A 56,219-nucleotide genomic window follows, 5' to 3' on the forward strand; every position below is an offset into this window, starting at 1 on the left:
CTGCCATGGGGAACACGAAACTGCGGTGGCGCTTGCGCAGTTCCTTGAACTGCTCGGTCTGCTGGACTTCGGTGAAGTCGACGGCAGCACCGGAGCCGGCGGCCGGCTCTACTGGGTGCGAACCCATGGTTCCTCCTTCTTCTCTTGGGAGTCACCCGGGCGCGTTACGGCAGGGACGGCCGCGCAGGAGGGCACGCCGGTGTGACTCCCATCACTGTGCGGCACGGCCGAGGAGGAGACCACCCGCGCCGCGCCGCGCATCGCCGAGCGCGCAGCAGGGTGCGCCGAACGGTCGCCGGGCACGACGAACGGCGCGGTCCGCCCGGCCGCCGGCCGGGCGATACGCTGAAGCCATGTTCAGTGCCGCCGTCGACACCGCCCTGGTGTGCGCCGTGGCCGTCCTCACCCTCGCCGTCGTGGCGTCGCTCGGGTTCCGGCTGTCCCGCTCGTACCGCGACCTCGGGTCCGACGCCGACCGGGCCACGTACGCCACGCTCCACACGGCGGCCCTCGCCTCGGAGCACCTGCGGGAGGGTCTGACGCCGTCGGGCGCCTCCCGGGCGAGCCGGCACCTGCGCGGCCTGCTGCGCTGCGACGTGCTGATGATCAGCGACGCCGCCGGCGTGCTCGCCTGGGAGGGCGGGCGCGGCACCCCGCCGGACGTGATGCCGCTCGTGCGGCAGGTCCTCGAGAGCGGGCGCACGCAGATCGTCCGCCGGCAGCGCCTCGACGCGCTCGGCCCGGACCTCGGCGAACTCGTCCTCGCCCCCATCCGGGTGGACGACCGCGTGGTGGGCACGGTCGGCGCGTTCGCGGGCGACGTCAACGCCGGCCTCGTCCGTGCCACCAATGAACTCGCCGGGTGGGTGTCCACGCAGGTGGAGCTGGCGGAACTGGACTCGTCGCGCCGCCTCCTGGCCGAGGCCGAGGTCCGGGCACTGCGCGCCCAGATCAGCCCGCACTTCATCTACAACTCGCTGAACGCGATCGCGTCCTTCATCAACACCGATCCGCAGCGGGCCAGGGAGCTGGTGGTCGAGTTCGCGGACTTCACCCGCTACTCGTTCCGCCGTCACGGCGACTTCACCACCGTGGCCGAGGAGCTGCGCAGCATCGACCGGTACCTCCTGCTCGAACGCGCACGGTTCGGCGACCGCCTCCGCGTCAGCCTCGAGATCGGCCCCGAGGTCCTCAGCACCGTCATCCCGTTCCTCAGCCTCCAGCCCCTCGTCGAGAACGCGGTGCGGCACGGGCTGGACTCGAAGGACGGCGTCGGGAACATCACGATCACCGCGCACGACGTCGGGCCGTTCGCGGAGGTGACCATCGAGGACGACGGCGTCGGGATCGATCCGGACCACCTGCGCTCGGTCCTCGCGGGCCACACCGAGGACGTCCACGTGGGCCTGCGGAACGTCGACTCCCGCCTCCGCCAGGTGTACGGCGACGACCACGGGCTCATCATCGACACCGCGCCCGGCGCCGGCACGCTGATCACCCTGCGCGTGCCCAAGTCGCAGCCCGAGCACCAGGCGTAGGACGCGTAACCTGTAACCCATGGTCAATGTCATCATCGCCGACGATGAGCTCCCCGCAGTCGAGGAGCTGGCCTTCCTGCTCGGCAAGGACGCCCGGATCGGGACCATCCACCGGGCCTCCAGCGGGGCGGACGTGCTCCGGACCCTCGAGCGCCACAGCGTCGACGCCCTCTTCCTCGATATCCATATGCCGGCCCTCTCCGGGCTCGACATCGCCCGCGTGGTCTCCCGGTACAGCCGCCCGCCCGCCGTCGTCTTCGTCACCGCGGACGAGGACCGCGCCCTCGAGGCGTTCGACCTGCGCGCCGTCGACTACCTCCTGAAGCCCGTGCGGACCGCGCGGCTCGCGGAGTCCGTCCGCAGGGTCTGCGAGCTCGCCGAGGGCTCCGGCACGGCACCCGAGGTGATCACCGTGGACCAGGGCGGTGTGAGCCGGATGATCCGGCGCGACGACGTCCTGTACGTCCAGGCCCAGGGCGACTACGCGCGCCTGCACACCGCCGAGGCGAGCTACCTCATCCGCATCCCGCTGAACGACCTCGAGCGCCAGTGGGCCGAGGCCGGGTTCCTGCGCACGCACCGCTCCTACCTCGTGTCCATGGACCAGGTGCGGCAGGTCCGGATCGGCGCGGGCCGCGCGAGCCTCTTCGTCGGTGATGCCGAACTGCCGGTCAGCCGGCGGCACCTCCCCGACGTCCGCGAGAAGCTCGAGGCCACGCGCCTCCGCCCGAGCCACTGACGGCCGACGGACCGGATCCCGGGATGACGGAGGAACAGCCCGCAGTGCCGCGCCGGGTGCGTGTCACTGCGCCCAGGACGGCCGCCCGGGCCACCGGCGCGTCCTTCCCCGTGGCCCGCGAGATGGCCGAGCAGTCGGAGGTGGGGCAGCTGTTCGTCGCGTCCCTCATCAGGTCGCAGCTGCGCCTGGCGCTCGTGGTCGCGGCCGGTTTCCTCGTCATCCTCATCGGCATCCCGGTGCTGCTCGCACTGTTCCCCGCCATCGACGGCGTGATGGTCTTCACCGTACCGGTGCCGTGGCTGCTCCTCGGCCTCGGCATCTACCCCCTCGTCATCGGCTGCGCCGTCCTCTACGTACGCAGCGCCACCCGGAACGAGCGGCGCTTCCAGGACCTCGTCGACGATGACTGAGGGTGTGACGTCGGTGCTCGACGACGACCTCCTGCGGTTGAGCCCCGCCATCGGGTACACGGCCCTCGTCCTCGTGGCGCTCAGCACCGTGCTCATCGGCATCTACGGGTTGCGCATCTCGCGGACCACCGGCGACTTCTACGTGGCGTCCCGGACCGTACGCCCATGGTGGAACGCCTCCGCCATCGGCGGCGAGTACCTCTCCGCCGCCAGCTTCCTCGGCGTGGCCGGGCTCATCCTCATCTCCGGTGTGGACGCCCTGTGGTTCCCGATCGGCTACACGGCCGGCTACCTCATGCTGCTGCTGTTCGTCGCCGCGCCGCTGCGCCGGTCGGGCGCGTACACCATCCCCGACTTCGCCCAGGCGAGGCTCGACTCCCTGCTCGTGCGCCGCGTGACCAGCCTGCTCGTCGTCGTGATCGGCTGGCTGTACATCGTGCCGCAGCTGCACGGCGCGGCACTGACCGTGCGCGTCACCACGGACCTGCCCGCGTGGGCGGGACCGCTCGCCGTCGTCGTGGTGGTGTGCCTCAGCGTGGTGACCGGAGGCATGCGCTCCATCACGTTCGTGCAGGCATTCCAGTACTGGCTCAAGCTGACGGCCCTCGCCGTCCCTGTGGTCTTCATGCTCGTCCACCTCGGCGACGCAGGCCTGCCGGTCACCGCCGGCGGCAGCGCGTTCACCGCGGACCTGGACACGGCGGCGGACGCCTCGCTGTACGGCACCATCTCGCTCGTCATCGCGCTCCTGTTCGGCACGCTCGGGCTGCCCCACGTCCTCGTCCGCTTCTACACGAACCCGGACGGTGCCTCGGCGCGCCGGACCACGCTGATCGTGCTCGGGCTCCTGTCGGTGTTCTACCTCTTCCCAACCGTCTACGGGATCCTCGGCCGCATCCACACCCCGGAGCTGGCGGCGGCGGGAGCGGCGGATGCGACGGTGCTCCTGCTGCCCGGGCGCATCCTCGGCGGGGTGACCGGCGATGTCCTGTCCGCCCTCGTGACCGCCGGGGCCTTCGCCGCGTTCCTGTCCACGACGAGCGGTCTCGTGGTGTCGCTCGCCGGGGTGGTCAGCCAGGAATTCTTCCACGGCAGCGTGCGGGGATTCCGGGCCGCGGCCCTCCTGTCCGCGGCGGTCCCCCTCGGCATCGCCCTGCTCACCGACAGCCTCGCGCTGGCCGGGAGCGTGGGCTCCGTCTTCGCCTTCACGGCCTCGACCATCTGCCCGCTGCTGCTCCTCGGCATCTGGTGGCGGGGCCTCACGGACGCCGGTGCCGTCGCGGGCATGCTGGCCGGTGCCCTGTCGTGCGGCGGGGCGATCACCGCGGCGGCCGTGACGGGTGCGGGCGACCAGTGGGTGTGGCTGAGCCAGCCCGCCCTGTGGACGGTCCCGACGGCGTTCCTCACCATGGTGCTGGTCTCGCGGGCGACGGCGGGGCGGCGGCCGGCGTCGACGTCGCGCGTCCTCGCGCGGCTGCACACCCCCGAGCCGCGGTAGGGCCTATCGGTGCGTCAGTCGATGCCCGCCATGAGTTCCACCACGTGGTCCAGGAACACGTCCACCTGGTTCTCCTCGTACCCGTCGGCTCCCCGCGCCTCCCGGAACACGGCCCGGCGCACCACGTCGACGCTCAGGGGCACCTCGTGCTCCAGGTAGCGCAGGAGTTCGTCGCACAGCCGGTCGACGTCCTCGACGTCGTAGCTGGGGGTGTCCTGCTTCGCGGGGCGCCGGAACCGCTCCCCCGCCGGGCGGTGGAGCCGGTTGCGGAGGACGGCGGCCGAGCGGCCGACCTGCCGCAGCCACGCGTCCTCGCCCTGCGTCCGGATCAGGTGGTCGCGTTCCCGCACCGCGAAGACGTCCTCGAGGCGGTCCAGCGCCGCGTCGACGGCCTGCGGTTCGTAGCCGCCCTTGGCGGGATCGAACGCCATGGCGCGGACGTCCTTGCTGGTGATGGCGCTGTCCGGGTCGTCCGCGTTGTAGTACCCGCGGGCCTTGGTCAGGAACCGGTCCACCTGGCGCGTGTTGTAGCCGAACTCGGTGCGTCCGACGCGCGCGAACGGAGAACTGCCCGGGCGAGCGACATGCATCGTATTTCTGTCCTTCGTGATCAGACCCTCGTGAGACCGGGCGCCGGCAACTCCGGCATGCCCTCTGACCTGCGGTTACAGCAAGCCCGGAACCAATGTAGCGGACAGCAGGTACGCCATCGGGGAGGCGAAGACGATCGAGTCGAGGCGGTCCATCACCCCGCCGTGGCCGGGCAGGAGGTTGCCCATGTCCTTGACGCCGAGTTCCCGCTTGATCATCGACTCGGCGAGGTCGCCGGCGGTCGCCGAGGCGACGATGACGACGGCGAGAACGAGGCCCACCCAGAGCGGCTGTCCCATGAGGAAGACGGAGCAGAGCCCGCCGACGACGACCGCACCGCCGATGGACCCGCCGAAGCCCTCCCACGACTTCTTGGGGCTGATCTTGGGGGCCATCGCGTGCTTGCCGAAGAACGCACCGATCAGGTACCCGAACGTGTCGTTGGCGACGACGAGCAGCAGGAGCGTGGCGATGACGAGGAAGCCGCCCTCCGCGCGCATGAGGATCATCGCGAAGCTCAGCATGAACGGCACCCACAGCAGCGTGAACGTCCCGGCCATGAGGCTCTTGCCGGCGTCGGGGGCGGGATCGACCGTGCGCCAGATGAACAGGGCGAGGACGGACAGCACGGTGGCGGCGGCGAGCCCCTCGCCACCGCCGAAGTAGGCGGCGAACGGGAGCACGAGCGTCCCGGCGAGGGTGGGCGCGAGCGGCGCGTGGATGCGTCGGAGCTCGAGGGCGCGGCAGATCTCCCACACGCCGACGAGGGCGAACAGGGTGACGATGCCGACGAAGACCACCGGGAAGAACATCAGGCCCACCAGGGTGGGGATCAGGAGCGCCGCCCCGACGCCGATCGCGGCCGGCAGGTTGCGTCCCGCACGCGATGCCTGCCCGGGAGTCCTGGGCCGGCGCCGGCGGCGGAGCAGCCTGTGGCCCGAGAGGCGTGCGGCACGGAGTGCCCTGCGGGAGCCGGGCGCCGGTGCGGCGGGCCCGCCGCCGGGTGCGACGGCGACGCGGCCGTTGTGTGGTCCGGCGTCCGTCCCGGCGTCTGTCCCGGCGTCTGTCCCGGCGTCGGGTCCGGTCGCCGGTCCGACGCCGGGAGGATCGTGGTCAGCCATCAGACCTCGAGCAGCTCCGCTTCCTTGCGCTTCAACAGCTCGTCGATGAGGTCCACGCGGGACTTCGTCAGGGCGTCGAGCTCCTTCTCGGCCCGCGAGCCCTCATCCTCACCGGCGTCGCCGTCCTTGACGGCCTTGTCGATGCCGTCCTTCGCCTTGCGGCGGACGTTGCGGACGGAGATCTTCGCGTCCTCCGCCTTGGTCTTCACGAGCTTCACGTATTCCTTGCGGCGCTCCTGCGTCAGCTCGGGCAGGACCACGCGGATCACGTTGCCGTCGTTGGAGGGGTTCGCGCCGAGGTCGGAGTCGCGCAGGGCCCGTTCGATGTCGTTCAGCGCCGTGCGGTCGAACGGGGTGATGAGCAGCGTCCGCGCCTCCGGGTTCTGGAACGAGGCCAGCTGCTGCAGCGGGGTGGGGGCGCCGTAGTACATCACCACCACCTTCGAGAACAGGGACGCGTTGGCGCGGCCGGTGCGGACCGTCGCGAAATCGTCCTTTGCAACCTCCACGGCCTTGTCCATCTTGTCGGTGGCTTCCAGCAAGGTCTCTTCGATCACAATGTGCTCCTTCGCTCCGCAGTCGGCTGCTCGGCAACCGTTCCAGTGTTCAATCCTAGTTCAAGGGGGCGCCGCGTCCGGGCGCGGGCGGGGCGGCGTTGCCCCGCCCGTCGGGACCGGCTAGGCGTACCGCTAGGCCGAGACGACGGTCCCGAGCTTCTCGCCGCGGATGGCCCGCGTGACGTTGCCCTCACCCTCCATGCCGAACACCACCATGGTCAGGTTGTTGTCCTTGCACATGGTCATGGCGGTCTGGTCCATGACCCGGATGTCGCGGCGCAGGGCCTCGTCGTAGGAGAGCGTGTCGAGCTTCTCCGCCGTCGGGTCCTTGTGGGGGTCGGCGGTGTAGACGCCGTCCACGCCGCTCTTCGCCATGAGGACCTCGTCCGCGTGCACCTCGAGGGCACGCTGCGCGGCGACGGTGTCGGTCGAGAAGTACGGCAGGCCGGCACCGGCACCGAAGATGACCACGCGGCCCTTCTCGAGGTGGCGGATGGCGCGCCGCGGGATGTACGCCTCGGCCACCTGCCCCATCGTGATGGCGCTCTGCACGCGCGTCTCGACGCCCGCCTGCTCGAGGAAGTCCTGCAGCGCCAGGCAGTTCATGACGGTGCCGAGCATGCCCATGTAGTCGGCACGCGAGCGGTCCATGCCGCTCTGCGAGAGTTCGGCGCCGCGGAAGAAGTTGCCGCCCCCGACCACGATGGCCACCTCCACGTCGCCGACCGTCGCCGCGATCTGCTTCGACACGGAGCGGACGGTCTCGGGGTCGACGCCCAGCTTGCCGCCGCCGAACACCTCGCCGGAGAGCTTGAGGAGGACCCGGCGCCGGCGCCCGGTACCATCCGTCGCAGCAGTCGAAGTGGTGACCATGAGGTGCCTCCCGGGCATAGAACTGGGGCCGGTCCGGAGCGGACGGCCGGGGGTGCGAGCGGTGGGAATGTTGCCGGACCCGTTACAGGATACGGCGCGCCTCCCCGGCGCAGGGAAGGGCGGCCACCTGTCAGGCGGCCGCCCTTCACATTCGTGCTACGGAACAGGTCCGGCGCCTAGGCTCCGACGCGGAAGCGGGCGAAGGCCGTGGCCTTGGCGCCTGCATCGGTGAGGACCGTGGCGACGGACTTCTTGGCGTCCTTGGCGAAGGCCTGATCGAGCAGGACACCCTCCTTGAAGAAGCCGGTCAGGCGTCCCTCGACGATCTTCGCCAGGGCCTGCTCGGGCTTGCCCTCGGCGCGCGCGGTCTCGTCGGCGATGCGGCGCTCCGACTCGACGAGCTCCGCGGGGACGTCCTCGCGGGTCAGGTAGGTGGGCGAGTACGCGGCGATGTGCACGGCGACGTCGTGTGCGGCCTCGACGGCGGTGTCGCCGGAGCCCTCGACGGCGAAGAGCACGCCGACCTGGGCGGGGAGGTCCTTGGACGTCTTGTGCAGGTAGGCGTCGACGATCTGGCCCTCGACGCGGGCGATGCGACGGACGTCGACCTTCTCGCCGAGCAGCGCACCGGCTTCGATGACGTGCTCGGAGACGGGCTTGCCCTCGAGCTCGAACGCCAGGAGGCTCTCGACGTCCGAGGCACCGGACTCGATGGCCGCGGCGAGCACCTTGTTGGAGAAGTCGATGAAGGGGCCGGCCTTCGCGACGAAGTCGGTCTCGCAGTTGACCTCGACCATGACGCCGACGGTGCCGTCGACGCGTGCGGCCACGAGGCCTTCGGCCGTCGAACGGCCTTCGCGCTTCGTCGCGCCCTTGAGGCCCTTGATGCGGATCAGTTCGAGGGCCTTGTCGGCGTCGCCGTTGGCTTCGTCGAGGGCCTTCTTGACGTCCATCATGCCGGCGCCCGTGCGCTCGCGCAGGGCCTTGATGTCAGCGGCAGTGAAATTTGCCATACGAACTCCTAAGTTGATGTGGATCTACGACAAGCATCCGTGGGCCGGGGCCCGCGGTACGGACGTCCGCGATGAACATCCGCGGAACATGCGTAAGGGGCGTGGTTTCACCCACACCCCTTACGCACCGGGAACTACTTGGTGTCGTCTGCTGCGGCTTCGGTGACGGGAGCCACTGCTTCGGGGACTTCCTCGGCGATCGGCGCCTGCAGGCCTGCAGGGGCTTCGTCGACGGCGGGGGCTGCCGCCTCGGGGGCGGCGGTCTCGGCCTCGGGTGCCGCGGCCGCCTCGGGAGCGGTCGCGTCGTCGGCGTTGCCCTGGAGCAGCTCGCGCTCCCACTCGGCCATGGGCTCCTCGGCTGCTGCCGCGTCGTTGTTGCCGGAGCGGTTGTGGCGGGCGACGAGGCCCTCGGCCACGGCGTCCGCGATGACGCGGGTGAGGAGGTTGACGGCGCGGATGGCGTCATCGTTGCCCGGGATCGGGAAGTCGACCTCGTCGGGATCGCAGTTGGTGTCGAGGATCGCGACGACGGGGATGCCCAGCTTCTTCGCCTCGTCGATGGCGAGGTGTTCCTTCTTGGTATCGACGACCCAGACGACCGAGGGCGCCTTGGTCAGGTTGCGGATACCGCCGAGGTTGCTCTGCAGCTTGGTGAGCTCACGCTTGAGGAGCAGGAGCTCCTTCTTGGTGTGGCCCGAGCCGGCGACGTCGTCGAAGTCGATCTCCTCGAGTTCCTTCATGCGCTGGATGCGCTTGGAGACCGTCTGGAAGTTGGTGAGCATGCCACCGAGCCAGCGCTGGTTGACGTAGGGCTGGCCGACGCGGGTCGCCTGGTCGGCGATCGCTTCCTGGGCCTGCTTCTTCGTACCGACGAAGAGGACGGTCCCGCCGTGGGCGACGGTGGCCTTGACGAACTCGTGCGCGCGGTCGATGTAGCCCAGCGACTGCTGGAGATCGATGATGTAGATGCCGTTGCGCTCGGTGAAGATGAAGCGCTTCATCTTCGGGTTCCAACGGCGGGTCTGGTGACCGAAGTGGACGCCGCTGTCGAGCAGCTGGCGCATGGTTACGACTGGCATGTTCTGCCTTTCTTTCAGCTTCGGCTCGGGCGCAGCGCGCCGCCTGAAGCTTGTTGACGGTTGTCTCGGTACCGGCCGGGGTGGCCGGTACGTCCTGGTGCCTGGTCGTCATCGTGACATCTCGTCATCGTGACATCCCCTCCCGTACCGGTTGTCACCGGACCGCGGGGAGGGCATTCCGGCGTTCTTCGGGAACGCCGGATCGCGGGCACGCGTAGTCAGCCTGCAGTTCCCGGCCCGCGTCGGCGCCAGGGGCACCGCGTGGAGGGAGCAGCAGACTGCTCGGTCAAGTGTACTACAGGGGCGGTGCACGGTCCGTCGGGCCCTTGTCCACATAGCCCCGCTCGCGCGCTCCGCCGCGCGCGGGAACGGCAGGATTGCCCCATGCATACGTCCGCCCCGCCGGTGCCGCACTCCCCCGGTCGTCCGAGGTGCCCGGGAGGCGGTTCCGGGGCCCGTCGCGGTGCACTGCGGGGGGTCCTGCCCGCCGTCGTCCTGGCCGTCGTCGTGCTCGTCGCGGGAACCGGCGGATCGCAGGGCCGGGACCCTGCCGCCCGGACCCCGGGGTTCGTCCCCGAGTGGTCGTGGCCGCTGGCGCCCGCCCCGACGGTCCTCCGCCCCTTCGAGGCGCCTCCACGGCCGTGGCAGCGCGGCCACCGCGGCGTGGACCTGGCCGGCGCAGCGCCCGCCGCCGTCCTGAGCCCCGCGGACGGTGTCGTGTCCTTCGCCGGCACGGTGGTGGACCGGGGCGTGCTGTCGATCGACCACGGAGGTGGGCGGGTCAGCAGCTTCGAACCGGTCACGACCGACCTGGTGAGGGGTCAGCGCGTCAGCGGCGGGCAGGCGGTGGCGACGCTCGACGGCGTCGGCCCCGGCCCCCCGCGTGGCCACTGCCGGGGCTGCCTCCACTGGGGTGTGCGCGTTGACGGCGAGTACGTGGACCCGCTGTCGTTCGTGACGGACCGGCGCCCCTCGGTCCTGCTGCCACTCCGGGACTGAGGCTGGAGCCCGGCCCTAGACGAAGGCGGCGATTCCCGTGATCGACCTGCCGGCCACGAGCGTGTTGATCTCCTGCGTGCCCTCGTAGGAGTACACGGCCTCGGCGTCGGAGAAGATCTTCGCCATCTCGTAGTCGGCGACGATCCCGTTGCCGCCGAGGATGTTGCGTCCTGCGGCGACGCTCTCGCGCATGCGTGCCGTGGTGAAGGCCTTGGCGAGGGCGGACTGCTCGTCCTTGGCCTTGCCCGCGTCCTCGAGCTGAGACAGGCGCACCATCAGGCCCATGGAGCTCATCGCGTTGCCGAGGATCTGGACGAGCTGCTGCTGGACGAGCTGGAAGCTGGCGATCGGCCGGCCGAACTGCTCGCGCTCCACGGCGTAGCGGCGGGCGACGTCGAACGCCGCGAGCTGCTGACCCACGGCCTGCCATCCGACGGCGAGGCGGGTGACCTTCAGGACCTTGTTGGTGTCGCGGAAGCTGTTCGCACCCTTGAGGTGGAAGTCGTCGGACACGACCACGTCGTCGAGGACGATGTCCGCGTTCTCCACGGTGCGCAGGGCGATCTTGTTCTCGATCTTCGTCGACGAGAAGCCGGGGGTGGCGGTGTCCACGAGGAACCCCTTGACCTGATTGTCCTCGAGGTCCCTCGCGTAGACGACCACCCAGTCGGAGAAGGTGGCGTTGCCGATCCAGCGCTTCGCGCCGTTGAGGACCCACGAATTCCCGTCGCGTCGCGCGGTGGTCCGCGTGCCGCCGGCCACGTCGGATCCGCCGAGCGGCTCGGTGAGGCCGAACGCCCCGATCTTCTTCATCGCATAGATGTCCGGCAGCCACTCCTCCTGCTGCTCCTTCGACGCGAGTGCCTCGATCGAGCCCGTGAAGAGGCCGTCGTGCACGCCCATGAACGTGGCGATCGAGGTGTCCGCGCGGGTGAACTCGGCGTGCATGATGCCGGCGAAGAGGTTCGAGTAGCCCTGGCGGTGGACCGGGCTCATGGGGTCGAGCTCGGCGATCTTCGGAATCAGGTCCTGGGGGAAGACGCCCTTGTTCCACCAGTCGACGGCGTTCGGGCGGACCTCGCGGGTGAGCCAGGAGCGGATCTCCTCGAGCCGGGAGCGCTCCTTGTCGGACAGGAGCTCCTCGAAGGCGTAGAAGTCACCGTCGGCGTAGGGCAGGTTGTTCACATCGATCGACGTCTTGCTCATCGGAATTCCTTCGCTCCGGTCGTCGGCGACCGGAATCTCACTCGAACGGGCGGGCCATGAGGCGGACGCTTCCAGCGCTCCGGACACCATGTTACCCGTCAGTAACTTAGGGCGCCAGTAGGGGGCCGGCGAAGAGCGCCCGCCCAACAGCAGGACCGCGCCACCTCGAGGAGGTGACGCGGTCCGGTGGCAGGCAGTAGGGCTGCTGGGGCTTGAACCCAGGACAAACGGATTATGAGTCCGCTGCTCTAACCAGCTGAGCTACAGCCCCCCAGGGGCATGCGCCCCGGGTGCACCGGCTCCGGGATGTACCCGGCCGGCGCAGGTCCCATTGTATGCGGACCTACCCGGCGGTTCCGCCGGCCGGGACGGTCGTGAGGCCGGCGGCGACGTCGCTCGGGGACAGCGTCCCGTAGTACAGGCCCTCGAAGATCTCGAGGGTCGTGGTGATGTCGTGCCGCCCCACCATGGCCCGGCTGGCGGCGCCCATCCTCTGCTGGTCCTCGCGCGGCAGCTCGAGGATCTGCGTGATCCGGGAACCGAGTTCCTCGGCGTCGCCCGGCGTGAACAGGTAGCCGTTCTCGCCGTCGGACACCAGGTGCGGCAGCGCCATGGCATCGGCCAGCAGCACCGGCGTCGAGGCGGACATCGCCTCGAGGGTGACGAGCGACTGGAGCTCGGCGGTGCCGGGCTGGCAGAACAGGGAGGCGCGGATGTAGCTCCTGCGCAGTTCGTCGTCGTCGATCAGTCCGCGGAAGGCCACACGGTCCGCGATGCCCAGGCGCGCGGCCTGCGCCTGCAGGGCCGGCTTCACCTCGCCGCCTCCGACGATCTCGAGGTGGACGCGCAGGTGCTCGGGCGTCCTGGCGACGGCGTCGATGAGCACGTCCACGTGCTTCTCCTCGGCCAGGCGACCGACGAACAGGACCGTGGGGTGCTCGTGGGGCTCGACGACCTCACCGGGCCGCACCTCGTACGCGGCGGAATCGATCCCGTTGGACACGGGCAGCACCTCGGCCAGGAAGGCGTGGTCGCGCATGGCCTTGGCCGCGAGCGGCGTGGGGGTGGTGACGGCGGCGGCCTTGCCCATCACCTTGCCCATGTCCTTCCAGGAGTTCCGGGCGATGACCTTCTTGAACCATGCGGGGAACGGCAGGAAGGGGTTGATGTTCTCGGGCATGAAGTGGTTGGTGGCCACCACGCGGATACCCCGCCGCACCGCCTCGTAGAGCGTGTACTCCCCCACCATGTAGTGGCACTGGATGTGCACGACGTCGGGCTGCACGCGGTCGAACAGCAGGCTGATGTCGCGCCGGATCTCCCACGGGTAGCAGATGCGCCAGTAGTCGTGGGTCGGCACGCTGTGCGAGCGGAGGCGGTGTACCGTCCAGTCGCCGCCGGGCTCCGTGAAGCTCCTGCCGTTGGAGGCGCGGGGCGCGAGGACGTGGACGTCGTGGCCGCGCCCGTTCATGCCCTTCGCCAGCCGGTACCCGAACTGGGCCGCTCCGTTCACGTTGGGCGGATAGGTGTCCGCGGCGATCAGGATGGTCAGGGGCTTGGAATCAGCCGGGTGGCTCACGCGAGGATCCCTACGTCGGTGTGCTGGACGGAACTGGAGCAGGTGGGTCAGCGCTGCCGCTTCAGGACATCGGGGTGATGGCGCGACAGGGCAACGACACCCACAATAGCAACGAGCGCCGCAGCCCCCATGCCCAGCGCCGTCACGGTCCGGACATCGGGCTGGAGTTCGTCGAGGATGGTGATGCCCACCGCGATGCCGACGATGGGGTCGATGACAGTCAGACCCGCGATGACGAGATCCGGCGGACCCGTGGCGTAGGCGCTCTGCACGAACCAGGACCCGAGGCCGGCGGCCGCGACCAGGGCCACCAGGGTCAGCACCGGGACGTTCAGCAGGAACCGGCCGTTCGGGTCCAGCAGGTGGCCTGCGACGATCTTCGTGAGGACGGCAACGAAACCGAAGAGGACGCCGGCTCCGAGGATGTACGCGAAGGCGTTGAGGCGGTGCCGTCCGACCACGGCCAGGGATCCGAACACCACGACGGCGACACCGAGGAGGAGCACCACGGAGAGTTCCTGGGCGCGGTCGACGGCGTGGTTCTCCCGGGTCACGTTCACCGCGAGGAGCACGAAGAGCGCGCTGCCCGCGACGCACGCCGTGATGGCCGCGACGGTGGGACGGTTGATCCGGATGCCCTGGTCCCGCGAGTTCACGATCGTGGTGATCACCAGGGCGATCGCACCGATGGGCTGCACCACCGTCAGGCTCGCGAGCGACAGGGCCACCACGTTCAGTGCCATCCCGGTGCCGAGCAGGACGAGTCCGACCAGCCACCGGGGGTTGGCGAGGAGGCGTGTGAAACCGGACGAGGAGAGGGCCAGCCCGCCGGTGTTCGCGCGCACGGCGCTGCCCTGGCGCTGCGCTCCGAACGCGAGGAAGACGGCGCCGAGCAGCGCCAGCGCGATCGCTAGGACCGGCACGACTGCTGCTCGGCCCGCTCCAGCCTGTACCTGAGGTGTGCCGCCCTGAAGTAGGCGCAGAACGCGACGAGGTGCAGGACGCACCCGGCCGCGAGCAGCCCCTGGGCGACGACGAGGATCCAGTCCTGGCCGAAGCCCTCCACCCGGTGCAGCAGGAGCAGCGGCGCCCCGACGAGCAACAGCGCGGTGCGGATCTTGCCGACCGTGATGACGGGCAGGTGCAGTGGTCCGCGGAAGAGGACGAGCGCGTTGACGATGAGGATGATGTCCGGGACCACGATGGTCCATACGAACCAGGCCGGCGCGATGCCGTCGATGACGAAGACGACGGCCACCACGATCATCGCCGTCCGGTCGGCGAGCGGGTCGAGCCACTTCCCCACGGTCGACACCTGGTGGAGTCTGCGGGCGACGAAGCCGTCCACCCAGTCGGTGGAGCCGACGACCACGAGCACGAGGACCGCGGCCCCGTACCGCTGCTGCATGACGAACCAGACGAACAGGGGGACGCCGAGGAACCGGACGATCGTGATGAGGTTCGGGAGGGTCCATGCCGTCGCGAGTTCAGTGCCCTCGCTGCCGGTCCGTGCTCCCGCGCCGATCGATCTCATCACCCGTGCCTCCCCACCCCATTATGCAGGCAGGCGTCCGCTCCCCCGTGCCATCCGCAGCGGCGTGCGGGGATGGGTGACGGGCGAGCGGCCGCCTGGGCTGCCGACGGACCTCGGGTCCTACTTGCTGAGCAGCCTGCGCAGCATCACGAGCATCGCGGCGACGGACGCGGCGAGGACGCTCAGCGGCTTCCACCGGTCGGCGAGGGTCGTGTTGAGGGGGACGTCGCGTCGGACGGCGACCGCGGCGACCCTGGCGCCGTCCTTCGAGCCGGCCGGCTGCGAGCCGCCCTGCGCGGAGCGGTGCCGGGCCTTGCCCAGCCGCGACTTGACGTCCGCGCGGGCCCCGAGTGAATCGCGGGCCTCCGCGATGTGCGTGCGGCGCTCTCCGGAGCGGTTCCGCAGCTCCTCGTACGACGGCGTGGGCTCCTTGGGCCTGGTGTCCTTCGCGTCGTCGTCCTTGCGGTCCTTGTCCGGTTTCGGCTTCTTGACGTCGAGCGTGGCCGGGTCGAAGCTGCGGCCCTCCTTCAGCACGCCGAGGTCGTAGCGGATGCCGCGGATGGCGTCCTCGGGGACCAGGGGGAGCTGCTTCTTGAGGCGGGAGACACCGATCAGTGCGAGGACGCCGGCGATCACGAGGAAGAGCAGGGCGACCAGCAGTGCCGCAAGCCAGGCCGGCATGAGCTCGGCGAGCCCCATGATGGCTGCGACGATGAGGGCCACGGCGAAGAACAGCACGAAGACCAGCGCGACGACCAGGAAGGCCGCAGCGATGCCGGCCTTGATCCCCTTCTGTTTCATCTGCTCGACGGCGATCGAGAATTCGTCGCTGATCTGGCGCGGCGTCAGGCGCGCCAGGAGCCTGACGAGTCCCAACAGCGACAGCGAGCCCGTGGACCGCTTGCCGCGTGTACTAGCCGAGCTGTTCATAGGCCCTGCCTCCATTCGTGAGTGTGTTGCTGGACATTGGCTGAACCAAAATTACCACCGGGCGCGCACCCGGTTTCCGCGCAGTGGACGCAGCGCCTCCGGGGGCCGTGGACGGTCCGGATGAGGTAGTGCGCAGGCGCCTTCCCTCACGCGGTGGAGAGCTCCGCGTTGTCCTCGAGGTCCTTGCCCGCGAACTCGGGGAGTCGGGTGCGGACGAAGACGAAGGACAGGACGGCGAAGACGGTGAACGCCGCGTACATGACCCAGAGGCCGAAGTTCTCACTGACCCACGGGAACGTCAGAGTGACAATGAAGTTGAACACCCAGTTCACCATCGTGGCCACGCCGAGGGCGATCGACCGGATGCGGTTGGGGAACATCTCGCCGAGGGTCACCCACATGACGGGACCCCAGGTGGCGGCGAAGAAGATGACGAAGAGGTTCGCGCCGACGAGCGCGATGGGACCCCACGCGCCCGGGAGCGTGATCTCCTCCCCCGTGCCCTGCGCCTGCAGGAAGGCGAGCGTCGCGGCGAGCAGGCCGACGGTCATGCCGACCGACCCGATGAGGAGCAGCCGACGGCGTCCCACGCGGTCGACGAAGAAGATGGCGACGAAGGTCATTGCGACGTTGATGATCGAGGTGATCACCGACGTCGTGAAGGAATCGCTCTCGCTGAAGCCCACGGACTTCCACAGGGTCGTGGAGTAGTAGAAGATCGCGTTGATACCGACCAGCTGCTGCAGTGCGGCGATCGCCATGCCGACCCACAGGATGGGCTGCAGTCCGAACGCGGGTCCGCGCAGGTCGCGGTAGCTCGCGCGGTCCTCGCGCTCGAAGCTCTCCCGGATCTGTCCGATCTTGCCCTCGGTGTCCCGCACCCCCGAGACGCGTGAGAGGACGCGCGCGGCCTCGGCGTCGCGGCCCGCCCGGATGAGGAACTGCGGGGACTCCGGGATGACGAGCGCGAGGATCCCGTAGACGACGGCGGGGACCACGCCGACCAGGAGCATCCAGCGCCACGCGGCCAGGCCCCACCAGAGCTCGCCATCGGCGCCCCCGGCAGCGCTGGCGAGAGAGGCATCGGAGAGGAGTGCGGCGAAGATGCCGACCGTGATGGCCAGCTGCTGCACGGACGCGAGGCCGCCTCGCCACTTGGACGGCGCGATCTCCGCGATGTAGCCGGGGACGATCACGGAGGCGATGCCGATGGCGAGGCCGCCGACGAGCCGCCAGGCCATGAGGTCCCATTCGGAGAAGGCGTAGCCCGACCCCGCGGAGTTGATGGCGAACAGGAACGCGGCCGCGACCATGACCTTCTTGCGGCCCCACCGGTCGGCCAGCCCGCCGGCGAACCAGGCGCCCGCCGCACAGCCCAGCAGGGTGATGGCGACGGTGAAGCCGAGGATGCTCGGGCTGAGGTCGAACTCGCCCTGGATGGAATCGACCGCTCCATTGATGACGGCGGTGTCGAACCCGAACAGGAGGCCTCCGACGGCGGCTGCGACCGTGATCCCGATGACCCGCGCCATGTGCTTCGGTGACTGCTCTGCTTCTGGCTCGGTGCCGTTCCCGCTCATATTCCGTTCTCCCTGCTCGTTCCGTATCCCATCACCCTACGTCAGTCCGAAGCACGCTTAGCAGCTCCGATCCGCGGCCGGTCGGGGTTTACCGTGGGTGCCAAGCGTTGACGGAGGCCATAGGATGAAAGCACCATTGATTCGCCCCAGCAACCATATTGTCCTCCGTGACGCCCGGTTGCCCCGTGGAAGCCGCTCCGCCGTCGTCGCCGGGCCGCCGCGGTCGATGCCGCTCCGTCCCCGTTCCAGCCCGCTCTGTTAGGCCGCATCTTGAGTACCCTCACCCATCCCGGCGACACCCTCTCCCGTCGCGAGAAGATCATCTACGTCTTCATCCTCGGCACCCTCACGGCCCTCGGCCCGTTCACGATCGATCTGTACCTCCCGGCGTTCCCCGCGCTGCAGTCGGATCTCGGCGTCTCCGAGGCCGCCGTGCAGCTGACGCTGACGGGTACCATCATCGGTTTCGCGGCCGGGCAGCTGCTCGTCGGCCCGCTGAGCGACAAGATCGGCCGCCGCCTGCCCCTCATCCTGGCGACCACCCTGCACGTGGGCGCCTCGATCGGTGCGGCCTCCTCCGACGACATCAACGCGCTCATGGTGTTCCGCGTCCTCCAGGGCATCGGCGCGGCGGGAGGGGGCGTGGTGGCGATGGCCATGGTCCGTGACCTCTTCGGTGGGTACACCCTCGTGCGCATGCTCTCCTACATGGCGCTCGTCAACGGCATGGCGCCCATCTTCGCCCCGGTGATCGGTTCACAGCTGCTGCTGCTCTTCCCCTGGCCGGGCATCTTCTGGTTCCTCGCCTGCTACGGCGTGCTGGTGATCGTCGCCGTGAGCCTGTTCATCATCGAGACCCTGCCGAAGGAGAACCGCCGCCGCTCCGGGCTGACCGTCGGCCAGCGGTACCGCGCGGTGCTGGGCGACAGGATCTTCATCGGCATCCTGCTGGTGGGTGGCATGAACTTCTCCGGGCTGTTCTCCTACCTGTCGGCGTCGCCGTTCCTCTTCCAGGGCCCGTACGGGCTGAACGAGCAGCAGTACGGGCTGCTCTTCGCGATCAACTCCCTCGGCATCGTGGCCGGTGTGCAGATCAGCTCCCGGGTGCTCCGCCGGATAGGGCCGCAGTGGGTGATCGCGACGGCGACCGTCGTCCAGCTCGTCATGGCCATGCTCATCCTGGCCTTCGACCAGCTGGGCCTCGGTTTCTGGGGGACGGCGATCCCCCTGTGGTTCTACATCATGGCCACGGGCTTCATCTTCCCGTGCGTGCAGGTACTGGCGCTCATCAACAACGGGGCGCAGGCGGGGACCGCCGCATCGCTGCTCGGCGCGGTGACGTTCGGGACCGCGGGCATCATCTCCCCGCTCGTGGGCCTGCTGGGCGACGGGATCGAGTCCGCCACCCCCATGGCGCTCGTCATGGCCGCGTGCATCGCCCTGGGCGTGGTGTTCCTGTGGACGGTGGTCCGGCCGCGGACCGTGCCCGCCCTGCAGTAGTAGCGCGGGCACCGGCGGAGCGGCGGAACCGCCGAGCGGGCCGAGCGGTTCCGCCCAGGCGGACGCGAGCGGGTCCGCTCAGGCGGCGGCGGGCTCCGACCCGGCGGGCAGCGCCTCCGCCGCCCTCGCGATGTTGCGTGCCATCGCCGAGAAGATGAACCCGTGGAACGGCAGCACTGCGAGCCAGTAGAGCCTCCCGGACAGGCCGTGCGGGAAGAAGACCGCCCGCTGGTAGTAGGAGCTCCCCGAGCCGTCCGGCTCCACGCGGAACTCCAGCCATGCACGGCCCGGCACCTTCATCTCTGCGCGGAGCCGCAGGCGCTCCCCGCGGACGAGTTCCTCCACCCGCCAGAAGTCGAGGGCCTCCCCCGTCAGGAGTTCCTTCGCGTCCCGCCGTCCGCGGCGCAGCCCCACGCCGCCCGCAAGCTTGTCCATCCACCCGCGCGCAGCCCACCCGACGGGCCAGGAATACCAGCCGTTCTCCCCGCCGATACCCTCGACGACGGTCCACAGCTTCTCGGGCGACGCCGTCGAGCTGTAGGTCTGGACGTCCGTGAAGACGGTGTGGCCCGCCCACTGGGGGTCCGAGGGCAGCGGGTCGGCCTCGGAGGCGAGCTGCGACGCTCCGGCCCAGCTGGTCTCCACCTCTCCCCCGCGCATCTTTCCGAGCGCGAGGTCCACGGCCCGCCGGTACCCGGTCAGCCCGCCGTCCGGCATCGCGATGTACTGGTCGATGTCGTGTTCGGACGGCACGGCGTCGTGCTGCAGCGACTCGATGAGCGGCATGGCCATGGCCCGCGGGATGGGCGTGACTAGATTCACCCAGTGGCCCGCGAGGCGCGGTGTGAGGACCGGCAGGGCGAGGATCCGGCGGCGCGGGAGTCCGGCGGCCTCGGCGTACTGGTTCATCATCTCGGCGTAGGTGAGCACCTCGCGCGACCCGATGTCGAAGGTCCGGTTCAGGCCCTCCGGGAGGTCGAGGGCGGCGACGAGGTAGTGGATGACGTCGCGGACGGCGATGGGCTCGATGTGGTTCAGGACCCACTTGGGTGCGGGCATCACGGGCAAGACGTCGGAGAGGTGCCGGATCATCTCGAAGGATGCGGAGCCGGACCCGATGACGACCCCGGCCTGGAAGGCGATGGTCGGCGTGCCGGAATCGAGGAGGATCCTGCCCACCTCCGTGCGGGAGCGCATGTGGGTGGAGAGCTCCACGCCGTCGGGGTGCAGCCCGCCGAGGTAGACGATGCGGCGGACACCTGCCTCGGTGGCGGCCCGGGAGACCGTCGACGCGATCTCGGCCTCGCGGGCGTCGAAGTTCCTGCCCGAGCCCATGGAGTGCACGAGATAGTACAGGGTGTCCACGCCCTGGCTGGCCTCGCGCATGGTGTCGCCGTCCTGCAGGTCCCCCTGCACGATGTCGACGGACGCGGCCCAGGGGACGTCCTTCAGTTTCTGCGGCGACCGGACGACCACGCGGACCCGGCGACCCTCGGCGACGAGTTTCGTGACGAGCCGGCCGCCGATGTATCCAGTGGATCCGGTGACCAGGATGAGTCCGTCCGTGGTGCCGGTGCTGTCCGTCTGCATGCGCACAGCCTACGCCCGGCCCCTGACACGGCCTGCCGGTTGCCCTCCGCCGCGATGGCCCCCGGTGCGGCCGGCCGCGCAACCACCGCGAGGACCCGCCGGCCCCCGTCCCCGTTCTCCCACGCGGGAACCGTCGGGGCGTTGCCGGTTATAGTCGCGGGATGGGGATCTGGGACAGGGTCAGAGCGTCATACCGTGAGGCGAAGGCCGACGCGCTACGGCAGGCCAATGAGGCGGTGCCGGCGTCCATGCGCCTGTCCGCCGAGGACTTCGAGCGCCGGCGGGAACAGGATCCCGCCGTCGCCGCGGTCGGGCAGCCGGTCGGGGAGGACTCGGCCCGCTACCTGCCGGCCGCGGAAGCCGAGGCCGTGCTCGTTCCCGGCGGGGACGGCCGGCCACCGCTGCGCCTGGTCGGCTCCGGCGGCGGGCTCGAACTCGCCGCGCCGGACGGCCGGCTCATCGACAGCGACACGCACACACTCCGTCATATCGGGATCTTCGCTTTCCGCGCCGTCGGTACGGGCGACGACGAGAACCCCGCCGGGCCCGCCACGCTCCGCGCCGGGCAGCCGGTGGGGCTCCGCCGGGAACCGGACGACGAGCACGATCCTCACGCCGTCGCACTGACCGCGGGCAGCCCGGCCCGGACGTTCGGTCACGTCACCGCGCAGCACGCCCGACCGGTTGCCGAGCTGCTGGACCGCGGACAACCCCTGGTCGCCCTGGTCACCCACGCCGGCACGATGCCGCCGCGCGTGCTGATCACGGCCCCGGACATGCTCGCCCAGCTGCGCCGCGAGTAGGGTGCCGCGGCTGCCTGGTCACGGGCCGGCCACCAGGTCCGGACCGGCTGGGCGGAGTCTCCCGAGCAGGAAATGAGTGAGCCCCTGCCCGCGTTTCCGCAGGTCAGGGGCTCACATTGGCTCCTCCGACTGGACTTGAACCAGTAACCCTTCGATTAACAGTCGAATGCTCTGCCAATTGAGCTACGGAGGAAAGCGCGAGTATTACTCTACATAGGTTCCCGAGCGAAGTGAAATCGGCGCCGGGCTAGTCCTCGCGGAGCAGGCGCCGCTGCATCTCGAGCTCCATGAGGTCGCGCTGCAGCTGGTTGTAGAGCACGGGATCAGCCGTGGGATCCATGCGCTGGAGCTGGCCCAGCTTCTCGGCCTTCTGCTGCGTGATGCGGAGTTCGGTGAGCCGGTTCAGGATGTCGCGGCAGTACACCACCATCGCGTCGGCGTCCTTCGCCGGGAGTGGACGCACCGCCAGTTCGCTCACGAGCGGACGGAGGACGTCCGGGACGCCCTCGCGGACCGACTCCACCCAGCGCGAGAGCTCGGTACCCGCCGCGCCCGCCGCGAGGACGGCATTGTGCAGCGCCTCGTACACGGGGACGGTGAAGCGGGACGTGGAGAAGCTCTCCCACTGCGCCGCGGTGAGGGTCGTCGGCTGCTGCAGCACCACCTCGAGGGCCTCGCGCTCCATGCGGGCCATGGGGTCACGGGGGTCCGGGCGCTCGAAGAACGGCCCGGCGGGACCGTCGGACTCCCCCGGCCCCCCGGCGCCGCCCTGCTGGCCCTGCTGGCCCGGCTGATTCGGTTGGCCCGCCTGGCCCGCCTGGCCCGCCTGGCCCGCCTGGCCCGGCTGGTTCGGTCGGCCCTGCTGGCGGCCGCCGGCCGCCGCAGCACTCCCGGGGCCCCGTCGGGCCGCCGCGGCCACGGCGCGAGCCACCTGGTCCTCCCCCACGTACTGCATGCCGAGCCACCGCGAGAGCTCCCGCGTGTAGGTGGACCGCAGGGAGACGTCGCGGATCTGCGCCACGATCGGCGCCGCATGCCGGAGCGCCTTGACCTGCCCCTCCCCGGAGGAGAGGTCGAAGTTCCCGAACGACGCCTTGATGGCGAACTCGAAGAGCGGCCGGCGGTCGGCGATGAGCTCCCGCACGGCGTCGTCGCCCCGCGTCTGCCGCAGTTCGCAGGGGTCCGCGCCGGAAGCCTCGACGGCGACGTACGTCTGGGCGGTGAAGCGCTGGTCCTCCTCGAAGGCGCGCAGGGCGGCCTTCTGGCCCGCGGCGTCACCGTCGAAGGTGAAGACGACCTCGCCGCCGGTGCCGTCGTCGGACAGGAGCCTGCGAGCGATCTTGATGTGGTCCGTCCCGAACGCCGTGCCGCAGGTCGCGACGGCGGTGCCGACTCCGGCCAGGTGGCACGCCATGACGTCCGTGTACCCCTCGACGACGACGAGCTGCCGGTTCTTCGCGATCTCCCGCTTGGCGAGGTCGATGCCGTAGAGCACCTGGGACTTCTTGTAGAGAGAGGTCTCGGGGGTGTTGAGGTACTTCGGGCCCTGGTCGTCCTCGTAGAGCTTGCGCGCGCCGAAGCCGACGGTGTCCCCGGTGATGTCCCGGATGGGCCAGATGAGGCGCCCGCGGAAGCGGTCGTAGAAACGGCCGGCGTTGCTCGAGGACGCACTGAACATGCCCGTCAGCTTCAGCTCGTCCAGCGTGAACCCGCGGCCCGTGAGGTGGGTCAGCAGCGTGTCCCAGCCCTGCGGCGCGTAGCCGACGCCGAACTGCTCGGCGGCCGCCCTGTCGAAGCCGCGCTCCTGCAGGAACTGCCGCGCGGTGCCGGCGCCCTGCGTGAGGAGTTGGTCGCGGAAGAACTCGGCCGCGATCTTGTGCGCGTCGAGCAGGCGCTGCCGCTTCCCCACGTCCTCGCGCCGCGGACCGGTGCCGCCGTCCTCGTAGTGCAGTTCGAAGCCGATGCGCGCCGCGAGCTTCTCGACGGTCTCGCTGAAGGTGGTGTGGTCCAGCTTCTGCACGAAGGAGATGACGTCCCCGCCCTCGCCGCAGCCGAAGCAGTGGTAGGAGCCCATCTGGGGACGCACGTGGAACGACGGCGACCGCTCGTCGTGGAACGGGCACAGCCCCTTCCACGAGCCGATGCCCGCGGACTTCAGGGTCACGTAGGCCTCGACGACCTCTTTGATGTCCGTGCGCTGGCGTACCTCATCGATGTCTTCACGCTTGATGAGTCCGGCCATGATCCCAGTTTAGGCCCGCCCCACCGACACCCCGACCGGCGCGGGAGCGCGTGTGCGCAATGCCTCCCTCCACTGTCGGCGGCCGGACGCCACGGGAGGCGGGCCGGATCCTACCAGAGAGCGGGGACAGGCCCGACGATGCGCTCGTGGAGGCCGAGCGCGGACGCGTCGGTCAGGGACGCCACCTGGTCGATCACGACGCGCAGCCGGGCGTCGTCGTCGGGCGCCTCGCGCCAGTCGGCGGCGAACATCGGTTCGAGGTAGCGGTCGCCGTCGGCGTGCACCTGGGCGACGAGCGAGGCGAGGATCTCCCGCTGGCGCTCGTAGAGGGGCTGGCGGTGGTCCGTGGTCATCACGTAGGTGGTGGCGAGGCCCTTCATGACGGCGATCTCGAGGATGGTCTCCTCGGGCACCACCATCTCCGCGTTGTAGCGGGTCAGGGAGTCCGGCCCGTAGATGGAGCGCGTGGACTGCATGGCGCTGAGGCAGAACCGGCCGATCAGCTGGCTCGTCATGTTCTTCAGCGCCGCCATGGACCGCCGCGTGCCGTCCGCCTCGCGGACCCACACCGGGGTCCTCTCCAGCCGGGCCAGGGCGGCGTCGACGGCGGCCGGGTCGCTGCCCGGGAGGTACCACTGCTGTGTGTAGCCGACCACGCGGGCGCGGGCGTCGGCGCTGTCCATCCACCGGAGCTGCAGGTGCCCCGCGACGATCGCGTCCTCGACGTCGTGGACAGAGTAGGAGATGTCGTCGGCGAGGTCCATGACCTGCGCCTCGAGGCAGGAGCGGCCCTCCGGGGCGCCGTCGCGCAGCCAGTCGAAGACGGGGAGGTCGTCGTCGTACGCCCCGAACTTCGTGGTGCGCTGGCCGCTGATCACGGGGGCCGAAGCCGCCGTCCACGGGTACTTGCACGCGGCGTCGAGGCTCGCGCGGGTGAGGTTGAGGCCGGCGGGGCCGCCGTCGGGCGCGAGGACCTTCGGTTCGAGCCGGGTCAGGAGGCGCAGGGTCTGGGCGTTGCCCTCGAAGCCGCCGATGCCGTGCGCGATGTCGTTCAGCGCCGACTCGCCGTTGTGTCCGAAGGGCGGGTGCCCGAGGTCGTGGGCCAGGCAGGCGGTGTCCACGATGTCGGGGTCGCAGCCGAGGGTCCGCCCCAGTTCACGGCCCACCTGCGCCACCTCCAGGGAGTGGGTGAGGCGCGTGCGGACGAAGTCGTCGGTGTCGGGCGCCACGACCTGCGTCTTCGCGCCGAGGCGGCGCAGCGCGGACGAGTGCAGCACGCGGGCCCGGTCGCGCTCGAAGTCGGTGCGGTGGGAGCTCTTGGGCGGCTCCTCGACCCACCGCTCGGTGTCCGAGGCGCTGTAGCCGCGGGCGGCGGACGATGCGGGGAAGCTCATGATGCCTTTCTAGCGCAACGGGTGCGTGCGGGCACGGCCGCGGCGGACGATGTGGACCGGCGGACGGGACACCCGCGCACGCGGGTCATGGGCTGGTCGGGGATCACGATCAGCCGCCGGACACGTCCACCTCGGCGGCGGCGATGTCCGCCTGCTGGGCCTCGTTCAGGACGCGCCCGTCGAGCCAGTGCTCGGGCAGGGCCGTGCGCTTCGGGGAGCCGGCACGGCCGCGGGGTCCCTCGGCGTCCTGGCCGGGGTACGGCGAGTCGTGGTCGAGTTCGTCGAGGAGTCCGCGGAGCACCTCGAGCGTGGGCACGGTGGCGAGCCTCGCGCGCAGCTCCCCGCCGACGACGTAGCCCTTGAAGTACCAGGCCATGTGCTTGCGGATGTCACGGAGGCCCATCATCTCGCTGCCGAACGTCTCCACGAGCAGCTCGGCGTGCCGGTAGACGGTGTCCGCGACCTGCCCGAGGCCGGGACGGTGCCGGGACGCACTGCCCTCGAAGGCGTTCATGAGATCCCCGAAGAGCCAGGGACGCCCCTGGCAGCCCCGGCCGATGACGACGCCGTCGACGCCGGTCTGCCGCACCATGCGCACGGCGTCCTCGGCACTCCAGATGTCGCCGTTGCCGAGCACCGGGATGTCCGGCAGGGCGTCGCGCAACTCGGCGATGGCGTCCCAGTCGGCCTTGCCCGAGTAGAACTGGGACGCGGTGCGCCCGTGGAGCGCGACGGCGGCCACGCCGCTGTCCCGGGCGATCTTCCCCGCCTCACGGAACGTGAGATGGTCCTCGTCGATGCCCTTGCGCATCTTGATGGTCAACGGGACGCCGCCCTTCGACGCCTCCCGCACGGCGGTCTGCACGATGCCGGTGAACAGGTCGAGCTTCCACGGCAGGGCCGCTCCCCCGCCCTTCCGGGTGACCTTGGGGACGGGGCAGCCGAAGTTGAGGTCGATGTGGTCGGCGCGGTCCTCCTCGACGAGCAGGCGCACCGCTGCGCCCACCGTCTTCGGGTCCACACCGTACAGCTGCACGGAGCGCACCGACTCGTCGTCGTCGTGCGAGATGATGCGCATGGATTCCGGGCTGCGCTCCACGAGCGCGCGGGAGGTGACCATCTCGGACACGTAGAGCCCGCCGCCGTACTCGCGGCACAGGCGGCGGAACGCCTTGTTGGTGATGCCCGCCATCGGCGCGAGGATCACCGGCGTGGTGACGGTGATACCGCCCAGGGTGAGCGGGGGGAGGTCGAGCCGGAGGGCGGCGTCGGCCGCGCCGGAGGTCTCAGGGGCGGCGGGAGCGCTCGGCGGGACGGGGAGGGTCGATACTGCGGTCACCTCTCCATTGTCGCAAGGGCCCGCAAATCCGGGGGCGCTGTTCGCTGTGCGCCTGCGCTCCCTGTCCGCCTTGCCCGCCTTGCTCGCCTTGCGCCAGGCGTTCGTCACGCGTCCTCCCCTGCCGGGCGCCGGCCGCGCCGCTCTCCCAGAGCCACGAGCCGCTGGCCCGGTGCCAGTGTCCCGGCACTCTCGACGGCGGGGACCGACGGCGTCGAGTCCCCGCCCGGCGCGCCGGCCCTCGGACCGACGGCCTTCACCACGAGCACCGCGATGAGGGTGGTGAGCGGGATGGCCAGGACGAGGCCGATCGAGCCCACCAGCGTCCGCACCACCTCCTCGGCGAGTTCACCGCTCGTCAGGGAGTCCAGCAGGGCGCGGTCGTACAGCGAGACGAGGATCAGCACGGGCAGGGCCGCCCCGGCGTAGGCGAACGCGATGGTGTACACCGTGGACGCGATGTGGTCGCGGCCGATCCTCATGGCGGACGCGAAGAGCCGGCGCGCCGACGTGTCCGGCGCCAGCTCGTGCAGCTCCCATACCGAGGAGGCCTGCGTGATGGTCACGTCGTTGAGGACGCCGAGGCCGGAGATGATGAGGCCGCACAGGATGATCGACGAGATCGACAGCTCGTCGGAGGCGTTGACCAGGGTGTAGGCGTTGTCGTCCCCCACGCCGGTGAGGTGGGCGGCGTCCGTGGCCCATGCCGCGAGGAGCGCCGTGACGCCGAGGCCGAAAACCGTCCCGAGCAGGGCGGTCGAGGTCCGGGCGGAGACACCGTGCGCGAAGTAGAGCACCCCGTACATGATCACCACGGAGCCCACGAGCCCGAGGAGCAGGGGTGGCCGGCCCTCCACGAGGCCCGGCAGGATGAACTGCGCCAGGATCACGAGGGCACCCACGAGGCCGAGGATGGCCCGCAGTCCCCGCCAGCGTGCGACGGCGATGACGACGACCGCGTACACGACCGCGAGCGCCACGATGGGCACGGACCGCACGAAGTCGACGAAGACGTAGGGCGCGGCTCCGCCCTGGATGACCGCGGCGAGGTCCAGGTAGCGGATCTCGTCGCCCGCCTCGACGGCCTCGGCCTTCGCGAGCTCCGGGGTGACCTCGACGGGGATCATCTCCCCGCCGGCCGCGGGCTGGGTGTAGGCGATGGTGCAGGTGAGGGCCGTGCCGCCGGCATCGACCGTGGGCTGCGACGACGGGCAGTCGCCCCGGCCGACCTCGCGGACCGTGCCACGCTCGAAGCTCACGCCCTCCGCCGTCGCGTAGGGGCTGGCGACGGTCAGGGAGCTGCGGTCGCCGCTCGGCCAGAGCAGGACCATCGCGACGAGCGTGAGGACCCCGAGGGGGACGAGGAGGGCCGAGAGCAGGACGGTGGCCCGCTTCCGGGTGGCCATCGCGGAGGCCGACGGCTCCGAAGTCTCATCGGTGCGAGCGGCGTGCAGGTGGCTGGAGCCCACGGACTTCCCTCGGTGTCGGACGGTGACAGGACGATGACAGGACAATGCTCAGGGGTGCTGCGGCGACAGGGGGCGGACGTGTCGCGTGCGCCGGGCACCGTGTGCGATTCTACGCAGACGCGGGTGGGAACAGGACGACGGAAGCCCCGGCGGGGCGGGGAGGGACGGCACATGGCAGCGGAGGCACATCCGGCTCGGGACAGGGACCCCGTTCTCGCCGTCAGCGGACCGGATGCCGGCGTGCGCGGCGTCGCGCTCGTCCTGCACGGCGGGCGGGTGCAGAGTTTCGAGGCCGTCCGGCCCCGGCACCTCAGCCCGCTGCGCATGCGCCCGTTCGCGGCCCGCCTCGCAGCCGGGGGCAGGCGGCACGGCCTCGCGGTCTGGACCCTGCGGAACAGGGTGCGCGGGTGGAACGGGGCGGACCAGTCGGCACTGAAGGACGCCCGCTGGGCGCTGGACCGGATCACCGCGCAGTACCCGGCCGCCCCCGTGTACCTCCTGGGCCATTCGATGGGCGGGCTGACCGCGCTCTACGCGGCCGGTCACCCGCAGGTCCGCGCCGTGGCGGCCCTCGCACCGTGGCTCGAGGCATCGAGCCCGGTGGAGCCCGTGCGCGGGCGCAGCGTCCTCGTAATGCACGGCGACACCGACCGGTGGACGAGCCCCACGGCGTCGCTGTCCTTCGCCCGCCGCGCCCAGGGCGTGGCCCGCGACATCCACTACGTCCGCATGCTCGGGGCGGGCCATTTCATGGTCCGCACCCTGCCCGTCTGGCACGGCATGAGCACCTCCTTCCTGCTCCGCCGCTTCGCGGAGGACACGGGCGCGGCCCTCGACGCGCGGACGCTCCAGCACTCCGACGCGCTCTACCGCGCCCCGGATCCGCTCGGCATCACCGCCTGACAAGGGCTGACACGGGCTGACGCCGGCTGACGGCCGGATACCGGAAAACCCCCGACCGGGACGCGTAGGTCGGCCCGGCCGGGGTACAAAGAGTACGTGGACAGCATGAGCGGGTTCGTCCCGCTCCCGCCGAAGGACGGAAGAAGGATCTGAGCATGGGATGGAAGCCGCGGCAGAACGACCGCATGTACCGGAGCGTGGTCTACGCGGGCAAGGCGGCCTTCGCCGCGCTGCGCCTGCCCGTCATCGTCACCGGGACGGAGAACCTGCCCGCGTCCGACCCCCTGGCGGGCCGTTCGCGCCGCGCGGTGCCCGGGCACGGGGCCGTCGTCGCGATCACGCACTTCGGCTATCTCGATTTCGCCTTCGCGGAACTGGTCCTGTGGAACCACGCCCGCATCCAGGCGCGCTACATGATCTCCAAGCGGGCGGCGCACCACTGGTTCGTCAGTCCGTTCGTCTTCGGGCTCGGCCACGTGGTCACGGACCGGATGGCGGGGGCGGAGGCGTACGACGACGCCCTCGCGAAGCTGCGCGCCGGTGAGTACGTGGCCATCCTGCCCGAGGCCGGCGTGTCCCGCAGCTACACGGTGCGCGGCCTCAAGACCGGCGCGGTGCGGCTCGCCGCCGAGGCCGGGGTCCCGGTGATCCCGGTCTCCGTGTGGGGTGCGCACCGGCTGCTGACTCGCGGGCACGGATTCTCCCTGCGGCGCGCCTGGAGGTCCCCCGTCCGCGTGCACATCGGCGAGCCCATCCGTCACGCGCCCGGCCTCGACGTCGCCGAGGAGACGGAGAAGCTGCGCCAGGAGCTGCAGGACGGCATCGACAGGTGCATCTCCGATTTTCCCGTGACACCCGAGCCCGGCGCCTGGTGGATGCCGGCCCACCTCGGCGGCGGCGCGATGACGGACACCGAGCGTGAGGCCGCCGACGTGGCGGACCGGAAGTCCGGGAGGCACAGCCGGGGCTGAGCCGGGGCCGAGCCGACGTCCGGCGTCAGCCCTGGCCCCGCCTCAGGCCGTCGCGACGACGAGCGTCTCCGGCCCTCCGAGCCGCGCGGCGCCCGTGGCGAGCAGGGGCTCGACGACGGCGACGAGCGCCTCCATCGAGTCGTCCACCTCGACCTGGATGGGGTACTGGTGCACGAGCATCGCGATCATGGTGGCGACGGCGGCCTGCTGCTCCTGCGGGGCGAGCGCGGTGTCGTACCCGAGCAGGACGTCCGCGGGGTCGTCGGTGCGGGCCTGCGTGTAGCTGACCGCGAACGCCGCGATGGTCCCGCCGTCGGCCTTAGGCCGGTCACGGAGCACGATCGCCCCGCCGGCGCCGCTCGTGTCGGCGAGGAACAGCTGCTGGGCGCGTCCCAGGCCGAGCTCCGCCCGGTCCCAGGTGTGCACGGACTCGTAGAAGGCGGCCAGCGCCCGGGTCAATTCCACCGATCCGGTCGCTGCCTCCTCGAGCTGCGGTCCGCCGGCGTCGTCGAACGCCGGTGCCGCGAGGGCGCCGGGCCCGACGACGACGACCCGCGAGCGCTGCAGCGCGGCGAAACCCGTGGCCTCAGCGAATGCGGCGCCCGTGGTGCCCGGGGCCACCTTGGACCGCAGGGCCGTGATGCCCTGCGGTGAGGCCGCGGCCTCGTGCTGGAGCATGGTCAGCAGCGTGGAGCCCACGCCGGCACGCCGGTGGTCCTCGGCGACCTCGATGTAGCACCAGAGCCGGTCGGGGTGGAGGGCCGACCCGTAGACGCAGCCCGCCGCCACGGGGATGCCCTGGTCCACCACGGTGATGCACCGGTTCCACGGCTCGTCCGACGGGGTGCGGAAGGAGCCGCGGAACTGCTCCGACGCGGCCGACTCCGGGTCGCCCCACAGCTGGAGGAGCTCGAGGTCGTCGCCCTCCTGCCAGGCGCGGTACTCGAGGGCCATCAGGCGCCGATCAGGCGGGCCGCGAGGTAGCCCTGCACCTGGTCGAGGGAGACGCGCTCCTGCGCCATGGTGTCGCGCTCCCGGATGGTCACGGCCTGGTCCTCGAGCGTGTCGAAGTCCACCGTGATGCAGAACGGCGTGCCGATCTCGTCCTGGCGGCGGTAGCGGCGGCCGATGGCGCCGGCGTCGTCGAAGTCGATGTTCCAGCCCTTGCGCAGCTGCGCCGCGAGGTCCTTGGCCTTCGGGGAGAGGTCCTCGTTGCGGCTGAGCGGCAGCACGGCGGCCTTGACGGGGGCGAGGCGCGGATCGAGCTTCAGGACGGTGCGCTTGTCCACGCCGCCCTTGGCGTTGGGGGCCTCGTCCTCGGTGTAGGAGTCGACGAGGAACGCCATGAAGGAGCGCGTCAGGCCGGCCGCAGGCTCGATCACGTAGGGGGTGTAGCGCTCGTTGGTGGCCTGGTTGAAGTAGCCGAGGTCGGTGCCCGAGTGCTTGGAGTGGGTGGAGAGGTCGAAGTCGGTGCGGTTGGCGATGCCTTCGAGCTCACCCCACTCGGAGCCGGTGAAGCCGAAGCGGTACTCGATGTCCGTGGTGCCCTTGGAGTAGTGGCTCAGCTTCTCGAGGGGGTGCTCGAAGAGGCGCAGGTTGTCCGGGTTGATGCCGAGGTCGGTGTACCAGGCGAAGCGCTGGTCGATCCAGTACCGGTGCCATTCCTCGTCGGTGCCGGGCTCGACGAAGAACTCCATCTCCATCTGCTCGAACTCGCGGGTGCGGAAGATGAAGTTACCCGGGGTGATCTCGTTGCGGAAGCTCTTGCCGATCTGGCCGATGCCGAAGGGCGGCTTCTTGCGCGCGGTGGTCAGCACGTTGTTGAAGTTCACGAAGATGCCCTGCGCGGTCTCGGGGCGCAGGTAGTGCATGCCCTCCTCCGAAGCCACGGGGCCGAGGAAGGTCTTCAGGAGCCCGGAGAACTCCTGCGGCTCGGTCCACTGGCCCTTGGTGCCGCAGTTGGCACACGTGACGTCCTTCAGCCCGTTCTCCGGCGCGCGGCCCTTCTTCTCCTCGTACTCCTCCTCGAGGTGGTCCGCGCGGTAGCGCTTGTGGCAGGAGAGGCACTCCACCAGCGGGTCGCTGAAGACCTCCACGTGCCCTGACGCCTCCCAGACCTGGCGGGGCAGGATCACGGCGGAATCGAGCCCGACGACGTCCTCGCGGCCGCGCACCATGGTCTGCCACCACTGACGCTTGATGTTCTCCTTCAACTCGGCGCCCAGCGGTCCGTAGTCCCAGGCGGACCGGGACCCGCCGTAGATCTCCCCCGACTGGAACACGAAGCCGCGCCGCTTGGCGAGCGAGATGATGGGGTCGAGTGCTGACTTGGCTGCTGCCATGGTGTTTCTTCTCCAGTTCTGTGCAGGCCGCTGGGTGCGGTCCGCAGGTGGGGGGCGCGTGCTGAAGGGCTGTCCGCCCCGTCGTGCGGGGCGCGGAAAGCTTCCGGAGCAAGCCTACCGGTTTCGCTATCCCGGCGGCCGGGACGCGGGAGCGGCCAGGGTCCGCGCCGCACCCGGGCCGGCTACCGGGCGCGGGCCTGCCGGGGCCAGGGAAGCGTGGTGAGGATGATCGCGACGAGGGTCAGGAGCGTGCCGGCGACCGTCGCGAACACCACGATCGTGCCGGGCGCGGGCACCACGAGGTCCAGCAGCAGCGACCCGACGAGCTGCCCGCCGATCATGCAGAGTCCTGTGAGCAGGACACCGAGGCTGCGCACGAGCAGGGCGCCGAGCGCGATGAAGATGCAGCCCATGGGGCCGCCCAGGTAGTACCACCACTCCGACGGCAGCGGGTTGCCGGGACCGGCGATCGCGACCTTGATGAGCCAGGCCGTGAGCAGCACCGCCGTGCCGGCGATGAAGTTCATCAGGGTGGCCGCGAGCGGTGTGCCGTAGTGGAGTGCCGCCGTGCCGTTCATGGCCTGCTGGAAGCTCATGAGCACACCGGCCGCGACGGGCAGCAGCACGGGCACCAGCCAGCTCGAGAGCTCCCCCGCGGCGCCGAAGCGCGGCGAGACGGCCCACACCACGGACAGGACCGTGAGGATCACGCCGATGACCCGCATGGGCGTCGCGGCGCGCTTCCCACCCGGCCCGATGCCCGCCTTGTCGACGAGGAGGCCGCTGAGCGTCTGGCCCATGACGGCGGCCACCGTGAACAGGGCCACACCGAGGATGCCGATGGTCAGCGACTGCGAGAACACGAAGAACGCGCCGATGGCTCCGGCCCCGATGTAGTAGGGCGGGAAGCGGCGTTCGCGGACCGAGGGGATGATCTGGCGGGCGCCCGCCCGCGCGCTCGGCACCGCGATCGTCAGGGCGATCATCACGATCAGGCCCGTGCCGAAGCTGATCAGCGCGGCCGCGATGCCGTCGTCGAGGACCGTCCCGAGTGCGCCGTTGATCCTGCCCTGGACGGGGATGGCGAGCCCTGCGGCGAGGGCGAGGGGGAAACCGACAGCGGGGGGAAGGGCATGCGCATCAGACACCCGTCCACCCTAGTGGGGCGGCGTCCGGCAGAATGGATGCATGACCGACGACGCATCCACCGCAGAGCTTCCCATCCGTGATGACATGATCCGGCTCGGGCAGCTGCTGAAGCTCGCGTCGCTCGCGGAGGACGGCGTCGAGGCGAAGGCGCTGATCGACAACGGCCTGGTGCACGTCAACGGGGAGATCGAGGAGCGCCGCGGACGGCAGCTGCACCCCGGCGACACTGTCGGCGTCAACGGCGTCACGGTACGTATCACGCGTGGCTGACGCCCCGTCGGCCGCGCGTCGTGCCGGTCCGAGTCGTGCCGGTCAGCGTCGTCCGAGGACCGTCATGCTCAGGAACTCACGGACGTGCATGAGCTCCTGCGGGTTGATGCTGTGGAACATGTTCGGGTAGAGGATCTTGGTCAGCGTGGTGTGCCTCACCAGCCAGGCGTGCGTGAACTCGATCATCTCGGGCGTGATGACGGGATCCTCCTGGTCCCTCCCCCAGAAGAACGGCGTCCGCGCGGCCGCGGCCTCCTCGTCGCGGAAGAAGGCGCGGTCCTCGGCGGGAACGGCGAAGCCCGAGAGCCCGACGACGCACGCGAAGTCCGCGGGCCGGTGCCGCAGCAGCGACGTCGCGACACCCATGCCCTGGGAGAAGCCGAGGATGCTGACACTGGAGTGGTTGCCGCGCACGGTGTCCAGCCACTGGGAGACGGCGCCGACGCTCTCCACCACACGGTCCACCGAGTAGTCGTCCTCGCGCGCCAGCGGGAACCAGGAGAAGCCGGGGCCCGCCGGCCGCGGTGCCCGCACCGATGCCACGGTGAACTCGTCCGGCAGGTGGTCGGTGAGGCCCATCAGGTCCTTCTCGTCGGCCATGTACCCGTGGAACAGCACGAGCAGGGGTGTGCCCTCCCGCTCGGGCTCGGGCTTCGACCAGAGGACCACCGGATCCCAGGAGCCGACGGGGGGTGCAGCCGTGCCGCGGGCGGTGTCAGTCATGATTTCCATTCTGGCACGGCCCGCTCCGGCGTCCGGCGACGGGAGCGGCCCGGCCGGCGCGGGCCGGATTCGTTGGCGCGCCGCAGCGTCAGTTGCAACAATGGCCCGGTGACCCCACCCAGCGCAGAGACTCCCCTGCCGGAGGCGAGCGACCCGATCCCGAACGGGCCGATGATCGATCCGGTCCTCCACTCGGAGCCGCACCCCTGGCACCGCTACGTCGCCCTCGGTGACTCCTTCACGGAGGGCATCGGCGACCCGAACCCCGAGAGCATCGGCGGCAATCGCGGCTGGGCCGACCGGGTCGCGGAGGAGCTGGCCCGCGGGCAGGACGATTTCGCCTACGCGAACCTCGCGGTCCGCGGACGCCTGCTGCAGCAGATCATCGACCAGCAGGTGGAGCCCGCCCTGGCCCTGCACCCCGACCTGGTGACCATCTCGGCGGGCGGGAACGACCTGATCAGGCCCGGCGGCGACCCTGACGTGCTGGCGGAGAAGCTCGACGCCGTCGTCGCGGACCTCGCCTCCAGGGGTGCCACCGTGGTGCTCTTCACGGGGCCGGACGTCCGTGAGACGGTGCTCGGCAGCATCCGCTCGAAGACCGCCATCTACAACGAGAATCTGCGCACGATCGCGTCCCGCCATGAGGCGGTCATCGCCGACATGTGGGCGCTGCGGCAGCTCACGAACCCGCAGATGTGGTCCTCCGACCGCCTGCACTTCTCGCCGCTCGGCCACCACACCATTGCCGCGATGGTGCTGGATACCCTCGCGGTCCGGCACACGCTCGAACCGCTGCACCCCAAGGACCTCCCCGCCCGGACCTGGCGTGCGGCCCGGGCGGAGGACCTCGTCTGGGCCCGCGAGTACTTCGTGCCGTGGGTGCTCCGGCGGCTGCGCCACCAGTCGTCGGGCGACGGCGTGCTCGCCAAGCGTCCCGAGCCCGAACCGATCTTCGGGCCGGGCATGCCGCCGGGCGCCGCCGAATAACTCGGCGGACGAGCGCCGTCGCGTGCTCAGGCGTCGAGCGAGACCTCGCCGTTCGCCACCGCGTCGGCGCAGGCGCTGAGGTCGGGCCCGGGCTTGAAGTCCACGAACTGCGGCTGCAGTTTCTGGAAGAGGAACTCGTAGACCTCGTCGCGGGACTTCCCTCCCATGGTCTCCACGGCCTCGCGGACCGCACCCTGCAGGGCACGGTCCGAGTCCAGCAGGATCTTGTCGCGTGCTTCCTGGTTCCAGCCGATGGTGCTCAGTTCCATGAACAGCTCCTCGCGTCGATGGGTCCGCGGCGGACGCCCCGGACATGCCCGCCACTCATTCGTAAGCAGGCTTAGCTCCCAGCCTAGGTGGCTGCCGGAGGAAACCCAACCGATAGATGCGCGTCCGGGTAGAAGGCGGCACGGAGCTGGTCGTCTATCTGGTGGATCTGCGTGAGGAAGGCGTCGTGGCCTACGGCCGAGGAGATCATGTGGACGGGCACCTCCCCGGGCAGTCCGGCGGCCAGGCGCCGTGACTGCTCGGGGAAGTACAGCCGGTCGGTGTCCACGGCGGCGATGAAGAACTCGGCCGTCGCCCCACCCAGGGCGCCGTCGAGGCTCCCGCGCGCGCGGGCCGCGTCGTGGCTCATGAGCGCCTCGGTCAGGACGACGTAGCTGTTGGCGTCGAAGCGCTCCACCAGCTTTTCCGCCTTGTGGTCGAGGTAGCTCTCCACCTGGTAGCGGCCCCGGCCGGCGGGCAGGACGGCACCGAAGGGCTGCTCGCCGTCCTGCACCGCGCGGCCGAAGCGCGCTTCCAGCTCCTGCTCGGATCGGTAGGTGATGTGCGCGATGCGCCGGGCGAGGCCGAGGCCCGCCTCCGGATGCGGGCCGTCGTAGTAGTCCCCGCCACGGTACGCCGGGTCGAGGCGGATGGCCTGCAGCTGTGCCTGGGCGAACGCTATCTGTTCGGCCGAGCTGGCGGCTGTGCAGGCGACAACGGCGCACCGCTCCACGCGCTGCGGATACATCAGTGCCCACTCGAGGGCGCGCGCCCCGCCCATGGACCCGCCGATCACGGAGTGCCAGCGGTCGACGCCGAGCCGGTCCGCGAGCAGGGCCTCCGCCCGCACGGCGTCGCGGATGGTGACGAACGGGAACCGCGATCCCCAGGGTGTGCCGTCGGGTGCGAGGCTTGCCGGGCCCGTCGACCCGTAGCAGCCTCCCAGCATGTTGACGGACACCACGAAGTAGCGGTCGGTGTCCACCGTGCGGCCAGGCCCCACGAGGGCGTCCCACCAGCCCTCCTCCTCCGAGGCGCCGCGCGCCACGTGGGAGCTGCCCGTCAGGGCGTGCTGCACGAGCACGGCGTTGGAGCCGTCCGGGTCGAGCCGCCCCCAGGTCTCGTAGGCGAGCTGGACATCGGGCAGCTCGCCCCCGGTCTCCAGGGCCAGCGGCCCGATCGGCAGGACGCGCAGGAGTCCGTCTCCCGGTGCGCCGCCGATCCCGGGGTGCGACGGCGCAGCAGGGTAGGCAGCAGGGTGGGTGGTCACGAAGGGTTAGGCTCCTTTGGCGGCGCGGAAGCCCGCGTCGAGGTCGGCGAGGATGTCGTCGATGTTCTCCAGGCCCACGGCGAGCCGCACCAGGCCCGGACGCACGCCGGCCGCGAGCTGCGCCTCCGCCCCGAGCTGGCTGTGCGTGGTCGACGCCGGGTGGATGACGAGCGAGCGGACGTCACCCACATTCGCGACGTGGGAGTGCAGCTCGAGGCCGTCCACGAAGCGCTTGCCCGCCTCCAGCCCGCCGGCGATGTCGAAGCTGACGATCGCCCCCGTGCCGTTGCGCCCGTACTTCTTCCCGCGCTCGTACCAGGGACTGGAGCTGAGCCCCGCGTAGGCGACGCCCTCGACGTCGTCGTGCCCCTCGAGCCACTCGGCGACCGCCTGCGCATTCTGCACGTGGCGCTCCAGGCGCAGGCTGAGGGTCTCCAGCCCCTGGGCGATGAGGAAGGCGTTGAAGGGCGAGACGGCGGACCCGAGGTCGCGCAGCAGCTGCACCCGCGCCTTCAGGATGTACGCGAGGTTGGCGCCGAGCGCGCCGCCCACCCCGAGATCGCGTGCGTAGACGAGCCCGTTATAGCTCTCGTCCGGCGTGTTGAAGCCCGGGAACCTCTCCGGGTACTGCGCGAAGTCGAAGTTCCCCGAGTCCACGATCACGCCGGCGATCGCGGTACCGTGCCCGCCCAGGTACTTCGTGGCGGAGTGCACCACGATGTCGGCGCCCCACTCGATCGGCCGGATCAGGTACGGCGTGGACAGCGTGTTGTCCACGATCAGGGGCAGCCCGTGCTCGTGGGCGACGGCGCTGATGCCCTCCAGGTCGAGGACGTCCTGCCGCGGATTGGAGACCACCTCGCCGAAGAACAGCTTGGTGTTCGGGCGGATGGCGGCCCGCCATTGCCCGAGGTCGTCCGGGTCCTCCACGAAGGTGGTCTCGATGCCGAACTTCTTCAGGGTGTGCTTGAAGAGGTTGTAGGTGCCGCCGTAGAGGCTGGGACTGGCCACGATGTGGTCCCCGGCCTCGGCGACGTTGAGCACGGCGAAGGTCTCCGCGGCTTGCCCGGAGGCGAGCAGCAGCGCGCCGACCCCGCCCTCGAGGCTCGCGATCCTGGTCTCGACGGCCTCCTGGGTGGGATTCCCGATACGCGTGTAGATCGGGGCGAGCTCCGCCAGCGCGAACCTGTTCGCGGCGCTCTCCGCGCTCGGGAAGACGAACGACGTCGTCTGGTAGATGGGCAGCGCACGCGCCCCCGTGGCTGGATCCGGCACCTGGCCGGCGTGGATCTGGCGTGTCTCAAAGGACCAATCGTTGGACATGGTGCTCCCTGTCGAAGGGGCTCCTCCTCGTCCGCTGCTCCTGCCGACGGGTCACCACCGAAGGAAGCATCGACTCCGCAGGAGCCCGCGCTTGCGCGACGCCGGTCTGGCGCCGCACCTGGTCCTCACCCGGGGCACCCCACCGCGGTTGGAGGGTTGCCGGCCAGCAAGCCGGGGCTTCGTGCTGGCACTCATGACCTGCATCCATGGAAACCCATCTGGGCGGATCCGGCAACACGTGTGACATTGCGTGAAGGAGGGCGCACCGTGCGCCCGGTGCAGGGGCAGGATCAGGAGTAAGGGCAGCCTAAGTCGAGACGCACATCACTTAGTGCCACACTGTCGGCATGCGCCTGGACCACGTCTCTTACGCCTGTGAACCCGATGGACTTGCCGCGACTGCCGATCGCATCTCGGCCCGGCTCGGCATGGAGCCGGTGAAGGGCGGGGTGCATCCCCGCTTCGGCACCCGGAACATGATCTTCCCGCTGGCCAACGGTCAGTACCTCGAGGTCGTCGAGGTCCTCAACCACCCCGCGTCGGACAAGGCGCCGTTCGGACAGGCCGTCCGCGCCCGGTCCGAGGCCGGCGGCGGCTGGATGGGCTGGTGCGTGGCCGTGGACGACCTGGGCCCCTTCGAGGAGCGCCTCGGCCGCAGCGCGGTCCCCGGCAACCGCAAGTTCCCCGACGGCCAGGAGCTCACTTGGCAGCAGATCGGCATCAAGGGGCTCATCGCTGATCCCCAGGTCCCCTACCTGCTGCGGTGGGACGACGGGACCGAGCCCCTGCATCCCTCGAAGGCCCGACCTGCCTCGGTGAAACTGGACTGCCTGACCATCGCCGGGTCCTCCGAGCGCGTCACGGAATGGCTCGGCACGGACGTCGAGGCGACGCTCGACGGCGTGCAGGTCCAGTGGATCGCGCCCAGGGGCACGCCGGGCATCATGTCCGTGACATTCGAGACCGCCGACGGCCGCATCGAGATCTGACGCATCGTATTACCAGGAAGTCGTATCACCAGGAAGGGACCGGACGATCCGTCCGGTCCCTTCCTCGTCCGCCCGTTCGCGCTGTGCGCGTGGATCAGGCGTGCGTGTAGGTGAGGCAGTCCGCGGCCTCGGCGCCCGGACCCACCTTCACCGCGGCGGCGGTGCACAGCAGGTCGTGGTTGAACGAGCACTCCGAACGCTGGCAGGCCCCGACATGCGCGAGCATCTTCGGGAGGCCTCCGCTGATCGACGTGTCGATGAAGGTGGCGCAGGACGCGTGCTCCTCGCTCCCGGACACCGTGATGGCGACGGCTGTACAGCCGTCGTGGTTGAACGAGCAGTTGTGGACACTGCACTCGGAGACACTCGTGACGACGCTCATCGTTCCTCCTGGTTCACCCCGTAGCGGCCCGGCTGGAACCGTGCGCTCCTGACTGGATGAATTCACGGTAACACCGCAATTGTCGGATAATTTAGTCATGATTTACGTCCGCAAATAAGGAAAGCAAGGCTTGGCTTATTCAGCCGCCGATACCGATGGCGGGCCCGAGGAGCGCGAACCCGACGAACCCCGCGGTGTCGATGAGGGCGTGGGCGATCACGAGCGGCATGACCCTCCGGGTGCGCGTGTAGAACCAGGCGAACAGCAGTCCCATCAGGACGTTCCCGATGAACGGCCCGAACCCCTGGTACAGGTGATAGCTGCCGCGCACCAGCGCGCTCGTGAGGATGATGGCGGGCGTGGACCAGCCGAGCTCCCGCAGGCGGATGAACAGGTAGCCCACCACGATGACCTCCTCCAGCACCGCGTGCCGCACCGCGGACAGGACGAGCACAGGGACGGTCCACCAGTAGGAATCGAGGGCGGCGGGCACCAGGGCCGTGGTGATGCCGAGGGCGCGGCCGGCGGCGTACACGCCGAGGGTGCCGACGCCGATGATCACCGCGAGGCCCACCCCGAAGCCGACCGTGCGCAGCGGTTTCTCGAACGTGAACCCGAGGCGCCGGAACGCCGACACCCCGTGCCCGCCCAGCAGGAACAGCACGAGTGCCACGGGCACCAGCGCGAAGAGGATGTCCAGGAGCTGGTAGGCGAGGTCGAAGTACTGCCGGTCGTTGAGCACCGGGTTCAGGGTGGTGGTCTGCGCCGCGAGCGGCCCCCGTGTGAACTTCTCCGCCAGGTTCACCACGGCGTACACACCCGACTGCCCGAGCGAGAGCCCGAAGACGATCAGCAGCTCCGCCGTGATGCGCCGCCTGCGCGCCGCGGCATCGAGGTGGGGGTGGTCGGCGGTCGGCGCGGTGGATGCGGGCTCGGCAGGCATGGCGCTATCCTCGCAGCGGCTGCCGGGGATTCCCAGCCGGACGCCGGCCGCGGGGAGTCCTAGCGCACCCGGCGGCCTGCCTTCCAGACGGCGTGCACGAGGGGCATCCCGGGCCGGTAGGCGAGGTGCGTGGCGGACGGCGCGTCGAGCAGCTGCAGGTCGGCGCGGTGCCCGACGGCGAGCGAGCCGACGGCGCGGCGGCCGTCGGCGTCGTCCCCCGTGTGGCGGCGCAGGGCGAGCGCTCCGCCGTAGGTCGCTGCGCGGACCGCCTCGTGCACGGTCAGCCCCATCTGCAGCACGGCCGTGGCGACGCAGAAGGCCATGGAGCTGGTGTAGGACGTGCCGGGGTTGCAGTTGCTGGCCAGGGCGAGCTGCACGCCGGCGTCGCGCAGTCTCCGCGCGGGCGGGAACGGCTGGCGCGTTGAGAGGTCGCAGGCCGGCAGGCACGTGGCGACGGTGCCGGGCGCTGCTCCGTCGGCGAAGCCGGACCAGGTCCCCGAGAGTGCCGCGACGTCGGTGTCGGACAGGTGGTTGGCGTGGTCCACGCTGGCGGCGCCGAGCTCCACGGCGAGCGCGACGCCGTCGCCCGGTCCGAGCTGGTTGCCGTGCACGCGCAGGCCGAGGCCGGCGGCGGCGCAGGCCTCCAGCACGTGCCGCGCCTGGTCCGCGGTGAAGGCGCCCGTCTCGCAGAAGACGTCGGCCCAGCGGACGTGGGGCAGGACGGCGTCGAGCATGGGGCCGGCCACGAGGTCGGTGTAGGCGTCGGCGTCCGCCCCGTCCGGGACGAGGTGCGCGCCGAGGTAGGTGACCTCGTCCACCACGCCGGCGGCGATGCGCGCGCTGCGGGCCTCGTGCCCGATGTCCAGGCCGTAGCCCGTCTTCGTCTCGAGATAGGTGGTGCCGCCCGCCGCGGCCTCGGCGACGCGGGCCAGCAGGAGCCGCGTGAGGTCGTAGTCCCCCGTGGCGCGTGTCGCCCCGACGGTCACGGCGATGCCGCCCGCCGCGTACTCCTGCCCTGCCATGCGCGCCTCGAACTCCGCCGTCCGGTCGCCGGCGAACACGAGGTGCGTGTGGCTGTCGACCCAGCCCGGCAGGCCGGCACGGTTGCCGGCGTCGTACGCCTCATCTGCTGTGGGCGCGCGTGCGGCCGGGCCGATCCAGCTGATGCGCTCCCCCTCGAGGACGACGGCGGCGTCCCGAAGGACCGCGCCGTCGGTGTCCTGCGTCATGAGTTCGCCGATGTTCGTGATCAGGACGGACATCAGCGCTCCCGGGGCTGCGCGTGGTGTGTCACCGGGCGGCCGGGCCCGTCCGCCGCGGCCGCAGCGTCGAGGCGGTCGATGGCGGCGGCCAGCAGGGGCCCCGGAGCGCCGAGCGCCGCATGGACGCCGTCCCGGGCCACGAGGACCCCACCGACGACGACGCCCGTGACGTCCTGCGCCGTCGCCGTGTACGCGAGCTGCTCCCGGGCGGACCCGGCGGTGCGCGCGCTGCGCGGATCGACGGCCATGAAATCGGCGGCACGGCCCGGAGCGAAGCCCGGGCCGGGGCGTCCCTGTGCGGCGGCCCCGCCGAGCGCCACGATGCCGTGCAACCGCTCCGGATCGAAGTGCCCGCGCCGTCCGGTGCGCAGGCGCTCGCCGTGCTCGAGGGCCCGCATCTCCAGCCAGGGGTCCACGACGGCGTGCTGGTCGGTGCCGAGGGCGAGCCTCGCTCCCGCCGCCTGGAAGTCGCCGGCCGGTCCGATCCCGTCCGCGAGGTCCGCCTCGGTGGTGGGGCAGACGACGATCACGGCCCCTGCATCGGCGAGCACGGCGATGTCCCGGTCGCTCACGTGGGTGGCGTGCACGGCGGACAGTCGGTCGGTCACGAGGCCGTGCCGGTCGAGCAGCGCGGTCGGGGTGCGGCCCGTGGCCCGCAGGCAGTCCTCGTTCTCCGCGGGCTGCTCGGACAGGTGCACATGCAGGGGCAGGTCGGCCGGCAGGTGCCGCGCGACGACGGCCAGGTCCTGCTCGGGGACGGCGCGCACGGAATGGAGGGCAGCCCCTACCGTCACCCGGTGAGCCGGGTACTGCGCGGTGACGGCGGCGCGCAGGGAGGCGAGGCGTTCGAGCCAGCGCGCGGCGGTCCCGTCGGAGAACCGGCGCTGGCCCTCCTCGGGCGGGAGCCCGAAGCCGCCGGCGAGGTAGCAGGTGTCGAGCAGCGTCAGCCGGATCCCGGCCCGGACGGCCGCGCGGGCGAGTGCCAGCTCCATGGCGTGCTCTCCGTGCGCGTCCGCGTCGTCCCCCTGCCCGTACGGGGTCCCGTCCACCCGGTGGTGGACGTAGTGGAACTCGGCGACGCTCGTCCAGCCCGCCACCACCATCTCGGCGTACACGGCGGTCGCGAGCTCCTCGTAGAGCTCGGGCGTGAGGGTGTTCGCCGCGCGGTACATGGTCTCCCGCCACGTCCAGAACGTCCCGCCCCCCACCGTGCCGTGGGTGCGGCCACGCAGGGCGCGGTGGAACGCGTGGGAGTGGGCGTTCGCGGCACCGGGGAAAGCCACACCCCGCAGGACCGCGTCGCCGTCTCGTGCGGGGACGCCGGCCAGCACGCTCACCACGAGGCCGGCGTCGTCGACCTCGACCCGGAGGGCGTCCGCCACACCCCCGGCCCCCAGCCAGGCGTGCTCGCACCAGAGGGCGCGCGCCGCGGGCTGCGTCACAGCAGGTCTTCGAGGACGTCGGCGAGCGCGGTGGCGCCGGCGTCGGCGTCCTCGCGCTCGACGAACTCCTCGGGCGAGTGGCTGATGCCCGTGGGGTTGCGGACGAACAGCATGGCGGTCGGCGCGATCGTCCCCAGGATGCCGGCGTCGTGCCCCGCGCCGGTCGGCAACGTGGGAGCGCCCGGGAAGGAGCGGCCGAGGGCAAGACCGAGCGTGCGCTGCAGTGCCCCGTCGAAGTGGACCGTGCCACTGCGCGACTCCTCGGTCAGGGTGGCGCGGCAGCCCTCGAAGGCGCAGATCTTCTGGGCCTGGCCGTGGATCTTCTCGATGAGCGACGCCGTCACAGCGTCCTCCTCGTGCCGGACGTCGAGCCAGAGGTCCACGCGGGAGGCGATGACGTTGGTGCCGCCGGGCACGGGCTGCAGGCGTCCGACGGTGGCGCGCGCGCCGTCCTGCTCGGCTGCGACCCTGCGCGCGGCGAGCACCACCTGGGCGGCGGCGATCATCGGGTCGGCGCGGTCGGCCATGAGGGTGGTACCGGCATGGTTGCCCTGACCCGTGATGGACAGGCGCCAGCGGCCGTGCCCCAGCATGGTGGACCCGATCGCGACGGCCGAGTCCAGGTCGATGAGCCCGCGCCCCTGCTCCACGTGCAGTTCCACGAAGTCGCCGATGTGCCGGATCGCCTCCTCGTCCCGGCCGAGGTGTGCCGGGTCGAGTCCCGCGGCTCGGGAGGCGTCGGCGAACGTGGTGCCGTCGGCGTCCGTGAGGGTCCGCACGTGATCCGGGTCCAGGGTCCCGGTGAGCAGGCGGGAGCCGAGGCAGGACACACCGAAGCGCGAGCCCTCCTCCTCCGGGAACACCGTGACCGCGAGGGAGCGGTGCCGCTGGATGCCGCGCTCCCGCAGGAGGTCGACGGCGACGAGCGCGGAGGCGACGCCGAGGGGGCCGTCGAACGCCCCGCCGCCGGGCACGGAGTCGAGGTGGCTGCCGGTGACGAGGGCGCCGTCGCGGCTGTCCGTCGCGTCCCACCAGGCCCAGAGGATGCCGTTCCGGTCGGTCTCCACGGACAGTCCGCGCGCGGCGGCCTCGGCGGAGAACCACTCCCGCAGCGACTGCTCGGCGGGGGTGAACACGCCGCGCGAGTAGCCGCCGCGGGCGGCGTCCCGTCCTACGTCGCTGATGGAGTCGAGCACTGAGGAGACGGTCTGCATGGGCTACCTTCCGAGGGGTCGTGTACTCAGGATTCCATGGGGATGCGCACGCCGCGCTCGGCGGCGACCTCGCGGGCCCGCTCGTAGCCGGCGTCGACGTGGCGGATGACGCCCGTGCCCGGATCGTTCGTCAGGAGGCGTTCGAGCTTCCGGGCGGCGAGGTCGGTGCCGTCGGCCACCGAGACCTGTCCGGCGTGGATGGAGCGGCCGATGCCGACGCCGCCGCCGTGGTGGATGGAGACCCACGTGGCCCCGGACGCTGTGGTGAGCAGCGCGTTCAGGAGGGGCCAGTCGGCGACCGCGTCGGAGCCGTCCGCCATGGCCTCCGTCTCGCGGTAGGGCGAGGCGACGGAGCCGGAGTCCAGGTGGTCGCGGCCGATGACGATGGGCGCCGACACCTTCCCCTCCGCGACGAGCCGGTTGAAGAGGAGGCCCGCCTTGGCGCGGTCCCCGTAGCCGAGCCAGCAGATGCGTGCGGGCAGGCCTTCGAACTCCACGTGCTCCGCGGCGGCGTCGAGCCAGCGGTGCAGGTGCCCGTTGTCCGGGAACAGGTCCTTGAGGGCGGCGTCCGTGACGGCGATGTCCGCCGGATCACCGGACAGCGCCACCCAGCGGAACGGGCCGAGCCCTTCGCAGAAGAGCGGGCGGATGTACGCGGGGACGAACCCGGGGATGTCGAAGGCGCGCCCGTAGCCGCCCGTGCGGGCCTCGTCGCGGATCGAGTTGCCGTAGTCGAAGACCTCGGCGCCGGCGTCGAGGAAGCCGACCATCGCCTCGACGTGCAGGGCCATCGAGGCCTGTGCCTTCTTGGTGAAGCCCTCGGGGTCGGCGGCGGCCTCACGGTCCCACTCGTCGGGGGCGATGCCCTCGGGCAGGTAGCTGAGCGGGTCGTGGGCGGAGGTCTGGTCGGTGACGATGTCGACGTCGAGCCCGCGCCTCAGCAGCTCGGGGAAGACCGCCGCGGCGTTCCCGACCACGCCGACCGACAGGGGGCGCCCGTCATGCTTCGCGGCGAGGACCTGCGCCACGGCGTCGTCGAGCGTGTCCGCGACGGTGTCCAGGTACCGCTTCGCCACGCGGCGGCGCAGCCGCGCCTCGCTGACGTCGACGATCAGGACGGCGCCTCCGTTGAGCGTGACGGCGAGCGGCTGCGCGCCGCCCATACCGCCGCAGCCCGCGGTGAGGGTCAGGGTGCCGGCGAGGGTGCCGCCGAAGCGCTTGCGGGCGACCGCCGCGAAGGTCTCGAACGTGCCCTGGAGGATGCCCTGCGTGCCGATGTAGATCCATGACCCGGCCGTCATCTGCCCGTACATCATGAGGCCCTCGGCCTCGAGCCTCCGGAACTCGGGCCAGGTGGCCCAGTCGCCCACGAGGTTGGAATTGGCGAGCAGCACCCGCGGCGCCCACGCATGGGTGCGGAACACGCCGACGGGCTTGCCGGACTGCACGAGGAGCGTCTCGTCGTCCTCGAGGGTCTCCAGGGTGCGGACGATCACGTCGTACGCCTCCCAGCTGCGTGCCGCGCGGCCCGTGCCGCCGTAGACCACGAGGTCCTCGGGGCGCTCGGCCACCTCGGGGTCGAGGTTGTTCATGAGCATGCGCAGCGGCGCCTCCGTCTGCCAGCTCTTCGCCGTGAGGTGCGTGCCGCGGGCCGCGCGGATGGAGCGGGAAGGGTCGTGCCGGGAACTCGGGGGGCTGGTCATGCTGGTTCTCCTCGGGTGGTGTCGGCGGCGGGTTCGTCCGTCCGGCTCAGTACCGCTGCCGCCTCCTGCGCGACGAGCGCCCCGATGCGGCGGGCCCCGGCGTCGGTGATGCGGTAGCTGGGGACGACGACGCTGAGCGCAGCGGAGGGCCGGCCGCCGGGCGAGACGGGCGCGGCGATCGCGGTGACGTCGGCCTCGATGCCGTCGCGCACGACGACGAAGCCGCCGGCCGGCGGTCCGCCCGCGAGGACCGCGCCGACGGCGGTGCCCTCCAGCGGGATGCTGCGGCCCACCCAGCTGGCGTGGCGGACCGAGTGAGTACCCTCACGCATCGCGAGGTAGACGCCCTCGCCGTCGTGCGAGGGGACGCTCAGGTACGCCGACTCCCCCGTCTGCCGCACGAGCCGTTCGAGGGCGGGTTCGGAGAGGGAGACGAGCGATTCGTGGCCGAGGGCCTGCGCACCGAGCTGCACCACGCGGAGTCCGGGCCGGTAGGCGCCGAGCGGGTCGCGCCGCACGAAGCCGGTGCCCTCGAGCGTGCGCAGCAGGCGCAGCGCCGTCGACGCCGACAGCTCGGCCTCCCGTGCCGCGTCCGCGAGGCTGAGGGACCCGGCGTCGCAGACCGCACCGAGGAGGACGAGCGCTCGCTCCACGGTGCGGGTCGAGGATTCCGCCATGCTCGCCTCCTTGCACTAATACCCGCCGTAGCTTTCACTTATTGAAACGTCCTTTCCACTCAATGGCAATAGCGGTAGCAACCGCAGGAAGCGAGGCGGACCGTGTCCCAGCCTCCCGTGATCGTCGGCACCGGCCCCCTGCCCCCCGCCGACGTCGTCGCCGTCACCCGGAACGACGCCCCCGTGGAGCTCGCCCCCGAGGCCCTGGCCGCGATGGCCGCCTCCCGCACGGTCGTCGAGTCGCTCGTCGACGACGGCACCCCGCACTACGGCGTCTCCACCGGCTTCGGCGCCCTGGCCACCCGGCACATCCCGCTCGACCAGCGCACCCGGCTGCAGCGCAGCCTCATCCGCAGCCACGCGGCGTCCTCCGGCGCCGAGGTGGACCGCGAGGTGGTGCGCGGCCTGATGCTCGGGCGCCTCTCCACCCTGGCGACGGGCCGCACGGGGGTCCGCCCCCTCGTCGCGTCCACCTCCGCTGCGCTGCTCAACGCCGGCATCACCCCCGTGATCGGCGAGTACGGGTCGCTCGGCTGCTCAGGCGACCTCGCACCGCTCTCCCACGTGGCGCTCGCGCTCATGGGCGAGGGCCACGTACGGAACGCCGTAGGGGATCTCGTGCCCGCCGCCGAGGCCCTCGCCGCCGCCGGGATCACCCCCGTGGAACTCCGCGAGAAGGAGGGCCTGGCGCTCATCAACGGGACGGACGGCATGCTCGGCATGCTGGTCCTCGCCGCCACCGACCTCCGCAGGCTCCTGACCACGGCGGATCTCGCCGCGGCGATGAGCGTCGAGGGACTCCTCGGCACCGACGCCGTGTTCGCCGAGGACCTGCACGCCCTCCGGCCCCACCCCGGGCAGGTGGCCTCGGCGGCGAACATCCGGGCACTGCTCGCGGGATCCCCGCTCATCAGTGAACAGCTGACGTCCGAGACCGGCCGGCACCGGTTCACGCGCGTGCAGGACGCCTACTCCCTGCGGTGTGCGCCCCAGGTACACGGCGCAGCGCGCGGCACCCTCGCCCACGCCGAGGCGGTCGCCGCGGTCGAGCTGGGGTCCGCGATCGACAACCCGGTGATCACCCCGGACGGGCGCATCGAGTCGAACGGCAACTTCCACGGCGCCCCGGTGGGCTACGTGCTCGACTTCCTCGCGATCGCCGTCGCCGACGTCGCCTCCATGAGCGAACGCCGTACCGACCGCTTCCTCGACAAGGCCCGCAGCCACGGTCTCAACGCCTTCCTCGCCCACGACCCCGGCGTGGACTCCGGGCACATGATCGCGCAGTACACGCAGGCGGGCATCGTGTCCGAGCTCAAGCGCCTCGCGAACCCGGCGTCCGTGGACTCCATCCCCTCCTCCGCGATGCAGGAGGACCACGTGTCCATGGGCTGGGCCGCCGGCCTCAAGCTGCGCCGCGCCGTCGACGGCCTCACGCGGGTGCTCGCCATCGAGATCCTGACCGCCGCGAGGGCCCTCGACATGCGCGACGGCGGAGCCGTGTCCGGCTACCGCAGCTCCGGCCCGATCACGGCCGTCCGGCAGCGCCTGCGCCAGGACGTGGAGGGCCCGGGCACGGACCGGTACCTCGCCCCCGAGATCGAGGCCGCCCGCCTCCTCGTGGATGACGGCTCGCTGCTCGCCGCGGCGCTGGAGGCGCTCCCAGCGCCGCTCCAGTGAACGTTGTTAGGGTGGCCTGACCCCCTGCAGAAAGAAGCGCCCCCGTGTCCTCCCCCATGTCGTCTGCCGCCGCCCAGCCCTCCCGCAAGCCGCCGCGTCCGCAGGCGGTCCTCACCGTGCTCGAGAAGCAGTGGCTCAGCCCGCACCTGGTGCGCGTGGTGGCGGGCGGACCGGGCTTCGCGGACCTGCAGGACTGCGACGCGACGGACCGCTACGCCAAGCTGCTCTTCGCGAAGCCGCACCTCGGTCTGGTGCCGCCCTACGACCTCGCGGCACTGAAGGACGAACTCCCGGCGGGCGACCGGCCGGTGAAGCGCACCTACACGATCCGCTGGCTGGACGCCGCGTCCCGCCGGCTCGCCATCGATTTCGTGGTGCACGGCGACGCCGGGGTCGCCGGACCGTGGGCCGCGGCCGCCGCACCGGGGGATCCCCTCGTGCTGATAGGCCCCTCCGGCAAGTGGTCACCCGACCAGGACGCCGACTGGCACCTCTTCGTAGGTGACGACTCGGCCCTGCCTGCGATCGCCGCGGGCCTCGAGGCGCTGCACCCCGCCGCCGTCGGGCACGCGTACCTCGAGGTGGACAGCGTCGCGGACATCATCCCGCTCGCGGCACCCGTAGGCCTCGAGCTGCACTGGCTGCTGCGCGAGGGACAGGCTGCGGGGACGACGACGCTGCTCGCCGACGCCGTCGCTGCCGGGCCGTGGCCCGAGGGGCGCGTCGACGCGTTCGTGCATGGCGAGCGGGGTGCCATGAAGGCGCTGCGCGATGTCCTGTTCAAGGACAAGGGGCTCGCGCGCCCGCAGGTCTCGCTCTCGGGCTACTGGGCGTACGGGCGGGAGGAGGACACGTTCCAGGCCGAGAAACGGGAACCGATCGGCCAGATCCTCGACGACTAGCGTCGATCACCGCCCGCGGCTCAGGCACTCCCGGGTGCGGGGACCGCTCGCGGGCGTCGCTTCGGCAGGCGGTCGGCCAGTTCCATGGCCGGTTCGGCGAGGCGCGCCAGCACCGGTCCGAGGACGGCCATGAGCAGGACGTACGTGGTGGCCAGGGCGGCCAGCTCCGGGATCACGGCCCCGGAGGCCACCGCGAGCCCGGCGATGACGATCGAGAACTCGCCGCGCGCCACGAGCGCCGTGCCGGCACGCGCCCGCCCCATCCGCCCGATGCCCTGCCTGCCGGCGGCCCACCAGCCGGTCGCGATCTTCGTCGCGGAGGTGGTCACGGCCAGGAGCAGGGCGACGCCGAGCACCGGCGGGATGGACGAGGGATCGGTGTTGAGTCCGAACACGACGAAGAAGATGGCCGCGAAGAGGTCCCGCAGGGGTTCGAGGATGCGCGCGGCGTTCTCGGCCGTCGCACCCGAGATCGCGATGCCGAGCAGGAACGCGCCGACGGCCGCCGAGACCTGCAGGGCGGACGCGAGGCCGGCGACGAGCAGGGCCGCGCCGATGAGCGTCAGGAGGAACACCTCGCGGTCGGTGCTGTCCACGATGGCGGAGACCACGTTGCCCCACCGCAGGGCGACGATCAGCACGAGCGTGACCACGAGCAGGGAGATGCCGACCGTGCCGAGCCCGCCGGCGAAGCTGAGCCCGGCGAGGACCGCGGTGAGCACCGGCAGGTAGACGGCCATGGCGAGGTCCTCGAAGACGAGGATCGCGAGCACGGTGGGGGTCTCCCGGTTGCCGAGCCGGCCGAGGTCGCTGATGACCTTCGCGGCGATTCCCGACGACGAGATATAGGTCACGCCGCCCATGACGAGGGCGGCGACGGGCCCCCAGTCGAGGATCACGGCGACGAGGGCGCCGGGGGTGAAGTTGAGGACGAAGTCGACGATCCCGGCGAGCCAGGACTGGCGGAGCCCGGTGACGAGTTCCTTCGCCGTGTATTCGAGGCCGAGCAGGAGCAGCAGCAGGACGACGCCGATCTCGCTGGCGACCTCGCTGAACTCGATGACCCCCTCGAGCTCGATGAACCCGCCCTGGCCGAAGAACAGGCCTCCGATGAGGTACAGCGGGATGGGCGAGAGTCCGATCCGGCCGGCGAGCCGCCCGAGGATACCGAGGGACAGGAGGATGGCGCCGAGTTCGATCAGGGTCAGGGCTGTCGTGTGCACAGGCGGCTCAGCCGTTGCGCAGGATGTCCGCCGCGGCGTCGAGGCCCTCGGAGGTGCCCACCACCACCAGCAGGTCGCCGGCGGTGAGGGTGAAATCGGGTGTCGGCGAGGCCTGCACCTGGCCCGAGCGGAGGACCGCGACGAGCGAGGCGCCGGAGCGCGAACGCATGCGCGTGTCCGCGAGGGGCCGCCCGTCGAAGGGCGAACCGCGCTCGATCAGGAACTGCCGCGTGGAGACGCCGGGCAGGTCCCGGTGCTCCTCCGTCAGCTGCGCGACGAGCTGCCGCGAGCCGAGCAGGTTGCCGATGGTCGCGGCCTCCTCGGGCGTCAGCGGGATGGAGGCGACACAGGCATCCGGGTCGCTCGCCTTCGAGATGATCAGGTCGAGGTCACCGTCGCGCTGCGCGACGATGCCCACCCTGCGGCCGGAGCCCGTGACGATCTCCCGCCGCACCCCGATGCCGGGAAGGCGTGTTTCGATGACGTTCATGCGCCCATCCTAGACCTGCTCCGGCTAGGGATTTGCGGGGCAGGGCCGCGGTGGGGCCTCCGTTCGCTGAAGGCGTCGAAGGGGCCTTCCCGACGCCTTGCTCCGCGCGCTGAGCACGCACCTCACTTCGGCTTCGGCCCGCCGAGTATTCTCAGCGCAGCCTCGAGCTGCGGCCAGCCGATTCGTGCGAAGAAGGCATCAGCCGAATACTGCCTCTCCAGGGTCTCCATGAAGGTCTCCACCCATTCTGCGTAGATCTGCGCGCTCCGACTGAACAGCATGGGCTCGTGGACTTCGACGCTGACATGCATCTCGGCCGAATACGATTGAACATCGGCGCTGCCGGGACGTACGCCGACGTAGTGCTCGATGAACGGCGAAGGTATGTCGATAGTGGAACCGGAGAAGTTCGTGCGGATACGAACGGAGACTTGGGGGCTGCTGACATTTATCCCGCCGTCCGTGGGTTTGCCCAATGAACTGTCTGCCGGGAGTCGTAGCGTGGACGTGCTCGAGTAAGCGTCCTCGCCTGTCCTACCCCCAGGAACCGAACCCTCCTGATCCAGGATGTCGGGAGTCGATGCCCCGTCCTCGGGCCGCCGCGAGAACAGCTCCAGGAACCGGTTCTGAAACAGCGCCTGGGGCGCATCCTCTATCCGGTAGTCGCGGAGCTTGCCCTCGTCGCCGGGTCCAGCGCCGAAATGTGTCGAGAGGTCGGCGGCCAAACGCTTCAACACCAGGTACTCGAGGAGGTCGTTCAGGAGATTGATGGACGAACTGGCGGGGCGGAAAGGATAAGCCGGGGTGGAAGATATCCCGGACATGGGAGAACCATGCCAAAGGCTGCGGATCGCACCGTCTTCGGCGAGACCCACCTGGAGCAGTTGGGCGGCTTCGGCAGCCAAGGCGTATTCGGGCACGTGCAGAAGCTCGTTCGATCGCTTGTCGTAGAGGATGAAGCCCCGTATTCTGCGCTCGAAAGTTGCGGGTTTCATGCGCGGCCACGCGAGATAGGCAAGGGCGGCGAGGACCACCAGGGTGCCGACCACGAAGTCCCATCCGGAGACAAGGGTGAAACTCAGGGAATTACCGATGACATTCACGCCGACGGCGGCGATTATGGCACCCACAGCCAGCTGCAGAGCGGAGGACCGATTCGACGTGATGTTCGAGAAGCTCCTGCCGACTGCTTTCCTACCCATGGCTACCCCCACCTCGTAGAGTGCACTTCTTCTGTGGATACTACGGGCAAGGTCAAGGAGTGGCTGCTGGAGCAGCACGTCGAGCCGGTCGGCTGGGGCTTGCAGGTTCAGGTGGGCCAGTTCGGGGCCGCGGTCCCAGGTGATCGAACGGCGCCGATGATCACTTCAGCCGGGCCGGAGCGCCGTGGCGGCGGCGGTGATGCGCGCGGGGTCGGCGCCGAGATCGGCCGGATCGGCCCCGGTCAGCAGGACCGCCGCCAGTTCGGCGATTCCCGACGACGACTGGAAGCCGTAGCCTCCCTGCCCTGCGAGCCAGAAGAAGCCGGGATGCCCCGGGTCGAACCCGACGACGGGCAGGCCCGACGCCCGCTGGGTCCGCAGGCCGGTCCAGGCCCGCGTGACACCGGTGATGCCCAGATCGGCGACCGTCGACAGGTGCTCGATGAGCCGCTCGACATCACCCGGGTGCGGCTGGGCGTCACCGGGCTCGGCGGGCTCCGCCTCGCACGGGGAGATGAGCACGCCCTCGGCGTCGGGCCGGTAGTAGAACGACTCGTCGGCGGCCGCGACCATGGGCGTGCCGACCGGGGGCGCATTGGTCGCGGTGACGATCGCGGCGGTACGCCGGAGTGGGACCAGGCCCTGCGGCGCGACACCGCACACGTCCGCGACCCCGTCGGCCCAGGCTCCGGCGGCATTGACGAGGACCTCCGCGGTGATGGGCCGGTAGCCCGCTCGGACGGTCCACCCGGCGCCGTCGTAGCGTGCCGAGGTGACCTCGGCACCCGTGAGGATGATGACGCCGTCGTCGCTCGCGCGGCGACGGTGGTACTCGAGGAGGAGGTCGGTGTCGGTGCCGACGCAGTCCGTATCGATGGCTGCTGCATCGAAGGCCTCCGGGCGGAGCTGCGGGCACAGCTCCAGGGCCTCCGCGTGGGACACGGGGTGCATCGAGTCGCTGGACCTCGCGGCGACGTCGGCCTCCGAGCCGATGAGCAGGAAGGACCGCGGAACGGTGAGCGGAAGCCCGGTGGAGGACTGGACGCCGGAGAGCAGGTCGAGGGTGCGGCGTGTGAGGTCGAGCACCGGTGCGGGCCCGTAGCTCGGGATGAGCTGCCGGGCCGAGCGCGACGACGTGTGGTACCCGAGCGTGCCCTCCGCCTCGACGAGGACCACGCTGGAGAACGGCGCGAGGGCGGACGCCAGGGAGAGGCCGGCGATCCCGCCGCCGATGATCAGGACGTCGCACTCGAGGGAGGTCATCCCGTCATCCTAGGGCGGGCCTCCCCCATCGGGGCCTGGTCCTCACCCCACGTGCGCGCCGGGGACGTCGCCGACGTCGGCCGTGCCTTCTGCCACCTCGGCGCGGGCGGCGACGAACGCCTGCACGCAGGCCTCGATGTCCTCCCCGGTGTGCGCGGCGGAGAGCTGCACGCGGATGCGGGCGGCGCCCTTCGGGACCACGGGGTAGCTGAAGGCGGTGACGAAGACGCCGTGCGCGAGCATGGCATCGGCGGTCCTTGCGGCGAGCACGGCGTCACCGAACATCACCGGGATGATGGCGTGCTCCCCCTCCAGGAGGTCGAACCCCTCCTCCGTCATGCGGCGGCGGAAGAGGGCTGCATTACGAGCGAGGGTCTCCCGGAGCTCTCCGCTGCTCTGCACGAGGTCCAGCGCCGTGAGCGTCGCGGCGACGATGGACGGCGCGAGGGAGTTGGAGAACAGGTACGGGCGGGCCCGCTGGCGCAGCAGGGCGACGATCTCGGCGCGGGCGGCGACGTACCCGCCCGACGCCCCGCCGAGCGCCTTGCCGAAGGTGCCCGTGAAGATGTCCACGCGCTCGGCGACACCCGCGTGCTCCGGCGTCCCGGCGCCGGTCGCGCCCATGAAGCCGACGGCGTGGGAGTCGTCCACCATGACCATCGCGCCGTACCGCTCGGCGAGGTCGCAGATGGCCTCGAGCGGTGCGAGGTAGCCGTCCATGGAGAAGACGCCGTCGGTCACGACGAGCCGGCGCCGCGCGCCCGAGGCTTCCTGCAGCTTCGCCTCGAGGTCCGCCATGTCCCGGTTCGCGTAGCGGAAGCGCTGGGCCTTGGACAGGCGGATGCCGTCGATGATCGACGCGTGGTTCAGCGCATCCGAGATCACGGCGTCCTCCGCGCCCAGGAGGGATTCGAAGACCCCGCCGTTCGCGTCGAAGCAGGAGGAGAAGAGGATGGTGTCCTCGGTGCCGAGGAACTGCGAGACGCGCCGCTCGAGGTCGAGATGGAGGTCCTGGGTGCCGCAGATGAAGCGCACCGAGGCCATGCCGAACCCGCGCTCGTCGAGAGCCGTCTTGGCCGAGGCGATGATGTCCGGGTGGTCGGCCAGGCCGAGGTAGTTGTTCGCGCAGAAGTTGAGGACGTCCGCGTCCCCGGCGTCGAGCGCTCCGGCCGTGATATGGCTGGACTGCGGTGAGGAGATGCGCCGCTCGTGCTTGAAGAGGCCTGCGCTGCGGATGTCGTCGAGTTCACCGGCGAGCTGGTCGCGGACTGCTGAGTACATGGTGTTCCTGCTTCCTAGAAGGTGGTCCAGTCGAGGACCACTTTGCCGCTGGCGCCGTCGCGCGCTGTTGTGAAGCCCTGCTGCCACTGACTCGCCGGCAGGCAGTCGGTGACCACGGACGCGACCGCCTCGCGCAGCGTCCGGTTGGACTGCAGCATGGCGCTCATCGCGTACCAGGTCTCGAACATCTCCCGTCCGTAGATGCCCTTGAGGGTGAGCATATGCGTCACCACCTTGCCCCAGTCGATGGAGATGGGGCCGGACGGCAGACCGAGCATCGCGATCTTCCCGCCGTGGTTCATGTTGTCGATCATCTCGGGCAGGGCGGTCGCGTGGCCCGACATCTCCATCCCGATGTCGAAACCCTCCTTCATGCCGAGCTCGCGCTGGGCGTCGGCGACGCGCATGCGGCTGACGTCGACGGCGATGTCGGCGCCCACGCGGCGGGCGAGCTCGAGGCGCGGGGCGGAGACGTCGGTGATCGCGATCTTCCGGGCCCCTGCATGGCGGGCGACGGCGACGGCCATGAGCCCGATGGGGCCGGCCCCGGTGATGAGGACGTCCTCGCCGACGAGCGGGAAACTGAGCGCGGTGTGGACGGCGTTGCCGAAGGGGTCGAAGACGGCGCCGAGTTCGGGGGTGATGGTCGCGTCGTGCACCCAGACGTTGGTCTCGGGGACGACGACGAACTCCGCGAACGCACCGTCGCGCTGCACGCCGACGCTCGAGGTGTGGATGCACATCTGTCGGCGGCCGGCCCGGCAGTTGCGGCAGATCCCGCAGACGATGTGCCCTTCGCCGGAGACGCGATCACCGATGCGGATGTCGCGGACGCCGTCCCCGAGCGCGACGACCTCGCCGTAGAACTCGTGGCCGGGGATGAGGGGCGCCGAGATCATGCCCTGCGCCCACGAGTCCCAGCTCTCGATGTGGAGGTCCGTCCCGCAGATGCCGGTGGTGATGACCCGGATCTTGACCTCGCCCCACCCCGCATCGGGTTCTGGCCGGTCCACGAGTTCGAAGCCGGGATGAGCCCCGGATTTGTACAGCGCCTTCACTGAACGGTTCCTTCCAGGCCGCCCGGTCCTCCAGCGGGATGGGCTGGGCCTGGCGGTACGGGTGCAGGGCGGGATATTGCCCGGGGCAACACTACCAGCGGCCGCCGGGTGGGGCCCGTTCGGGGTGGCTGCCACGGGTCCGGGCCGCCGCGCCGGGTTCAGTGCGACCAGGCGCAGGACGGCGCCGGTCAGTCCTCCAGGACCGCCGCGAGGATCTCGACGCCGAGCGCGTGGACGGCGGGGGCATCGTCCGACGCCGCCGCCAGCGCGCTGCCCAGGCTCACCGCCCAGCCCCTCGCGCGAGCCCAGGTCGCGGCGTCGGTGGGGCGCAGCGCCTCGAGTGCGGTGCGGAACGCGGCACGGTCGGCGGGGTTGAAGTGCAGCCAGGCGGCGGCGAGGTCCGTCGCCGGGTCCCCGGCGCACAGGTCGCCGAAGTCCACGACGCCGGCCAGCGCGCCGCCGGGACCGAGGACCACGTTGGCCGGATGCAGGTCACCATGCAGCCACAGCGGCGCGTCCGACCAGGCCGGTGCCGCGAGGGACGCCTCCCATACCTCCAGCAGCAGCGCAGCGGACACACCGGGGATCACCGGCAGCGACGCGAGCCGCGCCCGGACGACGTCGTCGCGCGCCGCCAGCGGACCGCCGCGGCCCACGGGACTGACAGGGGCGTCCCGCGGCGCGGGACGCTGGAACTCGGCGAGGAATCGTGCAAGCGG

Annotated in this window: 53 protein-coding genes, 2 tRNA genes and 1 riboswitch (2 of these 56 only partly in view); of the genes, 14 read left to right on the top strand and 41 right to left on the bottom strand. The window is 70.9% G+C overall.

The window, feature by feature from the left end:
- Positions 1-127, bottom strand: the 5' portion of a protein-coding gene (locus AC4D2C_RS17180; RefSeq protein ID WP_490908260.1) for a DUF485 domain-containing protein. It extends 257 nt beyond the left edge of the window; the window shows 127 of its 384 coding nt (coding positions 1-127); the start codon lies at positions 125-127; the stop codon falls past the left edge of the window.
- Between the two features lie 226 nt (positions 128-353).
- On the opposite strand from AC4D2C_RS17180, the gene AC4D2C_RS17185 reads away from it, so the two are divergent.
- The 4 genes from AC4D2C_RS17185 to AC4D2C_RS17200 are packed head-to-tail and all read left to right on the top strand — an operon-like array spanning position 354 to position 4,185.
- Entirely contained in the window at positions 354-1,538 is a 1,185-nt protein-coding gene (locus AC4D2C_RS17185; protein WP_490916030.1) for a histidine kinase, read from the top strand.
- 19 nt (positions 1,539-1,557) lie between these two features.
- Positions 1,558-2,277 (top strand): LytR/AlgR family response regulator transcription factor, encoded by a 720-nt coding sequence (locus AC4D2C_RS17190; protein WP_490916031.1) that lies wholly within the window; start codon positions 1,558-1,560, stop codon positions 2,275-2,277.
- Positions 2,278-2,300: 23 nt separating this feature from the next.
- A complete protein-coding gene (locus AC4D2C_RS17195; protein WP_490916032.1) occupies positions 2,301-2,687 on the top strand; it encodes a DUF485 domain-containing protein in 387 nt (128 codons plus the stop codon).
- A 37-nt stretch (positions 2,688-2,724) separates the two neighbouring features.
- Complete coding sequence (locus tag AC4D2C_RS17200) at positions 2,725-4,185, top strand: sodium/solute symporter (RefSeq protein WP_490916096.1); 1,461 nt, start codon at positions 2,725-2,727, stop codon at positions 4,183-4,185.
- A 14-nt stretch (positions 4,186-4,199) separates the two neighbouring features.
- On the opposite strand, the gene AC4D2C_RS17205 is transcribed toward AC4D2C_RS17200, so the two are convergent.
- From AC4D2C_RS17205 to rpsB, 6 genes are all read right to left on the bottom strand, one after another.
- Positions 4,200-4,775, bottom strand: coding sequence for a DivIVA domain-containing protein (locus tag AC4D2C_RS17205; RefSeq protein WP_490916033.1), 576 nt, complete (start codon positions 4,773-4,775; stop codon positions 4,200-4,202).
- Positions 4,776-4,850: 75 nt separating this feature from the next.
- Complete coding sequence (locus AC4D2C_RS17210; RefSeq protein WP_490916034.1) at positions 4,851-5,897, bottom strand: phosphatidate cytidylyltransferase; 1,047 nt, start codon at positions 5,895-5,897, stop codon at positions 4,851-4,853.
- Complete coding sequence (frr, locus tag AC4D2C_RS17215) at positions 5,897-6,454, bottom strand: ribosome recycling factor (RefSeq protein ID WP_490908266.1); 558 nt, start codon at positions 6,452-6,454, stop codon at positions 5,897-5,899. The genes AC4D2C_RS17210 and frr overlap by 1 nt, the downstream gene beginning before the upstream one ends.
- A gap of 132 nt (positions 6,455-6,586) precedes the next feature.
- Positions 6,587-7,327 carry a UMP kinase gene (gene pyrH / locus AC4D2C_RS17220; RefSeq protein ID WP_490916035.1) on the bottom strand — a complete coding sequence of 247 codons (741 nt, stop codon included), beginning with the start codon at positions 7,325-7,327 and terminating at the stop codon, positions 6,587-6,589.
- A gap of 176 nt (positions 7,328-7,503) precedes the next feature.
- The gene (gene tsf / locus AC4D2C_RS17225) at positions 7,504-8,340 is read right to left on the bottom strand and encodes a translation elongation factor Ts (RefSeq protein WP_104050824.1); all 837 of its coding nucleotides are present in this window, start codon (positions 8,338-8,340) and stop codon (positions 7,504-7,506) included.
- A 134-nt stretch (positions 8,341-8,474) separates the two neighbouring features.
- A complete protein-coding gene (rpsB, locus tag AC4D2C_RS17230) occupies positions 8,475-9,419 on the bottom strand; it encodes a 30S ribosomal protein S2 (protein ID WP_490908268.1) in 945 nt (314 codons plus the stop codon).
- 384 nt (positions 9,420-9,803) lie between these two features.
- Here rpsB and AC4D2C_RS17235 point away from each other — a divergent pair, with 384 nt between their 5' ends.
- Positions 9,804-10,418: a murein hydrolase activator EnvC family protein gene (locus AC4D2C_RS17235; protein WP_490916036.1), complete on the top strand. Its 615-nt coding sequence runs from the start codon at positions 9,804-9,806 to the stop codon at positions 10,416-10,418.
- Between the two features lie 15 nt (positions 10,419-10,433).
- Here AC4D2C_RS17235 and AC4D2C_RS17240 read toward each other — a convergent pair whose 3' ends face one another.
- The 7 genes from AC4D2C_RS17240 to AC4D2C_RS17270 all read right to left on the bottom strand — a co-directional run bounded on the left by AC4D2C_RS17240 (position 10,434) and on the right by AC4D2C_RS17270 (position 17,247).
- On the bottom strand, positions 10,434-11,624 hold the full coding sequence (locus AC4D2C_RS17240) for an acyl-CoA dehydrogenase family protein (RefSeq protein ID WP_490916037.1): 1,191 nt from the start codon (positions 11,622-11,624) through the stop codon (positions 10,434-10,436).
- Positions 11,625-11,821: 197 nt separating this feature from the next.
- Positions 11,822-11,895 (bottom strand) — tRNA-Ile (locus AC4D2C_RS17245).
- Positions 11,896-11,967: 72 nt separating this feature from the next.
- Positions 11,968-13,203, bottom strand: coding sequence for a glycosyltransferase (locus tag AC4D2C_RS17250; protein WP_490916038.1), 1,236 nt, complete (start codon positions 13,201-13,203; stop codon positions 11,968-11,970).
- Between the two features lie 47 nt (positions 13,204-13,250).
- Positions 13,251-14,126: a DMT family transporter gene (locus AC4D2C_RS17255; RefSeq protein ID WP_490916039.1), complete on the bottom strand. Its 876-nt coding sequence runs from the start codon at positions 14,124-14,126 to the stop codon at positions 13,251-13,253.
- Complete coding sequence (locus AC4D2C_RS17260; RefSeq protein ID WP_490916040.1) at positions 14,114-14,737, bottom strand: CDP-alcohol phosphatidyltransferase family protein; 624 nt, start codon at positions 14,735-14,737, stop codon at positions 14,114-14,116. Before AC4D2C_RS17260 ends, AC4D2C_RS17255 begins: the two co-directional genes overlap by 13 nt.
- A gap of 120 nt (positions 14,738-14,857) precedes the next feature.
- Complete coding sequence (locus AC4D2C_RS17265; protein ID WP_490916041.1) at positions 14,858-15,667, bottom strand: phage holin family protein; 810 nt, start codon at positions 15,665-15,667, stop codon at positions 14,858-14,860.
- 146 nt (positions 15,668-15,813) lie between these two features.
- Positions 15,814-17,247 (bottom strand): sugar porter family MFS transporter, encoded by a 1,434-nt coding sequence (locus AC4D2C_RS17270; protein WP_490916042.1) that lies wholly within the window; start codon positions 17,245-17,247, stop codon positions 15,814-15,816.
- 270 nt (positions 17,248-17,517) lie between these two features.
- Between AC4D2C_RS17270 and AC4D2C_RS17275 the strand changes: the two genes are divergently transcribed.
- A complete protein-coding gene (locus AC4D2C_RS17275) occupies positions 17,518-18,747 on the top strand; it encodes a multidrug effflux MFS transporter (protein WP_490916043.1) in 1,230 nt (409 codons plus the stop codon).
- Positions 18,748-18,825: 78 nt separating this feature from the next.
- On the opposite strand, the gene AC4D2C_RS17280 is transcribed toward AC4D2C_RS17275, so the two are convergent.
- Complete coding sequence (locus AC4D2C_RS17280) at positions 18,826-20,337, bottom strand: SDR family oxidoreductase (RefSeq protein WP_490916044.1); 1,512 nt, start codon at positions 20,335-20,337, stop codon at positions 18,826-18,828.
- Positions 20,338-20,498: 161 nt separating this feature from the next.
- Between AC4D2C_RS17280 and AC4D2C_RS17285 the strand changes: the two genes are divergently transcribed.
- On the top strand, positions 20,499-21,140 hold the full coding sequence (locus AC4D2C_RS17285) for an HIRAN domain-containing protein (RefSeq protein WP_490916045.1): 642 nt from the start codon (positions 20,499-20,501) through the stop codon (positions 21,138-21,140).
- Between the two features lie 117 nt (positions 21,141-21,257).
- On the opposite strand, the gene AC4D2C_RS17290 is transcribed toward AC4D2C_RS17285, so the two are convergent.
- The 5 genes from AC4D2C_RS17290 to AC4D2C_RS17310 form a co-directional block, all read right to left on the bottom strand.
- Positions 21,258-21,333: transfer RNA gene (locus AC4D2C_RS17290), tRNA-Asn, on the bottom strand.
- 54 nt (positions 21,334-21,387) lie between these two features.
- Positions 21,388-23,382 (bottom strand): DNA primase, encoded by a 1,995-nt coding sequence (gene dnaG, locus AC4D2C_RS17295; RefSeq protein WP_490916046.1) that lies wholly within the window; start codon positions 23,380-23,382, stop codon positions 21,388-21,390.
- Between the two features lie 110 nt (positions 23,383-23,492).
- Positions 23,493-24,776 carry a deoxyguanosinetriphosphate triphosphohydrolase gene (locus AC4D2C_RS17300; protein WP_490916047.1) on the bottom strand — a complete coding sequence of 428 codons (1,284 nt, stop codon included), beginning with the start codon at positions 24,774-24,776 and terminating at the stop codon, positions 23,493-23,495.
- A 109-nt stretch (positions 24,777-24,885) separates the two neighbouring features.
- Complete coding sequence (gene dusB / locus AC4D2C_RS17305; RefSeq protein ID WP_490916097.1) at positions 24,886-26,010, bottom strand: tRNA dihydrouridine synthase DusB; 1,125 nt, start codon at positions 26,008-26,010, stop codon at positions 24,886-24,888.
- Between the two features lie 209 nt (positions 26,011-26,219).
- Positions 26,220-27,581, bottom strand: a complete 1,362-nt coding sequence (locus tag AC4D2C_RS17310; protein WP_490916048.1) for a YibE/F family protein — start codon at positions 27,579-27,581, stop codon at positions 26,220-26,222.
- A gap of 171 nt (positions 27,582-27,752) precedes the next feature.
- Here AC4D2C_RS17310 and AC4D2C_RS17315 point away from each other — a divergent pair, with 171 nt between their 5' ends.
- Together AC4D2C_RS17315 and AC4D2C_RS17320 are read left to right on the top strand one after the other, a co-directional pair.
- Positions 27,753-28,484, top strand: a complete 732-nt coding sequence (locus tag AC4D2C_RS17315; protein ID WP_490916049.1) for an alpha/beta hydrolase — start codon at positions 27,753-27,755, stop codon at positions 28,482-28,484.
- A 155-nt stretch (positions 28,485-28,639) separates the two neighbouring features.
- Positions 28,640-29,455 (top strand): lysophospholipid acyltransferase family protein, encoded by an 816-nt coding sequence (locus AC4D2C_RS17320; protein WP_490916050.1) that lies wholly within the window; start codon positions 28,640-28,642, stop codon positions 29,453-29,455.
- Positions 29,456-29,497: 42 nt separating this feature from the next.
- On the opposite strand, the gene AC4D2C_RS17325 is transcribed toward AC4D2C_RS17320, so the two are convergent.
- From AC4D2C_RS17325 to AC4D2C_RS17335, 3 genes are all read right to left on the bottom strand, one after another.
- On the bottom strand, positions 29,498-30,409 hold the full coding sequence (locus AC4D2C_RS17325; protein WP_490916051.1) for a GNAT family N-acetyltransferase: 912 nt from the start codon (positions 30,407-30,409) through the stop codon (positions 29,498-29,500).
- Positions 30,409-31,797, bottom strand: a complete 1,389-nt coding sequence (locus AC4D2C_RS17330) for a glycine--tRNA ligase (RefSeq protein ID WP_490916052.1) — start codon at positions 31,795-31,797, stop codon at positions 30,409-30,411. Before AC4D2C_RS17330 ends, AC4D2C_RS17325 begins: the two co-directional genes overlap by 1 nt.
- Before the next feature lie 182 nt (positions 31,798-31,979).
- Positions 31,980-32,945, bottom strand: a complete 966-nt coding sequence (locus AC4D2C_RS17335; RefSeq protein ID WP_490916053.1) for a DMT family transporter — start codon at positions 32,943-32,945, stop codon at positions 31,980-31,982.
- A gap of 40 nt (positions 32,946-32,985) precedes the next feature.
- Here AC4D2C_RS17335 and AC4D2C_RS17340 point away from each other — a divergent pair, with 40 nt between their 5' ends.
- Positions 32,986-33,216 carry an RNA-binding S4 domain-containing protein gene (locus tag AC4D2C_RS17340; RefSeq protein ID WP_490916054.1) on the top strand — a complete coding sequence of 77 codons (231 nt, stop codon included), beginning with the start codon at positions 32,986-32,988 and terminating at the stop codon, positions 33,214-33,216.
- A gap of 42 nt (positions 33,217-33,258) precedes the next feature.
- Here the strand turns inward: AC4D2C_RS17340 and AC4D2C_RS17345 are convergent, their stop codons facing one another.
- Positions 33,259-33,939, bottom strand: coding sequence for an alpha/beta hydrolase (locus AC4D2C_RS17345; protein WP_490916055.1), 681 nt, complete (start codon positions 33,937-33,939; stop codon positions 33,259-33,261).
- A 171-nt stretch (positions 33,940-34,110) separates the two neighbouring features.
- Here AC4D2C_RS17345 and AC4D2C_RS17350 point away from each other — a divergent pair, with 171 nt between their 5' ends.
- Positions 34,111-34,929 (top strand): SGNH/GDSL hydrolase family protein, encoded by an 819-nt coding sequence (locus tag AC4D2C_RS17350; protein WP_490916098.1) that lies wholly within the window; start codon positions 34,111-34,113, stop codon positions 34,927-34,929.
- 26 nt (positions 34,930-34,955) lie between these two features.
- Here the strand turns inward: AC4D2C_RS17350 and AC4D2C_RS17355 are convergent, their stop codons facing one another.
- From AC4D2C_RS17355 to AC4D2C_RS17365, 3 genes are all read right to left on the bottom strand, one after another.
- Complete coding sequence (locus tag AC4D2C_RS17355) at positions 34,956-35,198, bottom strand: hypothetical protein (RefSeq protein ID WP_334209295.1); 243 nt, start codon at positions 35,196-35,198, stop codon at positions 34,956-34,958.
- Positions 35,199-35,281: 83 nt separating this feature from the next.
- Complete coding sequence (metX, locus tag AC4D2C_RS17360; protein ID WP_490916099.1) at positions 35,282-36,418, bottom strand: homoserine O-acetyltransferase MetX; 1,137 nt, start codon at positions 36,416-36,418, stop codon at positions 35,282-35,284.
- A 54-nt stretch (positions 36,419-36,472) separates the two neighbouring features.
- The gene (locus AC4D2C_RS17365) at positions 36,473-37,789 is read right to left on the bottom strand and encodes a bifunctional o-acetylhomoserine/o-acetylserine sulfhydrylase (RefSeq protein ID WP_490916056.1); all 1,317 of its coding nucleotides are present in this window, start codon (positions 37,787-37,789) and stop codon (positions 36,473-36,475) included.
- A gap of 82 nt (positions 37,790-37,871) precedes the next feature.
- A riboswitch (SAM riboswitch) is annotated at positions 37,872-37,988 on the bottom strand.
- A 148-nt stretch (positions 37,989-38,136) separates the two neighbouring features.
- Here AC4D2C_RS17365 and AC4D2C_RS17370 point away from each other — a divergent pair.
- Positions 38,137-38,778 (top strand): VOC family protein, encoded by a 642-nt coding sequence (locus AC4D2C_RS17370; protein WP_490908290.1) that lies wholly within the window; start codon positions 38,137-38,139, stop codon positions 38,776-38,778.
- 94 nt (positions 38,779-38,872) lie between these two features.
- Here the strand turns inward: AC4D2C_RS17370 and AC4D2C_RS17375 are convergent, their stop codons facing one another.
- The 7 genes from AC4D2C_RS17375 to AC4D2C_RS17405 all read right to left on the bottom strand — a co-directional run bounded on the left by AC4D2C_RS17375 (position 38,873) and on the right by AC4D2C_RS17405 (position 46,401).
- Positions 38,873-39,160, bottom strand: a complete 288-nt coding sequence (locus tag AC4D2C_RS17375) for a DUF1540 domain-containing protein (RefSeq protein WP_490908291.1) — start codon at positions 39,158-39,160, stop codon at positions 38,873-38,875.
- Positions 39,161-39,299: 139 nt separating this feature from the next.
- The gene (locus tag AC4D2C_RS17380; protein ID WP_490916057.1) at positions 39,300-40,103 is read right to left on the bottom strand and encodes a CPBP family intramembrane glutamic endopeptidase; all 804 of its coding nucleotides are present in this window, start codon (positions 40,101-40,103) and stop codon (positions 39,300-39,302) included.
- A gap of 59 nt (positions 40,104-40,162) precedes the next feature.
- Positions 40,163-41,365 (bottom strand): amidohydrolase family protein, encoded by a 1,203-nt coding sequence (locus AC4D2C_RS17385; RefSeq protein WP_490916058.1) that lies wholly within the window; start codon positions 41,363-41,365, stop codon positions 40,163-40,165.
- Positions 41,365-42,807, bottom strand: coding sequence for a formimidoylglutamate deiminase (locus AC4D2C_RS17390; protein ID WP_490916059.1), 1,443 nt, complete (start codon positions 42,805-42,807; stop codon positions 41,365-41,367). The genes AC4D2C_RS17385 and AC4D2C_RS17390 overlap by 1 nt, the downstream gene beginning before the upstream one ends.
- Complete coding sequence (locus tag AC4D2C_RS17395) at positions 42,804-44,021, bottom strand: allantoate amidohydrolase (protein WP_490916060.1); 1,218 nt, start codon at positions 44,019-44,021, stop codon at positions 42,804-42,806. The genes AC4D2C_RS17390 and AC4D2C_RS17395 overlap by 4 nt, the downstream gene beginning before the upstream one ends.
- A gap of 26 nt (positions 44,022-44,047) precedes the next feature.
- Positions 44,048-45,724, bottom strand: a complete 1,677-nt coding sequence (gene hutU / locus AC4D2C_RS17400) for a urocanate hydratase (RefSeq protein WP_490916061.1) — start codon at positions 45,722-45,724, stop codon at positions 44,048-44,050.
- Entirely contained in the window at positions 45,721-46,401 is a 681-nt protein-coding gene (locus AC4D2C_RS17405) for an IclR family transcriptional regulator (protein ID WP_490916062.1), read from the bottom strand. Before AC4D2C_RS17405 ends, hutU begins: the two co-directional genes overlap by 4 nt.
- Before the next feature lie 102 nt (positions 46,402-46,503).
- On the opposite strand from AC4D2C_RS17405, the gene hutH reads away from it, so the two are divergent.
- Positions 46,504-48,081 (top strand): histidine ammonia-lyase, encoded by a 1,578-nt coding sequence (gene hutH, locus AC4D2C_RS17410; RefSeq protein WP_490916063.1) that lies wholly within the window; start codon positions 46,504-46,506, stop codon positions 48,079-48,081.
- A 56-nt stretch (positions 48,082-48,137) separates the two neighbouring features.
- The gene (locus AC4D2C_RS17415; protein ID WP_490916100.1) at positions 48,138-48,983 is read left to right on the top strand and encodes a siderophore-interacting protein; all 846 of its coding nucleotides are present in this window, start codon (positions 48,138-48,140) and stop codon (positions 48,981-48,983) included.
- A 20-nt stretch (positions 48,984-49,003) separates the two neighbouring features.
- Here AC4D2C_RS17415 and AC4D2C_RS17420 read toward each other — a convergent pair whose 3' ends face one another.
- From AC4D2C_RS17420 to AC4D2C_RS17450, 7 genes are all read right to left on the bottom strand, one after another.
- Entirely contained in the window at positions 49,004-50,206 is a 1,203-nt protein-coding gene (locus AC4D2C_RS17420) for a cation:proton antiporter (protein ID WP_490916064.1), read from the bottom strand.
- Positions 50,207-50,213: 7 nt separating this feature from the next.
- Positions 50,214-50,696, bottom strand: a complete 483-nt coding sequence (locus tag AC4D2C_RS17425; protein ID WP_490908300.1) for a cation:proton antiporter regulatory subunit — start codon at positions 50,694-50,696, stop codon at positions 50,214-50,216.
- Between the two features lie 122 nt (positions 50,697-50,818).
- Entirely contained in the window at positions 50,819-51,898 is a 1,080-nt protein-coding gene (locus tag AC4D2C_RS17430; protein WP_490916065.1) for a hypothetical protein, read from the bottom strand.
- A 165-nt stretch (positions 51,899-52,063) separates the two neighbouring features.
- A complete protein-coding gene (locus AC4D2C_RS17435) occupies positions 52,064-53,161 on the bottom strand; it encodes an NAD(P)/FAD-dependent oxidoreductase (protein ID WP_490916066.1) in 1,098 nt (365 codons plus the stop codon).
- Between the two features lie 42 nt (positions 53,162-53,203).
- Positions 53,204-54,442, bottom strand: a complete 1,239-nt coding sequence (locus AC4D2C_RS17440; RefSeq protein ID WP_490916067.1) for a glycine C-acetyltransferase — start codon at positions 54,440-54,442, stop codon at positions 53,204-53,206.
- 14 nt (positions 54,443-54,456) lie between these two features.
- On the bottom strand, positions 54,457-55,500 hold the full coding sequence (gene tdh, locus AC4D2C_RS17445) for an L-threonine 3-dehydrogenase (protein WP_490916068.1): 1,044 nt from the start codon (positions 55,498-55,500) through the stop codon (positions 54,457-54,459).
- 188 nt (positions 55,501-55,688) lie between these two features.
- Positions 55,689-56,219, bottom strand: the 3' portion of a protein-coding gene (locus tag AC4D2C_RS17450) for an aminoglycoside phosphotransferase family protein (RefSeq protein WP_490916069.1). It continues 369 nt past the right edge of the window; the window shows 531 of its 900 coding nt (coding positions 370-900); its start codon lies off the right edge, out of view; its stop codon occupies positions 55,689-55,691.

The organism is Arthrobacter sp. TJ-240 (assembly GCF_058269195.1).

Coding starts and splice junctions, on each gene's coding strand:
- AC4D2C_RS17440 (WP_490916067.1), bottom strand. CDS start 54,442: ATGTACTCAGCAGTCCGCGACCAGCTCGCCGGTGAACTCGACGACATC.
- AC4D2C_RS17340 (WP_490916054.1), top strand. CDS start 32,986: ATGACCGACGACGCATCCACCGCAGAGCTTCCCATCCGTGATGACATG.
- rpsB (WP_490908268.1), bottom strand. CDS start 9,419: ATGCCAGTCGTAACCATGCGCCAGCTGCTCGACAGCGGCGTCCACTTC.
- AC4D2C_RS17330 (WP_490916052.1), bottom strand. CDS start 31,797: ATGGCAGCAGCCAAGTCAGCACTCGACCCCATCATCTCGCTCGCCAAG.
- AC4D2C_RS17425 (WP_490908300.1), bottom strand. CDS start 50,696: ATGAACGTCATCGAAACACGCCTTCCCGGCATCGGGGTGCGGCGGGAG.
- AC4D2C_RS17190 (WP_490916031.1), top strand. CDS start 1,558: ATGGTCAATGTCATCATCGCCGACGATGAGCTCCCCGCAGTCGAGGAG.
- pyrH (WP_490916035.1), bottom strand. CDS start 7,327: ATGGTCACCACTTCGACTGCTGCGACGGATGGTACCGGGCGCCGGCGC.
- AC4D2C_RS17365 (WP_490916056.1), bottom strand. CDS start 37,789: ATGTCCAACGATTGGTCCTTTGAGACACGCCAGATCCACGCCGGCCAG.
- AC4D2C_RS17285 (WP_490916045.1), top strand. CDS start 20,499: ATGGGGATCTGGGACAGGGTCAGAGCGTCATACCGTGAGGCGAAGGCC.
- AC4D2C_RS17210 (WP_490916034.1), bottom strand. CDS start 5,897: ATGGCTGACCACGATCCTCCCGGCGTCGGACCGGCGACCGGACCCGAC.
- AC4D2C_RS17380 (WP_490916057.1), bottom strand. CDS start 40,103: ATGCCTGCCGAGCCCGCATCCACCGCGCCGACCGCCGACCACCCCCAC.
- AC4D2C_RS17435 (WP_490916066.1), bottom strand. CDS start 53,161: ATGACCTCCCTCGAGTGCGACGTCCTGATCATCGGCGGCGGGATCGCC.
- AC4D2C_RS17280 (WP_490916044.1), bottom strand. CDS start 20,337: ATGCAGACGGACAGCACCGGCACCACGGACGGACTCATCCTGGTCACC.
- AC4D2C_RS17375 (WP_490908291.1), bottom strand. CDS start 39,160: ATGAGCGTCGTCACGAGTGTCTCCGAGTGCAGTGTCCACAACTGCTCG.
- AC4D2C_RS17240 (WP_490916037.1), bottom strand. CDS start 11,624: ATGAGCAAGACGTCGATCGATGTGAACAACCTGCCCTACGCCGACGGT.
- AC4D2C_RS17260 (WP_490916040.1), bottom strand. CDS start 14,737: ATGAGATCGATCGGCGCGGGAGCACGGACCGGCAGCGAGGGCACTGAA.
- AC4D2C_RS17300 (WP_490916047.1), bottom strand. CDS start 24,776: ATGAGCTTCCCCGCATCGTCCGCCGCCCGCGGCTACAGCGCCTCGGAC.
- AC4D2C_RS17315 (WP_490916049.1), top strand. CDS start 27,753: ATGGCAGCGGAGGCACATCCGGCTCGGGACAGGGACCCCGTTCTCGCC.
- AC4D2C_RS17355 (WP_334209295.1), bottom strand. CDS start 35,198: ATGGAACTGAGCACCATCGGCTGGAACCAGGAAGCACGCGACAAGATC.
- AC4D2C_RS17235 (WP_490916036.1), top strand. CDS start 9,804: ATGCATACGTCCGCCCCGCCGGTGCCGCACTCCCCCGGTCGTCCGAGG.
- AC4D2C_RS17185 (WP_490916030.1), top strand. CDS start 354: ATGTTCAGTGCCGCCGTCGACACCGCCCTGGTGTGCGCCGTGGCCGTC.
- AC4D2C_RS17270 (WP_490916042.1), bottom strand. CDS start 17,247: ATGAGCGGGAACGGCACCGAGCCAGAAGCAGAGCAGTCACCGAAGCAC.
- AC4D2C_RS17325 (WP_490916051.1), bottom strand. CDS start 30,409: ATGGCCCTCGAGTACCGCGCCTGGCAGGAGGGCGACGACCTCGAGCTC.
- AC4D2C_RS17195 (WP_490916032.1), top strand. CDS start 2,301: ATGACGGAGGAACAGCCCGCAGTGCCGCGCCGGGTGCGTGTCACTGCG.
- hutU (WP_490916061.1), bottom strand. CDS start 45,724: ATGACCAGCCCCCCGAGTTCCCGGCACGACCCTTCCCGCTCCATCCGC.
- AC4D2C_RS17350 (WP_490916098.1), top strand. CDS start 34,111: ATGATCGATCCGGTCCTCCACTCGGAGCCGCACCCCTGGCACCGCTAC.
- AC4D2C_RS17320 (WP_490916050.1), top strand. CDS start 28,640: ATGGGATGGAAGCCGCGGCAGAACGACCGCATGTACCGGAGCGTGGTC.
- AC4D2C_RS17415 (WP_490916100.1), top strand. CDS start 48,138: ATGTCGTCTGCCGCCGCCCAGCCCTCCCGCAAGCCGCCGCGTCCGCAG.
- AC4D2C_RS17370 (WP_490908290.1), top strand. CDS start 38,137: ATGCGCCTGGACCACGTCTCTTACGCCTGTGAACCCGATGGACTTGCC.
- AC4D2C_RS17205 (WP_490916033.1), bottom strand. CDS start 4,775: ATGCATGTCGCTCGCCCGGGCAGTTCTCCGTTCGCGCGCGTCGGACGC.
- tsf (WP_104050824.1), bottom strand. CDS start 8,340: ATGGCAAATTTCACTGCCGCTGACATCAAGGCCCTGCGCGAGCGCACG.
- AC4D2C_RS17385 (WP_490916058.1), bottom strand. CDS start 41,365: ATGTCCGTCCTGATCACGAACATCGGCGAACTCATGACGCAGGACACC.
- dnaG (WP_490916046.1), bottom strand. CDS start 23,382: ATGGCCGGACTCATCAAGCGTGAAGACATCGATGAGGTACGCCAGCGC.
- AC4D2C_RS17265 (WP_490916041.1), bottom strand. CDS start 15,667: ATGAACAGCTCGGCTAGTACACGCGGCAAGCGGTCCACGGGCTCGCTG.
- AC4D2C_RS17395 (WP_490916060.1), bottom strand. CDS start 44,021: ATGCAGACCGTCTCCTCAGTGCTCGACTCCATCAGCGACGTAGGACGG.
- AC4D2C_RS17405 (WP_490916062.1), bottom strand. CDS start 46,401: ATGGCGGAATCCTCGACCCGCACCGTGGAGCGAGCGCTCGTCCTCCTC.
- AC4D2C_RS17345 (WP_490916055.1), bottom strand. CDS start 33,939: ATGACTGACACCGCCCGCGGCACGGCTGCACCCCCCGTCGGCTCCTGG.
- AC4D2C_RS17430 (WP_490916065.1), bottom strand. CDS start 51,898: ATGGGTAGGAAAGCAGTCGGCAGGAGCTTCTCGAACATCACGTCGAAT.